The following is a 54,917-nucleotide window of genomic DNA, read 5'->3' on the forward strand; positions in this document are numbered from 1 at the left end:
ATGTCGCTGCTGGCCAGCCTGGGCGGCGCGGAGGTTTATGACGGCATTTTTGGAGCAACACCCGACCCCCAAGGACTGGACGACCCGGCCTTTGCCGAAATGCTTGTCTGGCTGCGCCGCTTCGAGCGCGAGGCCGACGACAGTGCCCCGGGTCGCGACTGGAACATCGCCACCGGCATGGTGATATCGGGCCAGGCGCTGATGCAGGTGCAGGGCGATGGCATGCGGGCCGAATGGCAGGCCGCCGGCAAGACCGAGGCCGACGACTATGGCTGCCTCTTCCTGCCCGGCGCCAAGGCCGTGCCGATGAGCGTCGAAGCCTGGGGCCTGGTGGGCGGGCTGTCAGCGGAGTCCGAAGCAACAGGCCGCGCCTTTGCCCAGGACGTGACCGCTGTCGACACACAGATCCGCTTCGCCAGGGCCATTGGCGCGGTTCCGGTACGCCGCGATGCCTGGATCGACCTTGATCCTTGCGCGCGCCAGGTGGCGACCGCCATCGACACAACCGGCCACGCCGTGCTCACGCCCCTGCTCACCACGCCGGCGCCCTGGATCGCGGCGATCCAGCGCGCACTCACCGACTATTGGGACACGCCCGAGATGTCGCCCCGGCACGTCATCGCGGCCCTGCACGCCGCCGCGGCCCGGCCCCCGCTGCTGCCCGCCGCCCATTAGCACCGCATTTACTCTTATGGCGGAAGATGCTGCCGCTCCTCTGCGTTTTTCGCGCCGGAAACGCCGCATTAATCCCTTGGGGTCCCTTATAGCACGGCAACGTGGGGGTAGTGTGTGTTCAGCTCGGCCCGGAAGACAATGCCGGCCCTCGACTATGTATCGATCATGCGGTCGGTATATGGCGATCGCCACGCCATGCTCGCAGGGGCCATTGCCAGCGCCATTATCGGCGGCCTGAGCGCCTACAAGGCCCAATCCCTGCCATTGATGCTGTGCGCCATCGCCTTCGTGGTGATCGGCACGGTCCGCTATTTCGACATGCGCAGCTTCTGGCGCGCCGGCGTCGGCAATGAAGACGCTGCCGCAGCCGAGCACTGGGAAAACCGTGCAGTTGTCATCGGCGGCCTGCTGGCGGCGGTCTATGGCGTCTGGTGCTACATCGCCATGGCCGTGGAGCAGGATCCCTTTGCCGCCCTGTCGAGCGCCTCGATCTCCATCGCCGTGATGGTGGGGATCGTCGCCCGCAATTTCGGCCTCGACAGGCTGGTGACCATCCAGATGATCGCCGTCATCGTGCCACTGTCGCTGGGCTATGCCGCCTATGGCGACGTCTATCACCTGGTGCTGGCGGCGCTGCTGGGCATGATGCTGGTCAGCTTCCGCAAGCTGGCCGCCGATATCCGCTCCATCCTGCTCAGTGCTGTGCACGGCCGCGTCGAGGCCTCGCGCCTGGCCAGCGAACTGGACATGTCGATCAGCATTCTCGAGCATGGCCTGTGCATGCTTGACGAGCACGGCCGCATCGCCGTGATCAACAAGCGCGCTGTGCGCCTGTTTGGCCTGGTGGGCCTGGATGACCTGGTCCATCAGAGCTTTGATGCGGTCATCGACCGGCTCAGCGCCGCTGCCCCGCTGTCGCGCGAAGCCATTGCCCAGCTCAGCCAGATGGTGGCCGGCAAATCCACCGGCAAGGTGCTGATGCACCTGCCGCCCGGCTATTACTATGAAATCACCGTAAGCACCCGCAATCAGCGCGTCGTGCTGCTGTTCGAAGACATCAGCGAACGCATCGCCTCGGAAGAACGCATCACCTATCTGGCCCGCCACGACACGCTGACCGGCCTGCCCAACCGCAGCCATTTCGGCGATCTGACCGAGGCCGACCTGGCGGCGCGCCAGGCCGAACCGGAACCCGCCCGCCGCGTCGCCCTGATGCTGGTCGACATTGACGACTTCAAGCATGTCAACGACAGCTTCGGCCACCTGGCCGGCGACACCCTGCTGGCCCAGGTGGCCCGCCGCCTGAGCGATTGCGCGCCAGCCGGCGCCGTGCTGGCTCGCCTGGGGGGCGATGAATTCATCATCTATTGCCGCGACCTGGAGACCGACGCCCAGGCCGATGCACTCGCCCGCACCATTGTGGACAGCTTCAACCAGCCCTTCGTCTTTGACGGCGTGACGTTGCCGGTGACCGTCAGCGTTGGCCTGGTGACCAGCGCCTGCGACACCGATGCGCTTGATGACCTGATGACCAAGGCCGATCTGGCCCTCTATGCCGCCAAGGCCGACGGCAAGAGCCGGACGCAGATCTTCCATGGCCAGATGGACATCGACTACCACTATCGGCAGCGTCTCAAGACCGACCTGGCCCTCGCCGTGCGCCAGGGCCGGCTGACGCTGGCCTTCCAGCCGCTGGTCGACATCAACACCCGCAAGGTGGTCAGCTGCGAGGCGCTGGCACGCTGGGAACACCCCGAACTGGGTGCCATTCCCCCCATGGTCTTCATCCCGCTGGCCGAGGAAATGGGCCTGATCTCCGATATCACCGCCTGGGTGATCGAACAGGCCGCCGCACAATGCGTGCTCTGGCCCGGCGAGATCAGCGTGGCCGTCAATGTCTCGGCCCGCGATTTCCGCGGCGCCGACCTCGAGGCGCTGGTGCTCGACGCGCTCGACCGCAGCGGCCTGGCACCCTCGCGCTTCGAGATCGAGGTGACCGAAACCGCCGTGATCGAACAGCGCGAGATTGCCCAGCGCGTGCTGCAGCGCCTGGCCGACCAGGGCATCGCCATTGCCCTGGATGATTTCGGCACCGGCTATTCCTCGCTGAGCTACCTCAACGCCCTGCCCTTCACCAAGCTCAAGATCGACCGCTCCTTTGTGGCCGATATCACCACCAATCCGCGCGCCCTGCGGCTGTTGGCCAATGTGGCGCGGCTGGGTCGCGACCTCGACCTGATCGTGATTGCCGAAGGTGTCGAGACCGAAGAACAGCTCAATGTCATCCAGGGCCATACCCAGGTGCAGCAGGTGCAAGGCTATTTCTTCAGCCGCCCGTTGCCGCAGCGCGACATCGGCGAGCTGATTGGCCGGCTCAACACGGCACCGCGCCGCATCGGCGCAAAACGCCGACACGGTTAATGTCAATTAACTATCTGGAAAACAACGGGAAAGCCGGCTGGAACCCGGCTAGATTCCACGCTCATACTTAACAAAACTCTGCCGCTATGGCTAACAAGAGATTAATGTCGCGCCACTGCATGAGGCGCGTAACAGTATGACCACCGTGAGTTCGGCACCCGCCGGCACTTCCCAGTTCGCCCTGACCCTGATCGACCTTCTTGACCGTGTGCAATACCGGCGCGTCACGCCCAGCGTGCAGCTAGATCCGGTCTATCGCCTGCGCTACGAAGCCTATCGGCGTGAGGACTTCATCCCCGTCAACTCCCAGCGCATCACCCGGGACGCCTATGACGATGCCGCCAATTGCTATTGCTTCGGCGTCTATATCGACGACCGCCTGGTCAGTTCGATCCGCCTGCATATCGCCACCAAGGACGACCCCACCTCGCCCAGCCGGGCCATCTGGCCCGATGTACTGGGTGACATCATCGACAAGGGCGGCAGCTATATCGACCCCAGCCGCTTCACCGCCGACCACGAGGCCTCGCTGGCCTTTCCGGCCCTGCCCTATCTGACGCTGCGCATGGCGGTGATGGCCTGCGAACACTTCAAGGCCACCTATTGCATCTCCTCGGTGCGGCCCGAGCACGCGCCCTTCTACAAGCGCGTCTTCGGCTCCACCCAGCTGGCCGGCGAAGGCTATTGGGGCGAACTGACCTTTCCGGTGTGCCTCTATGCCTCATACATTCCGGTGATGTATCCGCGGGTGATTGCCCGCTATCCCTTCTTTGATTCCACGCCCGAGGAACGCGCCATCCTGTTCGGACCGGCGGGTGAGGCCATCTCGGCCATCAACCCCACTGCGCGCCAGGCCCAGCGCCTGCGCCAGCTGGAAACCCAGGCCTGACCCACGCCGGCACGGCCACGCGCAAACGCCGGCCAATCGGCAGCGTCAAGAACCTGTTCTGTGAGTGGGAATGGTGCCGCATAGGTGACTCGAACACCTGACCCCATCATTACGAATGATGTGCTCTACCAACTGAGCTAATGCGGCAACGCGTGGCCTTTTACGTCGGGTTTTGGGCCGGTGCAAGAGGCAACGATGCGGGGACGGGCAATTGTGCCGTTGCCGCGCCCTCGGCGCGTGCCGTGGATGCCGATTGCACCATGGGCACTTTCCACTCGAAGGCATCGAGCCGCCCGGTCACCGGCGAGAGCGGCTCCCATTCGTCGCTCACCATGCCATCGGCCGTCCAGGCCGGATCGCGCGGCGCCCGCACGGCACGGGCCAGCCATTCGCGCGCCTTGCCCTGGTCGCCATGTTCGCCTTCTTCGATCTCGGCCATCAGGCTGGCGACGCCTTGGGTGGCATCGGGACCAGAAAAGGGCGCCAGCGCCTGACGTGCCAGTGGCCAGTCATAGGCATCGATGGCCGCCCGGGCCAGCGCCATGCCGGCGGCACGATGCGGGGGCGGCGTCTCGATGATCTCGCCCAGGCGCTTGAGCCGGTCGACCGCCGAAGCGCCCGGCTGGGCATGGGCATAAAGCGCGGCCACATCGGGATGGCCGGTGGCCCGCCAGATGCGGCGCAGCAGGCTCATGGCCTTGCGCGTGTCGCCCCGATTGATGTGGATGCGCGCGGCAATCAGCGCCGCCGGCACGAAATCGGGCAGCAGCTTGAGCGCGGTCAACGCATGGTCGAGCCCGGCCAGGGGATCGCTGGTTTCCGCTTCGCGCGCCCGCGCCGTCTCGATCACCGCCTGGCGGCGCCGCTTGGCCGCCCTGGCCTCGCGCGACTGGGCCGGCTCGACATTGACCATGGCCACGGCCTGCGCCCATTGCCCCCGGCGCGTCAGATCCCCGAACACCGCTTCCGCCGCCCAGGCGCTACCCGGCGCCAGCGCCAGCGCCTTGCGGGCAAAGGTCAGGGCTGCTTCGGGCCGCTGCTGCGTCCGCGCCTGGTCATAGAGCCCGGTGAGCGCCGCCAGCGCTGTCTTGTCGCTGGCGATCAGCGCCCGATAGTGCTCGCGCGCTGCCGGCATGTCGCCCAGCGCCAGATCGGCCCGCGCCTCCAGCAGCCGGGCCGCGGCATTGTCGGGCAGCCGCGCCTGCGCTTCGCGCGCCAGCACCCGCGCCCGGGCGGCGTCGCCGGCCTGCAGCGCCACCACCGCATCGCCCAGCGCTTCCACACCCTGTTCGCGCCGCCGCTCCTGGCTGCGCCGGGCCAGCGCCTTGGGCGCGGAAATGATGCGCCGCACCACCGCCCAGACCAGAATGACCACCAGCGCCACGCAGATGAAGATGAACACCGCCGTGCCCAGGCGCGGCTGCATGCGATAATTGGCAACTTCCAGCGTCAGCGTGCCCGGCAGCGAAATCATCCACGCTGCCAGCGCGGCGATGACCAGGCTGCCCACAATCCAGGAGGCAAGACGGATCATGGCTGCACCTCACCGGCCAGCGCCTGGCTGCGCAGGGTGGACAGGAAATCCTGCGCCGCAGCCTGGTCGGCCACCAGGCCCGGGACCTCGCCTGCCGCCGTGCGCATACTGGCCGGCAGGCTCTCGATCAGCGACTTGGCGGCGGAAAAATCGCGACGGTCCACGGCGGCCTTGGCCCGCGACAGCAGGGCATCGGGCGAATCGCCCTCGATCTCGCCACTTGGCTGCAGCGCGATGACGCCGGCGAACCAGTCGAGCGCCCCCGCCTGCCAGCCGGCATCTGGATCGGCCGGGCGACCCGCCAGCATGGCCGGGATCACATCGGCAAACCGGCGCGCAATCACGTCGGGACGCGGCAGACCTGTAGCGGCCGCATTGGCAATCACTGTGGGGACCGCGGCATCCGGCAGGCCGGCGCGCAGCGCGGCCAGTTCCGTCTCATAGGGCCGGCCGCTTTCAAATGCGGTTTCAAGACCCGACAGGATCAGCGGCAATTGCAGCACGGCGCCGATGTCGCTGGGCTGCTGGGCCAGGGCATCGCTTGTCGCCGACACCGTGCCTTCGAGCGTCTTGAGGCTGGCTTCGCTGCTGCCAACGCGGGCGGCCACTTCGTCCAACCGGTTGCCCAGGCCCGCCAGTTCGACGCGCAGGCTTTCGAGCGCGGCACTGTCGCCGGCGCCTGCCGGCGCCGTGGCCAGGTCGTCAATGCGGGCATTGAGCGCGGCAATGCTCTCTTCGATGCCGCTGACATCGGGCCCGGCATTCGCACCCTCTGCGGGCGGCGTGGCCGCTGCGGATTCGAGGGCCGCGATGCGCTGGCTGGCGCGCGCCAGTTCGGACTGCGTCGTCTGCGTCACGGTTTCGAGCTCGGGCACGGCCTGGCTGAGCGCGGCGATCTGCGGATCAGCAACCGGCGCCGTCTGTGGCGGCACCGGCCACAGCCCCGCGACAGCCAGCCCATAGGCGCCACCCAGGCCCAGAACACCACCGACAATGGCGGCCCCGACCAACCCGCCAGGACCGGCGCCCTTTGGCTGCGGCGGCGCGCCCGCAGGCTTGCTGGCGCTGCTGCTGGCCGCAGGGGATGCGCTGGCGGCCGGCTTGTCATCGGCCTTGCCGGCGGGCGGCACGCCTGGCTTGGGCGACGCAGCCGTGCCGGACGGCGGAACGGTGGACGACTTGGAGTCTGCAGCGCCGGCTGTCGCACTCGGCCGGGCCTTGAGGTCGAGGACGGGCGGCTTGACCGCGCCCGAACCGCTCTCGCCTGCCTTGGGATCCTTGCCAGTGCTATCCGCCATTGCGCCTATCCTTGTTGTTGTTCGTTGACTATGACCGAGTCTGGTCCCTGGAAAAACCCAGCGCCAGGCTCATCATCGCCTCTTCGTCTGGCCGATCGGCCAGGCTGATGCGGCTGAAATGCGCCGCCAGCAGCGGCTCGGCCACCGCTTCGCTCATGCACAGCATGGCCAGACCTTGCCGGCTGTGCCGATCGAGCCCAGCGGCGAGCTGCGCGAAAATCTCCGCCGTACGCCGCGAATAGACCAGAACCGCCGAGATCCCGCCATTGCCCAGATCGGCCAGCACCGCTGCAGGCAATGCATCCACCGCCACCATGTCATAGATCTTGGCTGTGACCACCATGACGCCGAGCGGCGCCAGCGCATGGGCCAGGTCGGCACTCTGGTGCTTGCCCGCCGGATAGAACAGCGGCCCGCCAAGGCCCGAGAGCTCAATGGCATTGACCAGATCGCCGAGGGCGCCCGCCGCGCTGCTGACACGAACAAAGCCTGCTGCTTCTGCATCGCGCGCCGTGCGATCGCCCACCGCCAGCACCGGCAGATGGGCATAGGTCGCCACCACACCCCGATCGACCAGGCTCCGCACCGCATTGGCGCTGGTCAACACCATGGCCCGGAAACCATCCGCCGGCGGCAGCGAGCAATCCAGCGTCTGCCGCTGCATCAGCGGCGCCACGCTGGCGGCAATGCCCAGCGCCTCGAGGCGCGCCGCGCTCGATTGCCCATCCGGCTCGGGGCGGGTGACCAGCATGCGCATCAGCTGCGCGCCCACTGCGCCAGCCACTCGGTGCCGGCCTGGGCAATGAGGTCCTCGCCCACCTTGCGCCCTACTGCCAGCGGATCGCTGCCACTGGCCTGGCTTTCGAAAGCGGTCTGGCCATCCAGACTGAGGATCTGCCCCTTGAGCGTCAGGCCCCCAGCTTCGAGCCGGCTCAGCGCCCCCACAGGGGTGCGGCAGGACCCATCGAGCACCGCCAGCATGGCGCGCTCGGCCGTTATCGTGGTGTGCGTCGGCGCGTGATCGAGCGCAGCGACCAGCCCGGCCATGCGCGCGTCGTCGCCGCGCACGGCCAGCCCGATGGCGCCCTGCGCCGGGGCCGGCAGGAAGATTTCGGGATCAAGAAGGGCGGTCGCACGATGGCCCTCGCCCAGCCGGTTGAGCCCCGCCGCCGCCAGCATGGTGCCGTCGGCCACATCATCGAGCAGCTTTTGCAGCCGCGTGCCGACATTGCCGCGGAAGGGCACGATCTCGAGGTCCGGCCGCTGCCGCAGCACCTGCGCCGCGCGGCGGATCGAGGACGTGCCGAAGCGCCCGCGCTCGGGCAATTGATCAAGGCTCGCCGCCTTGACCGAAATGAAGGCGTCGCGCACATCCTCGCGCTCAAGAAAGGCCACCAGCGCCAGCCCGTCGGGCAGGCCCGTGGCCACATCCTTGCTCGAATGCACGCCGATATCGACCCGGCCACTCAGCATGGCCTCATCGATTTCCTTGGTAAACAGACCCTTGCCGCCAATATCACTCAGGCTGACATTGCCGGCCTGGCTGCGGTCGCCACCGGTGGAAATCACCTCGATGGCGATATCATCTTCGCTCACCCCATGCGCCTGCGCCAACAGGCGCCGCACCAGCCGGGCCTGGGCCAGGGCGAGCGGGCTGCCACGGGTGCCGATGCGAGCAAAAGTCTGGGGCGATTGCATTGTAATTTCGTCCTATAGTAGGCAGAGACACCCTTGAGGGAGTAACCAGTTCATCGTGACCGGGCAAGCACAAGCGACCATTCTTGGTATCGAGACCAGCTGCGACGAAACCGCCGCGGCCATTGTTCTGCGCGATCAATTTGGCCATTCCACGATTGCCTCCAATGTGGTGCGCAGCCAGCTCGATGAACATGCCGCTTTTGGCGGCGTGGTCCCCGAACTGGCCGCCCGCGCCCATGTGACCTATCTCGACCATATCATCGCCCAGGCCTGCCGCGAGGCGGGCGTCAGCCTTGATCAGGTGGATGCCATTGCCGCGACCGCCGGCCCCGGCCTGATCGGCGGCGTGCTGGTGGGGCTGACCACCGCCAAGGCGCTGGCCGCCGCGCTTGGCAAGCCGCTGATCGCGGTGAACCACCTCGAAGCCCATGCGCTGACGGCGCGGCTGACCAACAATGTCGCCTTTCCCTATCTGATGCTGCTGGTGTCGGGCGGGCACAGCCAATTCGTGCTGGTGCGCGGCGTCGGCGATTACGAGCGCTGGGGCAGCACGATCGACGATGCGCTGGGCGAGGCCTTTGACAAGGTGGCCAAACTGCTCAGCCTCGGCCATCCCGGCGGGCCGGCGGTGGAGGCCATTGCCAGCAAGGGCGACCCCAGGCACTTCAAATTCCCCCGCCCGCTGCTGCGCGAAGCACGGCTCGACTTTTCCTTTTCTGGCCTCAAGACCGCCGTGCGGCTGCAGGCCGAGGCGCTGGCGCCGCTGAGCGACCAGGACGTCGCCGATATTGCCGCCAGCTTCCAGGCCGCCGTGGCCGAGATCGTGGCGGTGCGCGCTGGCCAGGCGCTGGCGCGCTTTGCGGCCGAGCTGCCCGGTACGAGGCCAACCCTGGTGGTCGCCGGTGGCGTGGCGGCCAATCGCCGCATCGGCGCCGCCCTGGGCGAGGCCTGTGCCGCCGCCGGCGCCGAGCTGGTGGTGCCACCCATGGCGCTCTGCACCGACAATGGCGCCATGGTCGCCTGGGCGGGCGCGGAACGCTTTGCCCTGAACGCCACCGACGGCCTTAATTTTACCGCCCGTCCGCGCTGGCCGCTCGACCTGCCCGACATGAAGGTGAACCATGAAGCCGCTTGAAACTGTGCTCGTTATCGGCGGGGGCGCCTGGGGCACGGCCCTGGCCCAGGCCGCTGCCATGGCCGGACGCCAGGTGCAATTGCTGGTGCGCGAGGCTGCCCAGGCCGCGGAAATCAACAACCAGCGCACCAACCGCGCCTATCTGGGTGACCAGGCACTGCATCCCGCCATTGGTGCCACCACCAGCGCGACGGCCGCCGACATGATCATCCTGGCCGTGCCCGCCCAGGCCAGCCGGGGCGCGCTCGGCGCCATCGACCCCGATCTGCTGACGCATCGCCCGGTGGTGCTCTCGGCCAAGGGGCTCGAAACCGGCACGCTGGACCGCCAGAGCGAAATCCTGGTCGACATGGCGCCCCATGCCATTCCCTTCGTGCTGTCGGGCCCCAGCTTTGCCGCCGACGTTGCCGCCGGCCGCCCCACTGCCGTGACGCTGGCCGGTGATGACGCCGACCAGACCTCGGCCCTGGCCGCGGCGCTGGCCGGCCCCAGCTTCCGCCCCTATGCCAGCGATGATCGCATCGGCGTCGAGATCGCCGGGGCGCTCAAGAATGTCTATGCCCTGGCCGCCGGCGCCATCGACGGTGCATTGCTGGGCGCATCTGCCCGTTCTGCCCTGATTGCCCGCGCCTATGCCGAAATGGCGCGCATGGTGCAGGCCATGGGCGGGTCCGCCTCGACGCTGACCGGGCTGGCCGGCCTCGGGGATCTGACGCTGACCTGCACCTCGGTGCAGTCGCGCAACTATCAGTTCGGCATGGCGCTGGGGCGCGGCGAGCGCCCGCAGGAGATCATCGCTGCCGGCGCCAAGCTGGCCGAGGGCGTCAGCACCACCCCCGTCGCCGATGCCCTGGCCCGCAGCCTGGACGTCGACGCACCGCTCATTGCCGCTGTCCATGCCGTACTGGCTGGCGAGGCATCGATTGCCACTGTTGTCGCGGGGCTGATGTCCCGCCCGCTCAAGCGCGAGGATTAAGAAACATGCTGTTTGTATTTATCGGCCGGGACAAGCCCAATGGGCTCGATCACCGCATGGCGGTGCGTCCTGTGCACCTGGAACACCTCAAGAGCCTGGGCGACAAGCTCGTGCTGGCCGGGGCGCTCTGGGACGCCGATGACAAGCCCGAGGGTTCGGTGATGGTGCTCGAGGCGGAGAGCCTTGAGGCCGCAACGACAGCCTTCTCCGCCGATCCCTTCGTGCAGCAGGGCGTTTTTGCCAGCTGGGAGGTCAAGCGCTGGAACCTGGCGATCGACAATATGTCGGGCCGGAGCTGAGCGGCATGGCCTATTGGCTGATGAAATCGGAGCCCAATGTCTTCTCGTTCGACGACATGATGGCCAAGACGGCGCGCGGCGAGCCCGAGCAGTGGCACGGCGTGCGCAATTATGCCGCCCGCAACAACATGAAGGCCATGGCGCTGGGCGACGAGGCCTTCTTCTACCATTCCAACATCGGCAAGGAGATCGTCGGCATCATCCGCGTCATCGCCCTGGCGCATCCAGATGACACTGCCGAGCTCAATGCCAAGGGCGAAGTGGTGTGGGAATGCGTCGATGTCGAAGCGGTCAAGCCGCTGCCCAAGCCGGTGACCCTGGCCACCATCAAGGCGACGCCGGAGCTGGCCAATATCGAGCTGATCAAGCTCTCGCGCCTGTCCGTCTCCAAGGTATCGCCGGAGGAATGGGCCCTGATCTGCAGCATGGGCGGGCTCTGACCCGCCTACACAGGGCCCTGCCGAGGGTCTAGACTTGCACGGTCATTCGATATTGGGGGAGATCACGTCATGACATATCTGTCCGTGAACTGGCTGGCCGTCATCCTGGCCGCCGCAGTCGCCTGGGCCTTTGGCGCCGGCTGGTACATGGTGCTGGCGCGCCCCTGGCTGGCCGCCATCGGCAAGACACCCGAAGAGATCGACCGCTCGGACTATACGCCCTATCTGTGGTCCGTGCTCTGCGTGCTGCTGATGGCCTATTTCGTCGCCCTGCTGACGCCGCTGATCACCGGCGCCATGACCCCGGTCAATGGCCTGCTGGTCGGCGCCCATCTCTGGCTGGGCTTTGTCATCACCAGCATGGTGCTCAACCACCGCTATGAGGGCAGAAGCTGGACGCTGACGGCCATCAACGGCGGTTATCTGCTGGCGGTCCTGCTGATCGAAGGCGGGATCATCGGCCTGTTCGGCTAGGCGCAAGGCCGGCTAGAGCTCGACAACGATCGGCGGGACGTGCTTGGGCTCGTCAACCGGCGCATATTTGCTCAGCAGCGACACCTGGCTGATCGAGAACAGCACGGTCAGCGGCATCACGCCCCACACCTTGAAGGCCACCCACAGATCGGTGGCAGCCTTGGGGTCCGTAGCGAAATAGGCGTTCGAGCCGCGCCAGACCACCTCGTTGATCACGGCCAGCAGCACAAAGAACAGGCCCCAGTTGCGGGTCAGCTTGCTCCAGCCTTCCGGGCGCAGGCGATAAACATCGCCGAACACATATTTGAGCAGGGACTGGCCGAACAGGAGCCCGCCCAGCAGCACCGCGGCGAACAGGCCATTGGTGATGGTGGGCTTCATCTTGATGAAGGTATCGTCCTGAAGCCACAGCGTCAGCCCGCCGAACACCAGCACCACCGCCCCGGTGACCAGCGGCATGACCGCGACCTTTTTCAGGATCAGCCAACTGGCCGCCAGCGAAACCACCATGGCGCCCATAAACCAGGCCGTGGCCACGAAGATGTCGGCCCGCGCATTGGCGACAAAGAAGATGACCAGCGGCCCCAGTTCCAGCGCCATCTTGATGATCTGGGGGCGCAGCTCGTCCCACTTGATCTCGGGTTCGGCTTTTTCGGTCATGGACATGTCTCAAATCGGCTTTCTGACAATAGTGGGCGCTGAGCCCGCATCATGCAAGCTTTGGCTAGGCCGCAAGCTTGGTCAGATTAGGGCTAATCGCGCCCGGCAATGGCCTGCGCAAACTCGGAAGCGGTAAACGGTTCGAGATCGCCAACCCCCTCACCCACGCCGATAAAATGCACCGGCAGGCCGAACTGCCGCGCAATGGCGACCAGAATGCCACCCCGCGCCGTGCCATCGAGCTTGGTCATTACAAGCCCCGTCACGCCGGCGCGCTTGCCGAAGATTTCCACCTGCTTGAGGGCGTTCTGCCCGGTGGTGGCGTCCAGCGTCAGCAGCGTCGCATGCGGCGCGCTGGGATCGACCTTCTTGATCACGCGAATGACTTTTTCGAGCTCGTTCATCAGCTCGTCGCGGTTCTGCAGCCGTCCCGCTGTGTCGATGATCAGGACGTCGCGGCCTTCGGCCCGCGCCTGGGTCACCGCGTCAAAGGCCAGGCCCGAGGCATCGGCGCCGGCGGGGCGCGAAATCACCTGGGCGCCGGTGCGGTCGCCCCATATCTGCAGCTGCTCAATGGCCGCGGCGCGGAAGGTGTCACCGGCCGCCAGCATCACCGAGCGGCCTTCGCCGGCATATTTCTGCGCCAGCTTGCCGATGGTGGTGGTCTTGCCCGAGCCATTGACCCCGATCATCAGGATGATGAAGGGCTTTTGCGTGCCGTCGATCTCGAGCGGCCGCGCTACGGGACCGAGCACTTTTTCCACCTCGGCGGCCAGAACGGCGCGCACGTCCTCGCCCGACACATCCCGGTCAAAGCGGTCGCGGCGCAGCGTCTCGGTGATCGCCGTGGCGGTTTCGATACCCAGATCCGCCTGGATCAGCACATCCTCAAGCTCTTCGAGCGTCGCCGCATCCAGCTTGCGCTTGGTGAAGACCGCCGTGATTGATCCGGTGAGCTGGTCGGACGAGCGCTTGAGCCCCGAAGCGAGGCGGGCGAACCAGCCCTTGGGCTCGGTCGCAGCAGACGCAGGGGGCGCGGGGACTGGCGCCGCCGGTTCCGGCTGGCGGGCATGCGCCGCCTCTTCCACCGCCTCGATATAGTCGGGCGTGGTTTCCGGCGGTCCGGGCAAGGGTGGACGCGCCGAAGGCACTTCGCTGGGCGGCGCGACCGGGGTAACCGGAGGCGGCGCGGGCGTCTCGGCTGGCGGCACCGGCGGCTGGGCCGGCGCATCGCCGCCGAACAGGCGCTTGAAGAAGGACGGTTTCTTGTCGGTCATCGGCGCTCTTTCTGCTGTTTCAGGCGGCGTTGCGCAGCGCATCGCCGGCCAGGCCATCGGCCGTGGTGGCGGTGATCCGCACGCTCAGCAACTCGCCCGCCTGGGCACCCGGCACCTGTACCGGCACGAATTGTTCACTGCGACCCATGCCATCGTGCTCGACCAATACGGTCTCGACACCACCGACACGGCTGGCACAGAGCCGGGCAAACTGCTGCGCCCCGGCCGCCCGCAAACGCGCGGCGCGTTCGCGCGCCACAGCACCGGGCACCTGCGGCATACGCGCCGCCGGCGTGCCTTCGCGCGGCGAATAGGGAAACACATGCAGATGCGTCAGATCCGCTTCGGCGACGATGGCCAGCGTATTGGCGAACATCGCCTCGTCCTCGGTGGGGAAGCCGGCAATGATATCGGCGCCCAGCACCATGTCGGGCCGCAGCGCCCGCAGCTTGGCCGCAATATCAAGCGCATCGGCGCGGCTGTGCCGGCGCTTCATGCGTTTGAGGATCATGTCATCGCCCGACTGCAGGCTGAGGTGCAGATGCGGCATCAGCCGGGGTTCGCTGGCGACGACGTCATAAAGCGCCGGATCGGCCTCGATGCTGTCGATCGAGGAAATACGCAGGCGCGGCAGGTCTGGCACATGGCGCAGGATGGCCTGGCTGAGCTTGCCCAGCGTCGGCGTGCCCGGCAGGTCCGGACCATAGGAAGTGATGTCCACCCCGGTCAGCACCACTTCGGCATAGCCATTGTCGACCAGCTTTTTGACCTGATCGACCACCAGGCCCATGGGCACCGAGCGCGAGGGGCCGCGGCCGAAGGGGATAATGCAGAAGGTGCAGCGATGATCGCAGCCGTTCTGCACCTGCACAAAGGCGCGGGCGCGCCCATCCATGCCCTCGATCAGATGGCCTGCGGTCTCCCGCACGCTCATGATGTCGTTGACCTGCACCTTGTCGTTGAGCGGCGCGCCAAAGGCAATCGGCGCATAGCTGGCGGCCTTCATCTTGTCGTCATTGCCGATGACCAGATCGACCTCGGCCATGTCGCCGAAGCTGCGCGCCTCGGTCTGCGCTGCGCAGCCGGTGACGATGATGCGGGCATCGGGATTGTCGCGCCGCGCCTTGCGCACGGCCTGGCGGGCCTGGCGCACCGCCTCGGCGGTCACCGCGCAGGTATTGACGATGATGGCATTGTCGAGCCCGGCTTTTTCGGCCTCGGCCTTCATCACCTCGGCTTCATAGGCATTGAGCCGACAGCCGAATGTCAGCGTCTCCACCGCCATCAGGCTGCGGCCCCGTCGCGCGTCCAGGCGCCGGTCTGCGGATCAACCATGCCGGTCCATTCCAGCTCTGCCGGGCCGGTGAGCACCACATGGTCATCATCGCGCCAGGCAATGCGCAGATCGCCACCGGGCAGCGTCACCGTGACATTGCGCCCGGTGCGCCGCGTGCGCGCGCCATTGACCGCCGCAGCGCAGGCCGCAGTGCCACAGGCCTCGGTCAGCCCGGCGCCACGCTCCCAGGTGCGCAGGATGATGCGGTCGGGCGCCACCACCTGGGCAATGGAAATATTGGCGCGCTCGGGGAAGATCGGATGATTTTCCAGCATCGGCCCGAAGCGGTCGAGCGCATAGCTCCACACATCGTCCTGCACCCAGAAGGTGGCGTGGGGATTGCCCATCGAGGCCACCGAAGGCGAATGCAGCACCGGTGCCTCGATCGGCCCGATCTGCAGTTCGATCTGGCGGGTATCCATGAACTCTTCGGCCAGCGGAATCTCGTACCAGGCGAACTTGGGCGTGCCCATGTCCACCGTGATCAGCCCGTCCTCAAGCTCTTCGCCGAACAACAGGCCCGCCACGGTTTCGAAGGTGAAGCGATGCCGGCCCTGCTCGGCGGTCAGCGCCTGCACCACGCAGCGCATGCCATTGCCACAGGCCTGGGCGCGCGAGCCATCCGAATTGACGATCTCGATATAGTTGGCGGTGCCCGGCGTGCGCGGATCGTGGATGGCCATGATCTGGTCGAACTTGGTGCCCGCCGTGCCATTGATGGCGATGGCCGCCGCCGGCGTCACGCGATCAGCGCGGCCGCGCATGTCGACAACCACGATCTGGTTGCCTAGCCCGTTCATCTTGAGAAACGGCACGCCGTTCACAGTCTGCCTCGTTCGCGCTGGGAGTGAATGGACCCTATATGGCCGATGCCGCGCACAATTGCCAGTGGCGGGGGACGCGAGGGCGCCATGCGGGCGCCGCGCCGCCGCCCGACCGACCCGCGACAGCTATAATTGTTCATATTTCTTAAGGGTTTCAGCATTCATGGCGGCTTAACCAGCCCAAGAGCTTGGCCGCGCCAATCGGGCCGATCCGGGTTAGGGTGAGACAATGACAATGGGCCCAGACCCATCTTTGCCGCGCTATCGGAGTGTCCGACCATGAACATGCCCGTGATCACCGATCAGATCATCACCAATTGGCAGCCGCATTTCCCCTCGCTGTTTGGCAACCATTCGCTGGCCCTGAGCCACCGCCTGGCGAGCTCCCCGCTGTTCACCGATGAGGCTCTGGCGGCGCTGATCGACGCGACCCCGCGCGAGCACTACCACGTCAACTATTCGCAGAAGACGCCGGGCAATCCGCCCAAGCGCCGCGAAGGCGAGATCAAGGGCCTCACCGGCGCCCAGGTTCTCGAGGTTGTGCGCAACGGCAACATCTGGATCAACCTGACCGCCCCGGCCAAGACCAACCCGGCCTATGGCGACATGCTCGACAGCCTCTATGCCGAATTCGAGGAGCGCGTGCCGGGCTTCAAGAGCTACAAGCGCAATCTGACGCTGCTGATCTCCTCCCCCAATGTGTCGGTGAAATATCACTCCGACGTGCCGGGGCAGAGCCTGTGGCAGGTGCGCGGCACCAAGAAGGTCTATGTCTATCCCGCCAAGGCCCCGTTCATCTCCCAGCCGGCGCTGGAAAAGCTGATCCTGGGCCAGCTGCGCGAAACCGACATGCCCTATGAGCCCTGGTTCGACGACTATGCCGAAGTGCATATGCTGGAAGCCGGCAAGATGCTGCATTGGCCGCTGAACGGACCGCACCGCGTGGTCAACGAGAACATGCTCAATGTCAGCTTCACCACCGAGCACTGGACCGACGAGCTGCGCAAGCACTACGCCGTCAACTACGCCAATGGCATCCTGCGCTCCAAGCTGGGCATGACCAATCTCAGCCAGCAGGTCACCGGCCTGTCCTACTACGCCAAGCTGGCGCTGGCAGGCCTGGTCAAGTTCACCCCGCTCAACCCGCAGAAGAAGAAGGTCTACACCGTCGACTTCCAGGTCGACCCCGCCGCCCCAGAAGGCGTGCGCGACATCGAGGCCTATACGTTCAGCAAATGACCTCCCTCAGCGCTGCACCCAGAGCCAATGAACGGCGACGTCCCCCGTCCCCGGCTGTCCAGTCCGGTGCCCGCAGCCATGTGCTGCGCACCGAACTGCTGACCAGCCGCGCGGCCGTGGACGCCATTGCCGTGCAATGGGAGGGCCTGGAGGCCCAGTCTGATGGTGCGGTGCTGTTTCAGGGCTGTGGCTGGGCCCGGGCCGTGTTCGATTTCGAGGCGGCGCGCGGCAATGCCGACTTCGCCCCGGTGATCGCTGCGTTGCTCGATGGGCAGCGCCTGGTCGCCATTCTGCCCATGGAGCGCATCCGCACCAGGGCGCGCACCATGCTGGTGCCGCTCGGCCATGCCTTCAGCCAGTATTCGGACGCCCTGCTGGCGCCCGGCACCGACGCCGCCGAAGCCATTGCCATGCTGCTCAAGGCGGCTATCGAGGCCGTGCCCTGCGATGCGGTGAGCTTTCTCAAGGTGCGCTCGGACAGCGTGCTGGCGCGCGGCATGCCCGCCAATCACATCGTCACCGGCACCGAACAGGGCGCGCCCTATGTCGCGCTCGACGCCTTCCCCGATTTCGAGGCCTATTTCGCCACCATCAAGCCCAAGACGCGCAAGAACATGCGCAATGCCCGTAACCGGCTGGAACGCGACGGCGCGGTGACGCATCACGTCGCCAGCTCCACCGCCGAGCAGCTGGGCGTCATCACCCGGACCCTGACCGGCCGGGCCGAGCGGCTCAAGGACCAGGGGCTGACCTCGCGCGCCTTCCGCGACACCGCCTTCACCGATTTCTGCAAGTCCCTGGCCGGCCGCGCCGATACGCCGCTTCTGGCCATGTCGCTGCACCACAAGGACGTGGCCATTGCCGAGCAATGGGGCTTCATCCACAACCAGCGCTATTATGCCTTTGTCGCCAGCCGGGATTTTTCCAATTCCGACGAGAGCCCGGGCAAGATGCATCTGGGTGAGGTGATCCGCACCTGTGCCGACCATGGCCTGCGCGGCGCCGATCTGATGGTGCCCGCCATGCCCTATAAGCTGACCTGGGCCACCGAAGTTGTGACCGTGTCGGACTTTGCCGTACCGGTGACCCTGCGCGGCCGCGTCGTGCTGGGCCTGTGGGACCAGATCGCGCGCCCCTGGCTCAAGCAGGCCGTGCTCAACATGCCCTCGGGCCTGCGCACCACGCTGATGAAACTGGCCGGCCGCAGCCTCTAGACGCCGACTTGACCGGCGCGATAGCGTTTCCTCATGGCTGTTACTGCACGACATGCAGCCGCTGTAGCGGCCCTTGACCTTGACGGTACCGAGGATGTGCTCGAGATCGGGTGCGGCCATGGCGTCGCGGTACGGCTCGTTCTGGAGCGCCTGACCACGGGCAGGATTGTCGCCCTGGACCGATCGCAGGCCATGATCGATCGCGTTCTGACCATTGCCGACGATCGGATAACGACCCGCCTCGGCGCTCTCGAGCATGTTGATCTGGGCGACCAGCGCTTTGACGCGATATTTGCCGTGAACCTTGATCTCAACCTCCGGATGGGCGCGGTCTGGACCACCATCATCCAGCGTATTCTCAGGCCAGCCGGGCGGCTCGTCCTGGCATTTGAAGCGCCCCCTGGCAGCGCAAAGGGCGAGGTCTTTGCCCGCACATGCGTCGAACGGCTGGGTATGGAAGGCTTTGCTGTCGAACGCCTTGCCGCCGACAACCCTTTGGTCCTCCTGCGCGCAATGCGGACTGCAGCCGCCTTTCCTTGACTCCCCGGTCCATTTCCCGTACAGCCACCCCATTCATCAGGCTTTGCTCCTGACCCGCCGACCGGGACCCCGCAAGGGTCTAGACGATCCCGGAGGCCACCATCCGCCAGCGCGTTGCGCCCGCGGGTGTGCTTGGCGTTTGGGCTGATGGATCCTATCTCTGCCGGATCGACCGGCGGAAACAAGGACGGACAATGTTTGAGAGCTTAAGCGACCGGCTTGGCAAAATCTTTGATGGACTGCGTGGCCGCGGGGCTCTGAGTGCCGCGGACGTCGAGGCAGCGCTGCGCGAAATCCGCCGCGCGCTGATCGAGGCCGACGTCTCGCTCGAAGTTGTTCGCGCCTTTGTCGAACAGGTCAAGGACCGCGCCGTCGGCGCCGAGGTGACCCGCTCGGTCACCCCCGGCCAGCAGGTGGTCAAGATCGTCCATGACGAGCTGGTGGCCGTGCTCGGCGACAGCGCTGTCGCCATCGATCTCAACGCCCCCGCCCCGGTGACGCTGCTGATGGTGGGCCTGCAGGGCTCGGGCAAGACCACCACCACAGCCAAGATCGCCAAGCGCCTCAAGGACCGCAACAAAAAGAAGGTCCTGCTCGCCTCGCTCGATACCCGCCGCCCCGCCGCCATGGAGCAGCTGCGCGTGCTGGGCGAACAGGTCAGCGTGGATACGCTCCCCATCGTCACCAGCGAAACCCCGGTGCAGATCGCCCGCCGCGCCGAGCGCGAGGCGCGCCTGGGTGGCTATGACGTCCTCATTCTCGATACCGCCGGCCGCACCCATATCGATGAAGAGCTGATGGTGGAGACCGTCAGCATCAAGGACATCGCCAAGCCGCATGAAATCCTGCTGGTCGTGGACTCCCTGACCGGCCAGGACGCCATCAACGTGGCGCGCTCCTTCGATGGGCGCCTGGACATCACCGGCATCGTGATGACCCGCGTTGACGGCGACGGCCGCGGTGGCGCCGCACTCTCGATGCGCGCTGCCACCGGCAAGCCGATCAAGCTGATCGGCGTCGGCGAAAAGATGGATGCGCTGGAGGATTTCCACCCCAGCCGCATCGCCGACCGCATCCTGGGCATGGGCGACATCGTCAGCCTGGTCGAAAAGGCCGCCGAGCATGTGTCGGCCGAAGACGCCCAGAAGATGGCCAAGAAGCTCAAGAAGGGCTCCTTTGACCTCGACGATCTGCGCAACCAGCTGATCCAGATGAAGAAGATGGGCGGCATGGGTGGCCTGATGGCCATGATGCCCGGCATGGGCCAGGTCAAGAAGGCCATGGCCGGCGCCAATATCGACGAGAAGGTATTCGACCGCCAGATCGCCATCATCAACTCGATGACCAAGAAGGAACGGGCCGAGCCCGACCTGCTCAATGCCAGCCGCCGCAAGCGCATCGCTGCCGGCGCCGGCGTCGAGGTCAGCGAGATCAACAAGCTCACCAAGCAGCACCGCCAGATGGCCGACATGATGAAAAAGGTCGGCAAGGGCGGCATGGGTGCCCTTGGTGGCATGATGGGCGGCAAGATGGGCCAGATGATGGGCGGCATGGGTGGCATGGGTGGCATGCCGGACCTGTCCAAGATGGACCCGGCCCAGCTCGAGCAGATGGCCCGCCAGGCCGGCATCGACCCCGCCCAGCTCAAAGGCCTGCCCGCCCCCAAGCCGCAGCTGGCCGAAAAACTCCCGACCGATGTCGGTGCCCTGTTCAAATCCGCCGGAACCGGTCTGCCCGGGCTTGGCGGCGCTCCCCGTTTCCCTGGCCTGCCTGGCCTGGGCAAGAAAAAGTAATCGTTCAACCTAACCTAGGATACCAATATGTCCCTCAAGATCCGTCTGGCCCGTGGTGGCACCAAGAAGCGCCCGTTCTACCAGATCGTCGTTGCCGACGCCCGCTCGCCCCGCGATGGCCGCTTCATCGAAAAGCTGGGCACCTTCAACCCGCTGCTGGCCAAGGACAATGAAGGCCGCGTCGTGCTCGACACCGAACGCGCCAAGCATTGGCTGAGCGTTGGCGCCCAGCCGACCGACCGCGTGCTGCGCTTCCTGGATGCCGTTGGCGTTGCCAAGCGCGACCCGCGCAACAACCCCAACAAGGCCAAGCCGGGCGACAAGGCCACCCAGCGCGCTGAAGACAAGGCTGCCAAGGCTGCCGCCGTCGAAGAAGCCAAGAATGCCCCCAAGGAAGAAGCTGCCGCCGAATAAGGCTGGCTTCCCTCTCGGACAACAAAGCCCCGGTGGAAACACCGGGGCTTTTGTTTTGGCTCCACGGACGCTGCGGGAGCTTCTATCATCCAGCGGCGCGACCAATATTCTGGCACGCATCAGACTGGCGCGAGACAGGGGACGCCTATGATCGCAGACAGAACTCTGACCGTCGTCCACGACGGCCAGGAACGCCCCGTGCGCATCCAGATCATGCAGCCCGAGCAGGTCGGCCGAAGCTGGAACGGCCGCTACACTATCGACTGGCCAGACGCCCCAATTGAGAGCTTTTGCGGCGGTAATGACGCCATTGCAGCCCTGCATGGTGCCATCCTCAAGGTGGGCATGGAACTCTACATGAGCCGCTACCACCATGAGCGGACCATGTGGTGGATCAAACCCTGGGTCGGCTACGGCTTTCTCCTGCCCAAAGGCGCCCGCGATGAACTGATCGGCGACGACCAGCGGTTCTATGGGCTTGATACGCCCTAGGCAATGCTGACTGCTGCCAGCCTCTGTCAGGGGTTCGCCTTAGTGATGCGCCACCTAAACAAATGAGGCGCAACATGAAATTTGCATCGATCCGCGTCGTGACCCCCGACGTCGAGGCGCTCAAGGGCTTCTATGCCGCCCTGACCGGCGTGGCGCCGACCGACCTGGCACCAGGATTTTGCGAGATCCGGCTCGACGGCTGCACACTCGCCATATCGAGCGAGGCGATCATCAATGCCGTCAACGGCGGGGCCATCGTGCCCGGCGCCAATCGCTCGGCCATGATCGAACTCCAGGTCGATGACGTCGAGGCCGTTCAGGCCAAGGTCGCCGACCTTGCCCTTGGCGAAATCGTGCAACCGCCCACGACCATGCCCTGGGGCAATGTCTCCATGCTGCTGCGCGACCCTGACGGCGCCATCGTCAATATCTTCTCGCGCCCCGCCCGCTGAGCCGAGGGCCAAGAAAGAAGCCCCGGCGCATGGCGCCGGGGCTTTTCAATCTTTCGGCTGACCTCTCATCGAGAGCCCGCCAGAGGACCGCGGTCCATCAGGCCTTGAGCTTGGCCAGGATCGCGGAGCCCATTTCTTCGGTGCCAACCGTCTTGCGATTGTCCTGGGCGATGTCGCCGGTGCGCAACCCGTCGCTGAGCACGGCCGAGATGGCGTTCTCGATACGGGTGGCCAATTCGATCATGCCGAAGCTGTAGCGCAGCGCCATGGCCACCGAGGCGATCATGGCGATGGGATTGGCAATGCCCTTGCCGGCAATGTCGGGGGCCGAGCCGTGCACGGGCTCGTAGAAGGCCTTGCGCTTGCCGGTGACGGGATCGGGCGCGCCCAGCGAGGCAGAGGGCAGCATGCCCAGCGAACCGGTGAGCATGGCCGCCACGTCCGACAAAATATCGCCGAACAGGTTGTCGGTGACCATCACGTCGAACTGCTTGGGATTGCGCACCAGCTGCATGGCCGCGTTGTCGGCCAGGATGTGGTGCAGCTCGACGTCGGAATAGTCCTTGGCAACGCCCTTGACCACTTCGTCCCACAAGACGCCGGACTTCATCACATTCTTCTTGTCGGCCGAATGCACCTTGTTGTTGCGGGTGCGGGCCAGATCGAACGCGACGCGGGCGATACGGTCGATCTCATAGGTCTCATAGACCTGGGTATCGATGGCGCGCTTCTGGCCCTCACCGAGATCGGTGATGGTCTTGGGCTCGCCGAAATAGACGCCACCGGTCAATTCGCGCACGATCAGGATATCGAGGCCTTCCACCAGCTCGCGCTTGAGCGAGGAGGCATCGGCCAGCGCCGGATAGCAGATGGCCGGGCGCAGATTGGCGAACACGGCCATTTCCTTGCGCAGGCGCAGGAGCGCGGCTTCCGGACGGTGCTCATAGGGCACATTGTCCCACTTCGGCCCGCCCACCGCGCCAAAGATCACCGCGTCGGCAGCCTTGGCCTTCTCGGTGTCTTCATCGGTGATGGCGACCTGGTGGGCATCATAGGCCGCACCACCGGCCAGGCCGCGGTCGGTGGAGAAATCGGTGAGCTGCTCGCTATTGGTCCAGGCGATCAGCTTGTCGACCTCGGCCATGATTTCGGTGCCGATGCCGTCGCCGGGCAGCAGGAAGAGGGAATGGGTGGCCATGGTGGCTCCTTGCCGTACTGATGGTTACGCCTGTGGCTGCGCACATAGCCTCAATTGGCAGTGCCGCGCAAGCGGGAGGGCTTTTCTGCCCCGCTTGCTCAGCTGTGGCTGGTCGCGGCGCCGATGCGGGCGGTGACTTCGATCTCGATCTTCATGCCGGCTTCGATCATCTGCACGATGAGCATCGAGGCGGCCGGGCGGATGTCCTTGAACACCGGACCGACGGCCTTGACCACGGCGTCCACGTCATTGCGATCGCCCACATAATAGACGACGCGCACAGTGTCCTGGATGGACGAGCCGGCTTCCTTGAGGGCCTTGTCGATGGTGGCCAGGGCATTGGCTGCCTGCTGGCCGACATCATCGGGCATGGTCATGGTGGCATAGTCATAGCCCGTCGTGCCCGAGACATAGACAGTGTCCTCATGCCGCACGGCACGGGAATAGCCGAAGGTGGCCTCGAAGGGGGAACCGGTGGAAACGCGCTGGACCATGATCAACTCAGGAGTTTTTGCAGGAAGAATCGGCTTGCGCCGGGCGGATAGTGGGTGATTTCGCCGAAGACGCTGAAGCCCAGGCGAGCATAGAAACCGGGCGCCTGGAAACTGAACGTATCCAGCCAGATGCCGGCGCAACCAGCTTCGCGCGCCAGCGCTTCGGCCTGGGCCATCAATTGTGTGCCCACACCCTGCCCGCGCAGCCGCGCCGGCACAATGAGCATTTCGACGAACATCCAGTTGAAGCTGATCCGGGCGGTCAGGCCGCCATCGATCACCGCGGTCTCGGGATGGCGCAGCGTCAGGCCCAGGGTGCGCGGCGCCGGAAAGTCCGGCACCTGCGCGCGGTTGAAGGCTATCAGGGCGGCCCCGATGGCCGCTTCGCTGTCAGGCTGCAGAACGGCTTCGTAGCCGATCTCGACCATGGCTCACAGCCAGGGGCGATCTGTCGCCATCTTGTTTTCAAAGCTGGTGATCGAAGGATCGGACTTCAGCGTGCCGGCAATATCGTCGAGGCCCTCAAGCAGGATCTGCTTGCGGCTGGGGTCGATGTCGAAATGCAGCGTGCCGCCATCGGGCCCCTGAATGGTCTGGGCTTCCAGGTCCACCGTCAGCGTGGCGTTCGAACCGCGCTCGGCATCATCCATCAGCAGCTTGAGCTGCTCGGGCGTCACCACCACCGGCAAGATGCCGTTCTTGAAGCAGTTGTTGTAGAAAATGTCGGCAAAGCCGGTGGAGATCACGCAGCGAATGCCAAAATCGAGCAGCGCCCAGGGCGCATGCTCGCGGCTCGAACCGCAGCCGAAATTGTCGCCGGCAACGATGATGCTGGCCTGGCGATAGCCGGGCTTGTTGAGCACGAAGTCGGGGTTTTCCGTGCCGTCTTCGTTGTAGCGCATCTCCGAGAACAGCGCGGTGCCCAGACCGGTCCGCTTGATCGTCTTGAGATACTGCTTGGGAATGATCATGTCGGTGTCGATATTGATGATCGGCAGGGGCGCCGCGACACCGGTCAGTGTGGTGAACTTGTCCATGAGGAAACCTCGCTTTGCCCAGCGTCTTGGCGCAAAAGCCGGCTCCGGGTCAAGCCAGCAAACGCACAATCCGTTCGGCTAGCTGCGCGCCGTGCTCGGCCGCCAGGTCACAACCTTGATCAGATAGAGCACAACGACCAGCCCCAGCACGATATAGGTCAGCGGATCGAGCACCACTTCGATCACCTCGTAATGCTCGTGCAGGATAAAGCCGGCCATGGTCAGAATGGTGTTCCACACCAGCGCACCGGCGGCCGAGGCCAGAAGAAAGATCGGCAGGGGCATGCGCGACAGGCCCGCCGGAATCGAGATCAGGGTGCGGATCAGCGGGATCAGCCGGCCAAACAGCACGATGACGGGCCCGAACCGGGTGAACCAGCCCACAGCCATGTCGATCTCGTCGGCATTGAAAGCCATCACTCGACCAAAACGGTCCGCCATGACCCGGACGCGGTTGAGCCCGAACAGCCGCCCGGCAAAATACCACGGCAGCATGCCCACCACGGCCCCAACGGTGGCCGCGGCGATGACCCCGAACAGGTTGAGCTCGCCATTGGCGGCGGCGAAGCCGGCAAAGGGGATGATCAGTTCGGAGGGGATGGGTGGGAAGATGGATTCGGCCAGCATCACCAGAAAGATGCCAACATAGCCGAAGTCGGAAATGGTCTGGATGATCCATTCGGTCATGCTGGCTGTCTCCTGTTCGCCCGGACGCACACTGTCGGCAAAGCACCAACAAAAAGTTAGGGCCCCCGGTTTTCCCCAGGAGCCCCTATTGGCTTAGGCCGACTTGGAGGCGCGGCTCATGCGCTTGCGATCATTGGGGTCGAGCCAGATCTTGCGCAGGCGCAGCGACTTGGGCGTCACCTCGACATATTCGTCTTCGGCGATATAGCCGAGCGACTGCTCGAGGGTCAGCTTCTTGGGAGTGGTCAGGCGCACCGCCTCGTCCTTGGACGTGGTGCGGATATTGGTGAGCTGCTTGCCCTTGAGCGCATTGACCTCAAGGTCATTCTCGCGGGAATGCTCGCCGATGATCATGCCTTCATAGATGTCGACGCCCGCATCGATCATGATGGCGCCACGGTCTTCCAGGTTCCACAGGGCGAAGGCCACCGACTGGCCGGTGCCATTGGAGATCAGCACGCCAGTGCGACGACCGGGCAACTCGCCCTTGAACGGCACGAAGGAGTGGAACAGGCGGTTGAAAATGGCCGTGCCGCGGGTGTCGCTGAGCAGTTCGGGCTGATAGCCGATCAGCGAACGGGTGGGCACCAGCAGCTGGATACGGGTGCGGCCGACGCCCGAGGGACGCATGTCGGTCAGCTCGCCCTTGCGCTCGGTCAGCTTCTGCACAACCGTGCCGGTGAACTCGTCGTCCACGTCGATGATAACTTCCTCGACCGGCTCGAGCTTGACGCCATTCTCTTCTTTGAACAGCACCTTGGGGCGACCGATGGTCAGCTCGAAGCCTTCGCGGCGCATGTTTTCGATCAGCACGGCCAGCTGCAATTCGCCACGGCCAGCCACGTCATAGCTGTCGTTGTCGTCGCCGGGGGTGACGCGGATGGCCACATTGCCCTCGGCTTCGCGCATCAGGCGCTCACGGATAACGCGCGACTGCACCTTGTCGCCTTCACGGCCGGCCAGCGGACCGTCGTTGATGCGGAAGGTCACCGACAGGGTCGGCGGATCAATCGGCTTGGAGGCGATGGGCGTGGTCACCTGCGGGGCGCACAGCGTATCGGCCACCGTCGAGGTGACGAGGCCGGCAATGGCAACGATGTCGCCGGCTTCGCCAACGTCCACCGGCGTGCGCTCCAGGCCACGAAAGGCCAGAACCTTGGAAATGCGGCCCTTTTCGACTTCCTTGCCTTCACGGTTGAGCGTGTGGATGGCGTCGTTGGCCTTGACCGTGCCCGAGGTGATGCGACCGGTCAGGATGCGGCCCAGGAAGGGATTGCGCTCGATGGTGGTGACCAGCATGCGGAACTGGCCCTCTTCCACGACCGGCTCGGGCACATGCTCGATCACCTTGTCCAGCAGCGGACCGAGGTCATCCTTGGGGCCTTCGGGCTCCATGGCCATCCAGCCCTGCTTGGCCGAACCATAGAGCACGGGGAAGTCGAGCTGTTCGGGCGAGGCATCCAGCGCGATGAACAGGTCAAAGATTTCTTCCAGCACTTCCAGGTGCCGTTCGTCGGACTTGTCGATCTTGTTGATCGCCACGATGGGACGCAGGCCCTGGGCCAGCGCCTTGCCGAGCACGAACTTGGTCTGCGGCATCGGGCCTTCGGCCGCGTCCACCAGCACCACCACGCCGTCCACCATCGAGAGAATGCGCTCCACCTCGCCGCCGAAGTCGGCGTGGCCGGGGGTGTCAACGATATTGATGCGGGTATCCTTCCACATCAGCGAGGTCACCTTGGCCAGGATGGTGATACCGCGCTCGCGCTCGATGTCATTGCTATCCATGGCGCGTTCTTCGACGCGTTCGTTTTCGCGGAAGGAACCGGACTGCTTGAGCAGCACGTCGATAAGCGTGGTCTTGCCGTGGTCAACGTGGGCGATGATAGCGATATTGCGCAGGGACATATGGATCCGGCCTGTTGGCATGATCCCAAAACCTTGGGCCGCGATAGGGGCGGCAACAAACGGCTGAACCATGCAGGAATGAAGACGCGCCAACCCTCCGCAGCGATGCGGAATTGGCGCATTTGGCGCTGCATTACAGGAAGACGCGGTTTTCCACAAGCGCAGGGGGTGCAAAGGTGGGTTGCGACCGGCCACCGCCGCCCACCATGGTTACCTGAGGAGGCGCGGCAACGCGCCGGGCCAGCATGCTCCCAGTCACCTACTCTGCCGCCGCCGCCACATCAATTGCCAGTTCATCCAGCGCGATATCCTCGCCATTGGCCAGCAGGATGACGGTCAGGCCGGTATCGAGATTGCGCTGATAATAGGTGGACGTTCCCATCCAGCTGCCGCTGTGTGTGGCGTAGTTTTCGCCGCCCCAACTCTCGAGCACCCAACCAAAACCATAGCCGGCGCCGTCATCGTCGATCGGCGACCCATCATCGAGCGTACCGTTCTCAAACAGTGTCTTGGTTGCCTGCTCGTCGAGCAGCGCTCCATCGCTCAAGGCCGCCTCATAGAGCGCCAGATCATCAAGGCAGGTCAGCACATTGCCGTCGCCCTCCAAAAGGCTGGGCACATGGCTGAGTTCGAAATCGCCACCAAAGCCACTATAGCCCGCGGCCATGCGGTCGGGGTCCACCCCCTCGGCCAGCTCCACCAGATTGGTCGAACCCATGCCCAGACCATCCCAGATCCGCGCATGCAGCACGGCATTGAGGCTTTCGGCGCCATCCGCCTTGGCCACCAGACTACCCAGCGTGGCATAGCCGCTGTTGGAATATTCGTACTGTGTGCCCGGCGCATGATCGAGCGGCTGCTGGGCCAGCCAGTTCATCACAATGGCATTGGTCGCCTCGGTGCCCGACACGGACTCCTCATCGGCATCGATATAGTCGGTGAGCCCAGATATATGGTGGATCAGATCGCCCACGACGATGGCGCGGTCGTCCGAGTCCTGATCGGCGAATTCTGGTAGGATTTCGGCGACCGCAGTGTCTTGCTCATAGAGCCCGTCCTCCATCTGAAGCCGCGCGGCCAACGCTGTCATTTCCTTGGACACCGAGGCCAGATCAAAGATGGTTTGCGAGGTGACCGGCAGTTCCGCGTCAATATCGGCAAAGCCATAGCCGCTCTTGTGCAGCACAGTCCCGTTCGACATCACCAGCACCGCCAACCCGGGCGTGTCGGCCCCCACATAGGGCTCGACCACATTGTCCACGGCAGCAAGATGCGGCGCATCGGAAGCCGTGGCACCGGACACGACAACCGGAAGACACGCGATCAGAACTGCAGCAAGACGGACCATCAGCAACCCCGGATAAAGCATCATCCTTGGTCGTGCCGCAGCCATGCCGGACTGTCAATCGGGCCGTCACCGAGACCGATGGCAGACCAGTCGCGGCGCCCCGGAACCGGCCGCTCAGCGGTTGTGATAGAGCGAGATCCAGGTGCCATCGGGATCGGCGACATAGGCCACCCTGTTGCCCGCCGGGCTGTCAAAAGGCGCCTTGAGGATGTCCACGCCAGCCGCCTGCAGCCTGGCGACCAACGCATCGACATCGTCGACCTTGAGGCCGACCTCAAAGGGATGGCCGGCGCTGGGCCCGGGCATGCCATGCGATGCCAGCCCCTCTGGCGAGCTGATGGCAATGCGCGCTGCGCCCACGCTGTATTCGACATGCTCGGGGACGCCGCTGGAGGGGAAACGGTAGCTTTCGACCAGCCCTAGCACCGTTCCGTAGAATTGCGCGGCGCGGCCAATGTCCCGGCTATAGATGGTTGCAACTGCACTGATGAACTGTGCCATGACCGGCCTCCAGCCAAACCTGCTGGCTGAATTATCGTCCTTTCCGGCGCGCCGTCCAGCAGGCAGAAGACGGCGGGCGGCCAGGGCCGCCCGCAGGGATTATTTGACCGACCGGGGCAACTCACCCGACTGCCAGAGGCCGATGCCGAAGCCATCGGGGTCAAGGAAGTCGGCACTCCAGCCACCGGGAGCCTCCGAAACCGGCGTGACCATGATCACGCCCTGTTCGGCCAGCCCGGCCACGACATCATCGATGCCGCCTTCATCGAGCGTGAACACCAGCGCCGGGCTGGTGCCGCGCACCGCCTCCATTTCGAAGAAGATGAGTTCCAGCCCGTTCTCCAGCTGACCCGACAGCCAGAAGGGCTCGGCCCCTTCCTGGCGGGCCAGGTCAAGACCCAGGGTGGCCGTGTAGAAGGCCTCGGTGCGGGCAATATCGCTGACATAATAGACGATGCTGGCCGTTTTCGGTTTCAAGCGCATAGGAACCTCCAGTGTGGAACAATAGCCTATTGCCGCCGGTCGACGGTTTGTGAGGGGGTGACGATAAAAATATGGCCATCGGGATCATGGCTGCCGAACTGGCCACCATGCCGGGACAACCCCGCACCCAGCGCCTGGCGGATGCGCCCATAGGCCAGATCGTGACTGAGCCCCGTCATTTCATGGGGAGCAACCAGCCCGCGCGCCTGCAACTGGCGCTTGAGAGCCAGGATGCGCTGGCGCAATGCCGTATCGGTCAGCCCCAGCAAATAGGCGATCTCGCGCCGATTGTGCCCGCTCAGCACCAGGGCCGCAACCAGCGCCAACGCTGGCGGCAGGCCGGCCAGCTGCAGCGGGACAGCGGCATCGCTGGCGCTCGGAACCATGGCCTCATGCCAGGCCGTGTCGCGCCGGCGGCCGCGCAAGGCCTGACGGGTCATCATGCGGGCCCGGTTGCGCACGGTGCCACCGAGCCAGCGCTGCGTCTCGGCATTGCTCCAGTCGTTGCGCCCTGCCGCAAGGGCGGCCAGCAGCGCATCCTGCACGATATCCTCCACCGCATGGGCATCGAGACAATGGCGCCGCGCGATGACACACAGGCGCAGGAACAGACCCTGGCGCGGGCCGGGACTGGAAAGACGTGTCGCGCTCAGGACGCCCTGCGCTGATGTGAGACCGCCCGGGCCACATCCGCCCGCAGCAGATTGACCAATGCCTCCGGCGGCAGCGGCGGCGAGAACAGGAAGCCCTGGACTTCGGTGGCGCCCTGGGCCCGCACCAGCGTCAGCTGGTCCTGTGTCTCCACCCCCTCGGCGGTGGTCGACATGCCCAGCGACCGCCCCAGCCCGATCACCGCCTGCATGATGGCCTGGCTGTCCTTGCGTTCGGTCAGGTCGTGCATGAAGGAGCGGTCGATCTTGATCTTGTCGAACGGGAAGCTGCGCAGATAGCTCAGCGACGAATAGCCGGTGCCGAAATCGTCCATCGAAATGCGCACGCCCATGGCCCGCAGGTCATGCAGGGTTCGCAGCGTCGCGTCATTCTCGGTCAGCAGCAGCGATTCGGTGATCTCGAGTTCGAGCCGCGCCGCCGGCAGTCCGGCCGCCGCCAGGGCCGATTTGACCATGCCCACCAGGTCCCGGCCCTTGAACTGGATCGGCGACAGATTGACCGCCACGCGCACCGCTCCCGGCCATTGCGCGGCCGCCCGCGTGGCCTCGCGCAGCACCCATTCGCCGATCTGCACGATCAGCCCAGTCTCTTCGGCAATGGGGACGAATTCGGTGGGCGATATGGTGCGGTCGTCATGGTCCCAGCGCAGCAGCGCCTCCACGCATGTGACCCGGTCTTCCTCCAGCCCCAGCAGGGGTTGATAGACCAGCCGCAGCTCCTCGCGCTGCAACGCCAGGCGCAGCCCGGCCTCGATGTTGCGCCGCCGCTGCAGCTCGGCATCCATGCCATTCTCGAAGAAGTGGTAGGTCGAGCGCCCCTCGCTCTTGGCGCGATAGAGCGCCAGATCGGCATTCTTGACCAGGGTGTCGGTCTTGTCCCCGTCTCCCGGACCCACGGCAATGCCGATGCTGGCGCCAATCTCGATCTGCTGGCCACCGATATTCATGGGCGCGCTGATGGCCCGGATAATCCGGTCGGCGACCTTGGCCGCTGCCGACGCATCCTCGATCTCCCGCATCAGCAGGGCGAACTCGTCGCCACCCAGCCGCGCCAGCACATCGGTTTCCCGCGTGGCGCCCCATAGCCGCGCTGACGCCTGCTTGATGACCTCGTCGCCCACGGCATGGCCCAGCGTATCATTGACCGCCTTGAAGTGATCCAGGTCGATATAGAGCACCGCCGCCATTTCGCCGCGACTGAGGTTCTGCTCGGTCTTGGCCATCTGCTCGAGGAACTCGATGCGATTGGGCAGGTCGGTCAGCGCGTCATGCCGCGCCAGATGGCGGATGCGGGCCTCGTTCTGCCGCTGCTCGGTAATATCCTCATGGGTCGACACCCAGCCGCCATCCTTCATCGGATGGTGCTGCATCATGATGGTGCGGCCATTAAGCTCGTGGATGTTCTTGCCATATTCGCAGCGCGCAATGACGTCGCGGCGCCAGGCCAGATATTCCTCGCGCGTCATGTCGGCGCTCATGCCGACATCGAACAGATGGTTCAGGATGTCGTCGAGCTGCGTGCCGGGCGTGAGCAGCTCGGCCGGCAGATTATAGATGCGGGCATAGGGCTCGTTGCAGATCACCAGCCGTCCGCGTGCATCCATCATGCACAGGCCCTGGCTGATATTGTTCACCGCCGCATCAAGGCGGATATTCTGTCGCTCCAGCTCCAGCTTGCGCTTTTGCGCCACTTCGCTGCGCGCCACTTCCTCGGTGATGTCCTCATGCGTCACCACCCAGCCCAGCGCCGGCGAATAGACATGGGCGGTCTCGACCGTGCGCCCGCCATCCACCACCTCGGTATTCTTCACCCGTGCGCCGCTGCGATTGGCCAGCAGCTCTGCGGTATAGACTTCGTAGAATTCGTCTGCCTTGAGGTCGGGATGGTTGCCCAGGCTGCTGCTCAGCTGCACCACCTCTTCCAGGCTCATGCCCCGGCGCAGCGCGCTTTGCGAGAAGCCATAGATGTCGCGATAGTGCTTGTTCCACATCACCAGGCGGAACTGTGGCGACCAGACGCAGAAGCCATAGGGGATGTTCTCGAGGGCAGCGTCGAGCAGCAAGGCTTCGGCAAGACTTGCCACTTCGCTGAGACTGTCTGCTTGCACCCGCATTGCCTCCACGCGCGCCAGTCAGGCCGCATCACCGGCGAACGCTAAACTCTTCTGCTTAAGGAGAAATAAACCGCAGTGCGGAAGTCATTGACGGCTTTCGCTGCATAGGGGCCAGCAGCGGGCCCCGGCCGGACCAATAGTATCGGTCCGGCCAGGTGCTGAGAGTGGTGTAATCAGCCTGCAGACTTGGCGTTGCGCGCCGCCCAGGTCTTGAGGCGCAGGCCGTTGAGGCGGATAAAGCCCTCGGCATCGTGGTGGTCGTAGGCCACGGCGCCCTCTTCAAAGGTCACCAGATCCATCGAGTAGAGCGAATAGGGCGAGGTGCGCGCGATCACATTGGCGCTGCCCTTGTAGAGCTTCACGGTGACTTCGCCGGTGACATAGGTCTGGCTCTTGTCGATCAGGGCCTGCAGCATTTCGCGCTCGGGCGAATACCAGAAGCCATTGTAGATCAGCTCGGCATATTTGGGCATCAGCTCATCCTTGAGATGGGCTTCGCCACGATCGAGCGTGATCGATTCAATGCCGCGGTGCGCCGCCAGGAGGATGGTGCCGCCGGGGGTTTCGTAGAGCCCGCGGCTCTTCATGCCCACGAAGCGGTTTTCCACCAGGTCGAGCCGGCCCACGCCATGCTTGCCGCCCAGCTCGTTGAGCTTGGTGAGCAGCGCGGCCGGCGACAGGGCCTCGCCATTGATCGAGACCGGATCACCCTTTTCAAAGCCAATGGTGATGATCTCGGCGGCGTCGGGGGCCTTTTCCGCGTCGACCGTGCGCTGCGGAACATAGTCGGGATAGGGCACAGCCGGATCTTCCAGCACCATGCCTTCGGACGAGGTGTGCAGCAGATTGGCGTCCACCGAGAACGGGGCCTCGCCGCGCTTGTCCTTGGCAATCGGGATCTGGTTCTTCTCGGCATAGTTGAGCAGCGCCGTGCGCGAGCGCAGGTCCCACTCGCGCCAGGGGGCGATGACCTTGAGACCGGGCATCAGCGCATTGGCGGTGAGCTCGAAGCGGACCTGATCATTGCCCTTGCCGGTGGCGCCATGGGCAATGGCGTCGGCGCCGGTCTCGCGGGCGATGTCGACCAGATGCTTGGCGATCACCGGGCGGGCAATCGAGGTACCCAGGAGGTACTGGCCTTCATAGAGCGCGTTGGCGCGGAACATGGGGAAGACGAAATCGCGCACGAATTCCTCGCGCACGTCCACGATGCGGATGTCGTTGATGCCGAACATCTCGGCCTTCTTGCGGGCCGGCTCCAGCTCTTCGCCCTGGCCCAGATCGGCCGTGAAGGTGATGATCTCGGCCTGGTAATGCTCCTGCAGCCATTTCAGCATGATGGAGGTGTCGAGCCCGCCCGAATAGGAAAGCACGATCTTCTTGATGTCTTTTGCCATGGTTCGCCGTCGCAGTGATGGGTGGCCGCAGAGGGCCGGAATTTTGGCGCACCCTATTCAGGTGCAGGCGCGCGTGCAATTGTCGGCGCGCAGATTCTTGAGATCACCATGCCCGCCTTTGTCCCCGACCTCTCCGTCATCCTGACCTTTGCCCTGGCCGGTTTCGTGCTGGCCATCACCCCCGGGCCGGACATGGCGCTGTTTGTGTCCCGCACCATCAATTTCGGCCGCAGCCACGGCATGGCAACAGTATTGGGCGCGCTGACCGGCATTGCCGTGCACACGAGCCTGGTCGCCTTCGGCATTTCCGTCCTGATCGTCGCCGCGCCTGCCGCCTTCTGGGTGCTCAAGATCGTCGGTGCGCTCTATCTGGTCTGGCTCGCCATTCAGGCCATCCGCGAAGGCGGAGGGCTTTTGGTCAATCGCGCGGCCGGCCGGCAGCCGAGTTTTTTCCAGAGCTACATGACCGGACTGGGCATCAACCTGACCAATCCCAAGGTGGCGCTGTTTTTCGTGACCTTCCTGCCCCAGTTCGTCTCTGCTCATGATCCGGCCGCCGCCGGCAAGCTCTTGTTTCTGGGCGTCGAGTTCGTGGCCGTGTCGCTGCCCATCGTCATCGCCATCGTGCTGGCGGCCGAATGGCTGACCACCACGCTGCGCGACAACGCCTGGGTCTCCAAGGCGCTCAACTGGAGCTTTGCGGCGGTGTTCATGGCCTTTGCCGCCACCATTTTGTTGGCGGAAGGCCGCAAATAGCGCCGCATTTGCCCCCTAAGGATGCCGCAACCGTATCAAGGGGCAAAAACCTATGGACGTACTGCGCATCATCCTGTCCGTGATCATCCCGCCGGTGGGCGTGTTCCTGCAGGTGGGCCTGGGGCTGCACTTCTGGCTCAATATCCTGCTGACGCTGCTGGGCTATTTCCCCGGCCTGATCCACGCCGTCTGGGTCATCACCCGCAAGTAAACAGGCGACACATCGTAGCGTCGCGCATTACCCCGGCCGTTTCTGGCTCATGATGGCGACGGGACGCGCCTCATTGTCATTGAAGAACGCCATCCATTCCTCGGTGCCATCGCCATGGCGATGGATCATGTGGGGTGCGCCGATGAACTGTGCGCCGCGGGCAGCCAGTTGCGCATGGGCGGCGTCGATGTCGATCACGCGGAAATAAAGGACGCTCTCGGCCCTGGGCTGGCCCGCCTCGGCACTCAGCATCAGCCGGGTTCCGGCACAGTCGAAAAAGGCCAGATTGCCGAAGGTGTAAAGATGCGGCAGGCCGACAATGTCGCGCCAGAAGGCTTCGGCCGCACCGATCTCGCCGACGCTGCGGCTGATCTGCCCCAGGGCACCGATGTCCAGTGATGTCATCTCCATGTCTCCCATCACGCCTTTGACGCCGTTCTTGGGCCCGCCGATCCAATGCTGCAGCGCCGCCCGATCGGCGAGGCCAAGCTTGCCCAGAATATTGCGCAGATGAAACTTGACGCCATCCCGGCTCATTCCCAGGCGCCGGGCCATGTCAGCCGGCGCCATGCCGTGTCGCACCGCATGGGCTATCCGCCATTCGGCGGGCGTCAACTGATCGTCATGCGGTGGGCGGCCGCGCATGGCTCAGGCTCCTGTTTCAACACTGACGCTAGCAGAAGCGCAGGGGATTTTCCCTCCCCCACCTAGCGCTCCTTGCGCGCATCCCGCCTGGCCTTGGTCATCCTGGTGGGCGCATGAAAACTCGGCGGCTTGCCGGCGACCCAGGCGATGAAACTGGCGATCTCAGGATCGCTGCGCAGCGCCTCGATATCATGGAGATGACGGGCGAGCTCGGCCTCCGAGAACCGGGCATGGATGGCGCTGTGGCAGATCTGGTGCAGCCGCACCGTCCCCTTATGCGTGCCACCCTTGAGGCGGGGCACCAGGTGATGCCGACTCGATTTTGCCTCGGCCGGAATGAGCCGCCCGCACAGCGGACAAATCGGCGGTTGTCGCTGCGCGGCGCTGGCATCGGCCGCCGCGATAGCGGCATCGACACGGCGCAGCGACGGCCGCGTACTACTGCGCATAAGGTCGTTGTCGACCGGCGATCACCATGCAAAGCCGGGTTGATCAAAGCTTCGCTTCTGATAGCCCCTGAAGTTTGGTGATCTCGCAGATTCGCCACTCCGGATAAGCATATCAATGCCCTCAACATATACCTGAAGAAGGCGATCAACCTCGTCGATACTTGGAAGACGGCGATCTCTTCCAAGAATTGAACGAAAGGAGCGCTTTCCTGTGCCGCCTGGACCCGCATATAAATATTCGATGTCCGCCTCTTCATAGTCATCGCGAGCTAAGTGGGCGCTAGTGATTGCGCAAGCCACATCGATCTCTCGCTCACTTGGCTCATGTGACATCCGAAATCCTGGCATTACCAAATTTGCCGAACGACCATCAATGCGAATGAACGGCGCTTTGATGCCGACAAAAACAGACTTCCCAGAAGCCCGGCCCACTTCGACTGCCAGAAAGCCAATCTTGTGGCACACTGAGACATTCGCCAATGCATAGTCAGCGATCGACTTCACAGCCGATGCATTTTGCTCTCTGCCCTTCGGATTTCCATTACTAAGGCAGTATCGAATGGCTTCATCCTTGCCTACCGCGCCACGGAAGAGGTCATAGGCGGCTAGGAAGGCCGGATCGTAGTTAAACCTTCCACCTCGTTTGTTGAGATACTGCTCAAGAAACCAATCATGAACAGATTTTGGAGTTGCGCTGAAGGGATCAGGCCCCAGAGCTCTAGCGGTATCAAGGACGTTGGTCAGAAGAAAGCTAGACAATGTAGTCTCCTCAGATGGCGCTACAACGTCCTCCACCGCAGTAGCAATGCCTCAAGATACAAGCCCTTGACCGAGTCGCGCAACAAAGTGACTGCGGATTTCCTCATTACGTATTCGCATCCCCAGTCGACCAATTGGCTCTGAAGAGTTCCACACTTCATCCCAAGGCGACCCATGTTCGTGTGTCATATCTGACAGCGCCCATCCGTTGTATTTCGAATAGGTCCGAAACATCGCCTCGACATGTTCGAGGTCTGAGGCATGAATGCTCTCAACGATCTCCTCAAACTCGTTCGTGAAGATGTTTAGTTTTTTTGCCCTGGCGGTAATCGGCTTCGAACCAAAATCTTTGAAGCTATCGCGCACGACTTTGACTACAGGCCCATACCTCCACGCTTCAAACTGTTGCTTTACGAACGGCAGTCCCGTCCTAGCCAAATACCATCCGTGTGAGAAGTAGATTATCTTAAGCAAGACCATTTGTGTCACCGGCACCTCGTGACGGTCACCCAAGTCTAGCACTAGGTTGGCAATCAATCGGCCGTCATATGGCGCGGACATGCCTTACCTACCCTGTTCCCCGAATCAATACTGCGCCAACGCCAAGCACAATTACAGGCTAAACACCCGCCAGCGCGTCCCGGTCTTTCTTGCTCAGCCGTTCGCTTTCGCTCTTGAGCTGGCCGCAGGCAGCAAAGATGTCACGACCGCGCGGGGTGCGCACGGGAGACGCGTAGCCGGCCTTGTTGACGATATCGGCAAAACGCTCGATGCGGCTCGAGGGCGAGGTGCCGTAGTTGGCGCCCGGCCAGGGATTGAACGGAATCAAATTGATCTTGGCCGGAATGCCGGCCAGCAGCCGCACCAGCTCGCGCGCTTCCGCATCGCTGTCATTGATGCCATCGAGCATCACATATTCAAAGGTGATGCGGCGGGCATTGGAGAGGCCAGGATAGTTGCGGCAGGCCTCGAGCAGCTCTTCGAGCGGCCACTTCTTGTTGATCGGCACCAGAACGTCGCGCAGGTCATTATTGGTGGCATGCAGCGAGATCGCCAGCATGACATCGATCTCGCGCCCGGTCGGCTCGATATAGGGCACCACGCCCGAGGTCGACAGCGTGATGCGGCGCTTGGAAAGGCTCATGCCGTCACCGGCCGAGGCGATCAGCAGTGCCTGCTTGACGTTGTCGTAATTGTAGAGCGGCTCGCCCATGCCCATCATCACGATATTGGTGATGGCGCGGGTCTCGCCCGACGGCACCAGGCCGCCATCGTCCGGTCGCACGCCGCCAGGGAAATCGCCCAGCCGCTCGCGCGCCATTAGGATCTGGCCTAGGATTTCGCCCGCGGTGAGATTGCGCACCAGCTTCTGCGTGCCGGTGTGGCAGAACGAACAGGTCAGTGTGCAGCCCACCTGCGAGGAGACGCAGAGCGTGCCGCGGTCTTCCTCAGGGATATAGACGGTCTCGACTTCGACCGGCGGATAGTTGGGATTGGCCGGATCGCGAAAGCGGAACAGCCATTTGCGCGTGCCATCGCTCGAGACCTGCTCAGAGACGATCTCGGGGCGGTCGAGGTTGAACGCATCGCTCAGCTTCTGGCGCACCGGCTTGGCCACATTGGTCATGCGCTCGAAATCGGTGGTGCCATTCACATAGAGCCAGTTCCACAACTGGCTGGCCCGCATGCGCGCTTCCTTGTCGCTGGCGATGCCGGCCGTGGTCAGGGCCTGCGCCAGCTCGGGCTTGCTTAGCCCGATCAGCGAGGGACGGCTGGCGACAGCCGGACGGACAGCGGTCGAATGGTCAAGGTTCAGCGCGATGCTCATGGCAGGCCAAGGTTCACTTCAGGACAGCAACAATGCGGGAAAGCCTGCGCGCCATAGCACAGCCGGCGGCAATTATCAAAGTCACGGCGGCGGGAGGCGGCTTTGCGCCAGCCGCCGGACCGGGCTGATGGGACGAAAAAGCCTAGCAGCCGGAGGCGATCGACTGCTGCGCGGCGGTGGCGCCCGAAAGCGAATAGGCTTGCGTCACCTTGATGCCGCCGGCCGTAACGCCTTCAACGGTCATGCTCGAACCGGCGCGGATGGCAGACGCCAAAGTGGCAGCCTGGCCGGCGTCGTCGAGCCAGGCGGCGTCATTCTGGGTGAACAGGTTGAACACCTGACCACCCACATTGACCGTGGCCTTGCTGTCGGGCTGGAAGGTAAAGCCGGCCACCAGATTGAATTCGGTGTCGATATTTTCGGCCGGGCGCTTGGTCACATAGACATAGGCCTGGGTATAGCCGTCGGGCGTGGGGACGACGCTTTCCGGCTTGGTCATGGCAAAGCACACCGTGCCGGTCGTGTCATTGGCGCTGTAGCTCGACCAGGCGCGATGCTCACCCAGCAGCCGCACCTGCTGGGCCTGGACGGCAGCAGTGGAAATCAGGCTGGCGACAAGGGCGAGCGCGACGGCGAACTTGGTCATCAGGGCCTCGGCAGGAACATCAGGCGACGGGCCCTTCGGCCCAGCGCCCAGTTATGGCGGATTGTCCGGCTGGGGCAACCCGCAATGACGGCTTATTTACAGGCCGCGTCGATCGCGTTCATCGCGGCCGTGGCGCCGCTGAGCGAATAGCTGTCGGTGGTGTTGGTGCCGCGCTGGCTGGTGCCCTTGACGGTCAGCTTGCTGCCCGCCTTGAACGCCTGCACAAAGCCGCCTTCATCACCGGTCGAGGCCAGCCAAGCCGCCGAGCCTTCGGTGACCATGGGGTAGGACTTGCCATCGATGGTGGCACTGGCCTTGGCATCGGTGGTGTTGAACGGATAGCCGATGATGGTCTGCACCTCGTTCTTGGTGCCCATGCCCTTGCGGTGGATGATCATGAAATGGATCGGGTCGCGGTTGGCACCCGCCGGCTCGCTGCTCTGCGGCGTCGCCGAAATATAGCAGATCAGCCCGCTCGCATCGGTCGCCGACCAGGCGCTCCAGGCGTTGAAGGTACCCAGTTCGGTGGCCTGCTGTGCCTGTGCGGCAGGGGCCAAGGCCATCATCGCGCCCAGCGCGAGGCCCGCAACCAGACTGCCGGATTTCATCGTCATCGCCAATCTCTTCCTCATCTTGAAGGTCCGCTGCCGGGGGGAACTGCCCGCCAAGTTTGCCCCCAACATGGTTACCAAGGTGTCAAATGCCGCCGCATAAGATTGCTTTTGCATCAATAGCAGGCCAATCGCGGCGGGATTTTGGCAGCATCTGCCATGTGTTGTCCGGTTTGCGCCGTCAGGGTTAACATCGCGCTAACGATGCCGTGAGCCCGGCGGCCGATCCCCGTCCATTTGCGCGCGATCAGGCCGCCAGCGGATAGCTCTGCTCGACAACATAGGGCCCGCCGCCTACCGAATCCCGGCTGGAAAACAGCACGAAGCGACCCACCGGAAACTGCAGCGGTTCGAAGCGGCCCGCCTCGGCCATGAAGCGCGCCGCATCCATGGCGCTTGAGCCGCGTAGCCGCGCCAGCGTCACATGCGGCACGAACTTGCGCCCGTCCGGCGGCAGGCCGGCCCGCTGCAACACCCGCTCATGCGCCGACTGCAGCTGGCTGAGCGCGGCACTGGGCTCCACCCCTGCAAACAGGGCCCGCGGCTTGTCACCGCCAAAGGTGCCCAGATGGGTCAGACGCACGTCAAAACGCATCGAATTGGACAGTCGGTCCAGGCTGGCGGCCACCTCGTCGGCGGTCTGGTGATCGACGTCACCGATGAATCTCAACGTTATGTGATAGCTGTCGGTATCGATCCAGCGGGCGCCAGACAGTCCGCCCCGCTTGAGCGAGAGCGCAAAGGCCACCGACTCGGGGACCTCTAGACCGGTGAAGAGCCTGGGCATTTGGCCCTCCTCTGTTCGGGATCAGCACGATTCGCCACCCAGCCTAACACAGCAAAACGCCCCGGCCAGTCGTTTCGTCGCACTCTTCCATCAAGTCTTGTAAACCCCCGGGGGGCCATCCATATTGATCGGCAAGTGGCAGTTAGTGCCCACCGGCGGTAAAAACACCGCTCCATGATCGAAAGGAACCGAAATTGGCTCAATATGACCGCCAGACCCTCGGAGCACGGGCCGGATCGGCCTTGGCCATTGACGAAGGTTTGCGCAGCTACATGCTGCGAGTTTACAATTACATGGGTATTGGTCTTGTCGTGACCGGCCTGGCAGCCTGGTTTGCCGCCGCTGCCGCCGTCACCACCAATCCCGACGCCGCCGTTGCCACGCTGAACAACGGCACCATGCTCACCCAGTGGGGTTACCTGCTGTTCGCCAGCCCGCTGCAGTGGGTGGTGATGCTGGCGCCGCTCGCCTTTGTGCTGGTGCTCAGCTTTGGCATCAACAAGCTCTCCGTGCCGGCCGCCCAGGCCACGTTCTGGGGCTTTGCTGCCATCATGGGCCTGTCGCTGTCGTCCATCTTCCTGGTCTATACCGACGCTTCGATCGCCAAGGTGTTCTTCATCACCGCCGCGACCTTTGGTGCGATGAGCCTTTACGGCTACACCACCAAGCGTGACCTGACCCAGATGGGCAGCTTCCTGATGATGGGTCTGATCGGCCTGATCATCGCGTCGCTGGTCAACATCTTCATGCAGTCCTCCATGCTCGAGTTTGCCATCTCGGCTGTGGGCGTGCTGATCTTTGTCGGCCTGACCGCCTATGACACGCAGAAGATCAAGGAAGGCTATTCGGAGTCCTATGGCGCCGATGTGCTGGCCAAGGGTGCCGTGATGGGCGCGCTCAGCCTCTACCTCGACTTCATCAACCTGTTCATGATGCTGCTCCGCCTGTTCGGCAACCGCGAGTAAGCATCGCCAGCCTGGTAATGGCATCAAGCTGGCTTGATGCTGCTATCAAGCAATTTGGTTGGACGATGATCCGGACCGCAGCCTACAAGGGCTGCGGTCTTTTTGTTTGCCTGTCGAGCACCCGTCCAAGCCATGTCCGAATTCCAGCCCCAGCCGATCCTGCGCCCCTTTGTCTGGAGCGACGTCCCCGCGATCACGGCGATCTACAAGCATTACGTCGAACAGACCGCGATCACCTTCGACACCGAAGTGCCGGGCGAAGAGGCCATCGCCGAGAAATATGCCGGGCTCAAGCGGCTCGGCCATCCCCTGATCATTGCCGAATTGGACGGCGAAACCGTTGGCTATGCCTATGCCAGCTTCTATCGGCCGCGCGCCGCGTACCGCTTCACCTGTGAGGATTCGATCTATCTGCGTCCCGACCTCAAGGGGCGTGGCCTGGGCAAGGCACTGCTGACCGAACTGCTGGCGCAGTCGCGCGCCTTCGGCTTCAAGCAGATGATTGCCGTCATCACCGCAGACACCGCCAATTCCATCGCCATCCACGAAAAATTCGGTTTCCGCCACGTCGGGCGCTATGAGGCGGTTGGCTACAAGTTTGACCGCTGGCACGACATCGTGCACCTGCAGCTGGCACTCTAGACCCCGCTAGAGCGGCTTGTGCATGGCCAGCCCCGTGCCGCCCATGCAGGCAACCGGCGCGGCATCGGCTGTCCAGCCCATGGCACGATAGAAGTCGGCTGCCGTATAGGTGCTGGTCAGATGCGCCTGCGTCACGCCCTGAGCGCGCATATGCGCCTCCATGGCCCCCAGCAGCGCCTTGCTGACGCCGCTGCGCCGCGCTTGCGGCGCCACATAGTTGAGCGCCACCTCCGCGCCCCGCACGGCACCCACCGCCACGACGGCGCCGTCGCGCTCGGCAACCAGCATCGTCAGTTCAGCATCGTCCAGCATCGCCAGCACGCCGTCGGGCGACTTGTTGGCCGTCCAGCGCGCGATGGCTTCCGGATCGTTCTTGTGGTCGCTGGCGCACAGTTCGGTGATCGAGGCCATGAGCACAGCGCTCATGGCCGGTGCGTCCGCCGCAAGCGCGGGCCGGATCGCCACCACCTATCCCACCACCGCCAGCTGCGGATCGAGCACGCGCAGCACCAGGCCCAGCTCATGCCCGCGCTTGAGAATACGGCCCTGCTGGTTGGTGACGCTATACTGCCCCTGTCGATTGCGCAGCTTGGGCGTCTTCTCGATGATGAACAGGGGCCGCTCTGACACCCGCGCATAGACCGAGAACACAGCCCGATCGCGCAGGAAATCCATGGCATAGTCGCGCCACTCGCCCTGCCCGACCTTGCGGCCATAGATGGCCAGGATCTGCGCCAGTTCCTTGCGATCAAAGGCGGTGATGACAGGCGGCTTGCTCGACGCCGCATTTGCAACAGGCTCGCCGGCATGCACCAGCGAGAGCGGTACGGCTTTGTCGTTCGGTGTGCGGCCCTGCACCGGTCCGGATGCTCCCGTGTCAACGAACCGTCATGATTGCGGCATTTGCGCCCAGGCGCAAGGGGCTCCGTCGTGGCACAAAATCCCCAATATCGTCACATTTCTTCCCTGATGGCGCCAGAATGGGATGTCAGTTTGTGAGCATTGCCTCCAGTGGCGGGCACCTGAGCCGACTGAGCCCCCAAACCTGAAGCTTAGGTGTCCGCCCGTCATTCTTTATGACCTATGCGACTTGCCCTGACCTTTCCCCCAAAGGTCGGGGCTTTTTCTTGCCCGTCTGGTGGCGCGATAGCGGGCCGCTCAGCGCTCGAAAGCGGCCGCGCCAAGGATAGGCCCGGGCAGGCCATTGTGCTCCTGCTGCACGATCACGGCGATGCCATTGCTGGTATCGGCCAGCATCTCGGGAATGGGCAGCTTGAGGCTTGCGCCGCTATTGCTCTCCCACAGGCCCAGCGCCTGCCGGCCCGTCACCACCTGGGTATAGACCATCGACTTGCCGGCATTATTGCCCTCGGCAATATCGACATCGGCGCGGTTGATATAGGTCACCAGCCACACCACGGCATCGTTGAGCGCGGTGTCGGCCGGAATGGAAACCTTGAGCATGTTGCGGTCCTGCGTCACCGCCACGTCCAGCGGCAACTGCGCCCGGTCGATGGCCCCGTTGACCTCGTTGCGCCTGGACCCCACCACACCGATGGCGCCATTGACCACCATCTGCGGCGTATAGATGCGCGAGGAGCCCCAGCTCTGCGCATAGGCGCGCTGGCGGTCCGAATAGGCGGGAGAACCGAAAGTGTCCTTCCAGCCAACATAGTCCCAATAATCAACGTGATAGGCCAGCGCCAGCACGTCGCCACGCTCGGACAGGCTGGTCAAAAGCGCGTCGGCCGGCGGGCAGGACGAGCAACCCTGGCTGGTGAACAGCTCTACCACCGCCTTGGGCTGCACGCGCAGGCTGTCGGCGCTGGCCGGAAGGGCCAGGCTCAGCGCAACCAGGAGTGTGCCCAGCAGGGCTGAAACGGCGGGCCGGAAGATCATGGCAAGGTTGTAAGCCGCCGCCGACCGGACTCGCTAGTCAAAAGAGGGTGAGAAAGCCGATATTCCTTTCGCCCAACGAAAAATGGCGACCCCGGAGGTCCGCCATCGTCTCATGCAGGCTGCATTTCCGCTTATGCGGCAACCAGGCTGCGCAGCACATACTGCAGGATGCCGCCGTTCTTGTAGTAGTCCAGCTCATTGGCCGTATCGATACGGCAGCGCGTCTCGACCGAGAGCTCGCTGCCATCGGCGCGGGTGATCTTGACGGTGACCATGGCGCGCGGCGTGATTTCGGTGACGCCGGCGATGGTGACGGTCTCGCTGCCATCCAGGCCCAGGCTCTGCCAGCTGGTGCCCTCTTCGAACTGCAGCGGGATCACGCCCATGCCCACCAGGTTGGAGCGGTGGATGCGCTCGAAGGACTGGGCAATCACGGCGCGCACGCCCAACAGGTTCGTGCCCTTGGCGGCCCAGTCACGGCTCGAACCCGTGCCATATTCCTTGCCGGCAAAGATCACCAGCGGCGTGCCGGCGGCCTGATAGGCCATGGCGGCATCATAGATGGTCATCTGGCTGCCATCGGGGCCCTTGGTGTAGCCACCTTCGACGCCATTGAGCATCTGGTTCTTGATGCGGATATTGGCGAACGTGCCGCGCATCATCACCTCATGGTTGCCGCGACGGGCGCCATAGGAGTTGAAGTCACGCGGCGCCACCTGGCGCTCTTCAAGATATTTGCCGGCCGGGGTGCTGGCCTTGAACGACCCCGCGGGCGAGATGTGGTCGGTGGTGATTGAATCCAGGAACAGTGCCAGGATCTTGGCATTGTCCACATTGGTGATCGGCTTGGGTTCCATCGACATGCCCTCGAAATAGGGCGGGTTCTGCACATAGGTGGACGAGGAATTCCACTTGTAGGTCTCGCCACCATCGACGGCGATGCCCTGCCAGTTCTTGTCGCCCTTGAACACGTCCGAATAGCGACCCTGGAACATCTCCTTGGTCACATGGGTGCGCACGATCTCGGCGACCTCGTGATTGGTCGGCCAAATGTCCTTGAGATAGACCGGCTTGCCATCCTTGGAGGTGCCGATGGCATCCTTGGTGATGTCGATATTCATAGAGCCGGCAATGGCATAGGCAACCACCAGCGGCGGCGAGGCGAGGAAGTTCGCCTTGACGTCGGGGTTCACGCGGCCTTCGAAATTGCGGTTGCCCGAGAGCACCGAAGCGGCGACCAGATCGCCTGATTGCACGGCCTTGGAGATCTCGGCCGGCAGCGGGCCGGAGTTGCCGATACAGGTGGTGCAGCCATAGCCCACGAGATTGAAGCCGATGGCGTCGAGGTCTTCGGAAAGCCCTGCGCTATCGAGATAATCGGTCACCACCTGGCTGCCGGGGGCGAGCGAGGTCTTGACCCAGGGCTTGGAATCCAGCCCCAGCGCACGGGCCTTGCGGGCCACCAGACCTGCTGCCACCAGCACGGACGGATTGGACGTATTGGTGCACGAGGTGATAGCCGCAATCACCACATCTCCGTGACCGATTGCGTAATCGGTGCCGTCAACAGCAATGCGCGGATTGTCGGTCTTGCCGAATTCCTTGGGCAGGCCGGTGACGAACTTGTCCTTGGCCTGATCGAGCGCGATACGGTCCTGCGGGCGCTTGGGACCCGAGATCGACGGCACAACGGTGGTGAGGTCGAGCTCGAGGGTCGAGGTGAACACCGGGTCGGGCGAATTGGTTTCGCGGAACATGCCCTGGGCCTTGGAATAGGCCTCGACCAGCGCCACGCGATCGGCATCGCGGCCCGAGGTGGTCAGGTATTTCAGCGTGTCGGCATCGACCGGGAAATAGCCGCAGGTGGCGCCATATTCGGGGGCCATGTTGGCGATGGTCGCCTGGTCTTCAAGGCTGAGGTAATCCAGGCCCGGGCCGTAGAACTCGACGAACTTGCCGACCACGCCCTTCTTGCGCAGCATTTCGGTGACGGTCAGCACCAGGTCGGTTGCGGTGATGCCTTCATTGATCTTGCCGGTGAGTTTGAAGCCCACCACTTCGGGGATCAGCATGGTGATCGGCTGGCCCAGCATGGCCGCCTCGGCCTCGATGCCGCCGACGCCCCAGCCCAGAACGGCCAGGCCGTTGACCATGGTGGTGTGAGAATCGGTGCCCACCAGCGTGTCCGGATAGGCGACGGTCTCGCCATTCTCGGTCTTGGTCCACACCGTCTGGGCGAGATATTCCAGGTTCACCTGGTGGCAGATGCCGGTGCCGGGAGGCACGACGCGGAAATTGTCAAAGGCCGACTGGCCCCAGCGCAGGAACTCATAGCGTTCGCCATTGCGCTCATATTCGAGCTCGACGTTCTGGCCAAAGGCCATGGGCGTGCCGAAATTGTCCACCATCACCGAGTGGTCGATGACCAGATCGACGGGCACCAGCGGGTTGATCTTCTGCGGATCGGCACCCAGCTTGGCAGTGGCGTCGCGCATGGCGGCCAGATCCACCACGGCGGGGACGCCGGTGAAATCCTGCATCAACACGCGAGCCGGGCGGTAGGAGATTTCGTGCTCGGAGGTGCGGGTGACCAGCCAGGTGGCCACGGCCTCGATATCGGCCTTGGTCACGGTGCGGTTGTCTTCGAACCGCAGCAGGTTCTCGAGCACCACCTTCATCGAATGCGGCAGGCTGGAGACGCCCTTGAGGCCGTTCTTTTCCGCTTCCGCGATGGAGTAATAGGTGTAGGTCTTGCCGCCGACCACAAGGGTCGATTTGGACTTGAAGCTGTTTACCGAGGTCACTTTGTTCCGCCCGTCATCTGGTGTTGCGGCAGACGCTCCGGTTTGGGACTTTCGCCCGCGCAACCGTCCAAATGCGCCGCCTTTCCTGGAATGACTCCAATCTATAGGCGCTTATAGAGAAAGACGAATGGGCTTGCCAGCCCGACCCGTGGTTCAATACGAGAAGGGGTCATGACTGATCGGCAAGTCTTTTCCCCCCTGCGCCTGTCTGCGAGCGGCCTCAGCTGTGGCCGTGGCGGCATTGCGCTGTCCACCGACATCGGCTTTGAGCTGGCCAACGGCCATGCCCTGCTGCTGCGCGGCCCCAATGGCACCGGCAAGACCACGCTGCTGCTGACCCTGGCCGGCGTCATCGCGCCCCTGGCCGGCAGCTTTGCCGCCGAGGGTGCCGATCCCGACACACGCTGGCTGCATTATTGCGGCCATCGCAACGCCATCAAGGCGCGGCTGACCGTACTCGAAGACCTCAGTTTCTGGGCCGAAATCAACGGCCCCACCGGCATGGCGCCACGCGAGGCCCTGGCCGAAGTGGGCCTGGGCACGCTCGATGGGCTGGACGCCGGTTTCTTGTCCGCCGGCCAGTCGCGCCGCTTGGCGCTGGCGCGCCTCCTGGTCAGCCTGCGGCCGGTATGGCTGCTCGACGAACCCACCGCCGCGCTCGACACCGAAGGCCATGCGCTGGTGACGCGCCTGCTGGATCGGCACCTCGGCATGGGGGGCCTCGCCATCGCGGCGACGCACGACCCCATTACCCTGTCCGACCCCACACGTCTGGGCGTGCTGCAGCTGGAGCGCGCGCCATGAGTGGATTTGCCGCCATGCTGCGCCGCGAACTGCGCCTGTCCCTGCGTGGCGGCGGCGATGTGCTGACGCTGGTGCTGTTCTTCATCATCGTGGGCGCCATCGTGCCCTTTGCCGTCGGGCCCGACCGAACCCTGCTGGCCGCCATTGCCCCCGGCATTGTCTGGATCGCGGCGTTCCTGGCCATGCTGCTTGGCCTCGAGCGCCTGTTCCGTCCCGACCATGAGGATGGCGCCCTGGTGCTGCTGCGCCAGGCCGAGCTGCCGCTCAGCGCCATCGTTGCCGCCAAGCTGATCGTCCACTGGCTGGTCTCGGCCGTGCCGCTGCTGCTGGCGACCCCGGTTCTGGCGGTGCTGCTGGCCATGGACCTCGACAGTTTCGGACGCACCATGATCTCGCTGGCCCTGGGCACACCGGCGCTGGCCGCCTTTGGCGCCATTGGCGCGGCGGTCACTGTCTCGATCCGCCGCGGCGGGCTGATCGCGCCCATCCTGATCGCGCCGCTGTCCATCCCCGTGCTGATCTTTGGCGTGGGCAGCATCACCTCGCCGCAATCGGGCGCGGCGACATTGTTTCTTGCGGCATTGAGCCTCATGGCCGTGGCCTTGGCTCCCTTTGCTGCCGCGCTTGCGATAAGCTCGGCTGAAGACTAGAGCACTGATCCCATGACCCCAGATACCGAACCCAGGCTCAATTGGTGGAACCGGATGGCCAATCCGGGGCAATTCGTCGCCTGGACCACGCCGCTGCTCTGGCCGCTGGTGATCCTGACCGCCGTGCTCTTCGTGCTCGGCTTCTGGTTTGCCTTCTTCAATTCGCCCGAGGACTACCAGATGGGCGACACCGTGCGCATCATGTATGTCCACGTGCCCAATGCCTGGCTGAGCCAGTTCGTCTACGCCATCATGAGCGTCTCGGCCCTGGGCACGCTGGTCTGGCGCCACCCCATGGCCGATGTCTCCATGAAGGCCGCCGCCCCCCTGGGCGCGCTGTTCACCGCGCTGGCCCTGTTCACCGGCGCCCTGTGGGGCCGCCCCACCTGGGGCACCTTCTGGGAATGGGACGGCCGCATGACCTCGACCCTGGTGCTGCTGCTGATCTATCTGGGCCTGGTCGCGCTGTGGCGCGCCTTTGACGACCAGCTCCGCGCCGCCCGCGTCATCGCCGTCTTTACCCTGGTGGGCGCCATCAACATTCCCATCATCAAATTCTCGGTCGACTGGTGGAGCACGCTGCACCAGCCGGCCAGCGTTTTCCGCCCCGATGGCCCGCGCATGCCGATGTCGATCCTCGTGCCGCTGTTCGTGATGTTTTTCGCGTTTACATTCCTGTTCCTGGTCCTCCACCTCAAGGCCATGCACACCGAGGTCAAGCGCCGCCGGGTAATGACGCTCAAGCGTCGCCTGGCCCAGGGAGGCCCGGCATGATCGATCTGGGACCACACGCCGTCTTCATCATCTGGGCCTATATCGGCGTGATGCTCGGCATTGCCGGGCTGATTGCCTGGACGCTGTTTGACGCCCGCCGCACGGCCAGCGAACTCAGCCGCCTCGAGGCCCGCGACCCGCGCCGCCAGCGCCCGGCGGGCACCACCCCATGATGCGCTATGTGCTCTTTGGCCTGCCGCTGATCGCCCTGATTGCCCTGGTGGCGGTGTTTGCCGGCTCGATCAACCGCGACCCCAATCTCGTCCGCTCGGTGCTGATCGACAAGCCCGCCCCGGCCTTCGCCATGCCCGCGGTCGACGGCCTGGGCGTGCCCGGCTTTGACACCGAAGCGCTCAAGGGCCAGGTCAGCGTGGTCAATGTCTTTGCCAGCTGGTGCATTCCCTGCCGCGCCGAACATCCCCTGCTGATGGCGCTCAAGGATGTCACAGAGGTGCGCCTGCTCGGCATCAACCAGGCCGATGCGCCGGAAAATGCCCGGGCCTTTCTCGAAGAACTGGGCAATCCCTATGACGCCGTGGGCGCCGATCGCGATCGCCGCGTCTCCATCGACTGGGGCGTCTATGGAGTGCCGGAGACCTTTGTGGTCAATGCCGAAGGGATCATCACCTTCAAGCATGTCGGCCCGCTCGATCCGCAATCCTTCGAGACCGATTTGCTGCCCGCCATCGCCAAGGCGCGGAACTGACCTGTCCTGGATTGTTTCAAGGTCAGATTGACGTAGTTCCGTCGCCCCCTCTCGCTTGAGGGGAATCGGGGTGGAGGTGGTTCTGCGGGCGACTGACGGCCCCCCTCCCTCGGTCCCTCCCTTCAAGAGCTTGCACTCGGGCGCGCCGAGGCGCGACCCGGGGTGGGGAGGGATGTGAAGGAACCGCAGACCCAGTAGAGATTAAGACGATCTCGCTGCGTTCAGCCTGGGTTCAGGCCGACCTTGCCATGCTCTTGGCATAGTTTGCGTGTTCAGGGCGTATCATGTCGAAGACCATCAAGAATTTCATCCGCGACGAGGCCGGGGTCACGCCCGTGGAATATGCCCTGATCGCGGCCATTCTGGTGGTGGTGATGACCTTTGCCGTCTCGGCCGCCGGCTACAGCCTCGCCGATTTTCTCGACTGAGCATGACCTGCGACGGCTCAGAAGTCGCTGGTGAGTCCCTTGATCTCCCAGTCGCCATAGCGCGCCGGTTCCAGCCCGCCGCGGCCGCCCACTTCCTTTTGCGCAAAGGCGCCCTTGGCGTCGATCGCCTGGCGCCGCGCCTCGGCTTCGGCCAGCGCGCGCTTGGCTGCCGCGCTCAGCGGCGGTCTTGGCGTTTCAGCTGGGGTCTGATTGTCGTCCGGGCTTGTCTTGTCAGTCATGCTCATTTCCGCAACCCAACAGGGGTCTGATGACATCTTGTGCAACCCGCTTGCACCGGGCCGCCATTGACCCAACATAATTGTTCGACACCACGAACCCAAGGGCTTCCGATGTTCAACGCCTTTCGCACTACCGTTCTTCTGGCCGCGCTGACCGCGCTGTTCATGGTCGTGGGCTATTTCATTGGCGGCACCAGCGGCATGGTGATCGCCTTCCTGTTCGCGCTGGCGACCAATCTCTTCGGCTACTGGAACTCCGACAAAATGGTGCTGCGCATGCAGAACGCCGTGCCGGTGGAGCGCAGTCGCGTGCCCGAGCTCTATGATATGGTCGATATTCTTTCGCGCAAGGCCGGCCTGCCGACCCCGGCGGTCTATCTGATCCAGTCTGACCAGCCCAATGCCTTTGCCACCGGCCGCAATCCGCAGAACGCGGCCGTCGCCGTCTCGACGGGCCTGCTGCGCCATCTCGAAACGCGCGAAGTGGCCGCGGTCGTGGCCCATGAACTGGCCCATATCCGCAATCGCGACACGCTGACCATGACCATCACGGCCACCTTTGCCGGCGCCATTTCGGCCCTGGCCCAGTTCGGCCTGTTCTTTGGTGGCGGTGACCGCCGCGACAATCCGCTGGGCGGCATCGGCGCGCTGCTGATGGTGTTCCTGGCCCCCATGGCCGCCATGCTGGTGCAGATGGCGGTGAGCCGCACCCGCGAATACGAGGCAGATCGCATCGGCGCCGAGATCTCCAGCGACCCGCTGGCCCTGGCCTCGGCCCTGCACAAGATCGCCACCCTGGCGGGCCGCGAGGTCAATGTCGCGGCCGAGCGCAACCCGGCCATGGCCCATATGTACATCGTCAATCCGCTCTCCGGGCAGCGCATGGACAATCTGTTTTCCACCCACCCGGACACCGGCAATCGCATTGAAGCGCTGCGCGCGCTTGCAGCATCCATGCATGTGGACGATAAGGGCCGCAGGCCTCAGCCGCGCCCAGCCCCGACCAGCACCGGTCGCGACATTGGCGGCGGCTGGCGCGTGCCGACCGTCGGACGGACCGACGAGGACGGCGGACAACGCGGTCCCTGGGGATAGAAAAGAAGCGTGGCTTACAAACCTGAACCGGCGGGGCTCAAGCTCCGCCTCGTCGCCGCACAGCGGCTGAAATCCGTTCTGGCCGGGGAGAACTTTGCTCCCCTGACCCAGGCCGACCTGGCTGACGGGCGCGACCGCGCCCTCGCCAACCGGCTGATCACCACCGCCCTGCGCCGCCATGGCCAGCTCAACTTCATCATCCATGCCCTGCTCGACAAGGGCATGCCGGGCAAGTCCGGCACCTTCGAGGCTGTGCTGCGCCTGAGCCTGGCGCAACTGGTGTTCCTGCCCGATCTGGGCGCCCATAGCGCGCTGTTCCTGGCCGTCGAGGCCGTCAAGCGCGACCCCAAGGCAAGGCACCTCAGCGGCCTCATCAATGCCGTGCTGCGCAGCGCCCAGGCCAATTCGGCCAAGTTCGGCATGCTGAGCGATGATCTGCTGATCCCCGACACTTTTGGCGATACCTGGCTGGACGCCTATGGCGAAGAGGCCATTTCCGGCTTCTCGGCGGCGCTTCTGGCCGGCGCCCCGCTCGACCTCACCCTCAAGACCGACGATGCCGAGCTGATCGAGGCGCTGGGCGCCCAGCCCGTGCTGGCCGACACCGTGCGCATCGAGCAGCGCGACCGACCGGTCGAGGCCCTGCCCGGCTTTGCCGAGGGGCAATGGTGGGTGCAGGACACGGCCTCGGCCATTCCCGCACGCCTGCTTGGCCTCGAGCCCGGCGACCGCGTGCTCGATCTCTGTGCCGCCCCCGGCGGCAAGACGGCGCAGCTGGTCAAGGCCGGCTATGCCGTGACGGCGCTCGACAGCGATGCCAAGCGCATGGAACGCCTGCGCGAGAATCTCGGCCGCCTCAACTACAGCGCCGAAACCGTGGTTGCCGACGCGGGCAATTATGCCCCCGCCAGCCCCTACAGGGGCGTGCTGCTCGATGCCCCCTGCTCGGCCACCGGCACCTTCCGCCGCCACCCCGAAGTGATCTGGCATCGCTCGGTGGGCGACGTCGCCGGCCGCATGCGCCTGCAGCGCGCGCTTCTGGCCAATGCCTATCGTTGTCTTGATACCGGTGGCGTGCTGATCTATTGCGTGTGTTCGCTCGAACCCGCCGAAGGCGAGGAGCAGGTCGACTGGGCGCTCGAATCGCTGCCCGGTCTCAAGCTCTGGCCCGTGGCCGCGGGCGATCTGCCGGGCCTCGAACAGGCGGTTTCCGATCGGGGTCTGGTCAGGACACATCCGGGCATGAACCCGGGCGGACGGGACGGCGGCATGGACGGTTTCTTCGTCGCCCGCTTCCGTCGGACATAAGAAGCAAAAGAGAGAACACGCAGGCGGTGCCGTGGGGAAGGGCACCAAACCGGGAATCAGGTCTTTGACGGGCAAACAGGCAGCGACGCAGGCTCCGGCCGCGGCGGACAATCGCACAACGGCAATGGCCCGGCTCGGCCATGGCCTGCGCCGCTTTGCCTATGGCCTGGCCGATGCCGTGGTGACCCTGCCCGTGCTGCGCTGGACCTGGCGGGGCCTGGCCGATGACGCCTTTGCCGGCGACCTGCCCGAACTCCGGCCAGCCGACCGCGAGGCCGTGCGCGACATGATGGCCGGCCGGTACCTGCTCGCCAGCAAGCTGATCGAAACCGGCGGCGGCTCGCCCTTTGCCATCGATGTCGAGCACATGGACTGGTGGCTGAACCTGCACGGCTTCTCCTGGCTGCGCCATTTCCGCGATGTGCGCGACACCGGTGAACGCCACTTTGCCCGCACCCTGGTGCTCGACTGGATCGGCCGCGAAGGCGGCTTTGCCAGCGACAGCTGGGCGCCCATGGTCACCGCCCAGCGCGTGCTCAACTGGCTGCGCCACCTGCCCCTGCTGCTCGATGGCGCCACGCCCGACCAGGCCAAGACCATCCAGCGCGTGCTCGGCGCCCAGATCCAGAGCCTCAAGCTGCGCGGGCGCCTGGCCACCAATCCGGCTGATACCCTGTTTGCCGCCATTGCCCTTTTGGGCGCCGAATTCTGCGAACAGGGCGACCGCACCGACGTGCCCGGTCGCATCGCGCGGCTCAATGCCCTGCTCGCCCGCCAGCTCGACAGCGATGGCCTGCATCTGTCGCGCAGTGCCAAGGTGCAGCTGCAATTGCTGGTTGAGCTGGTCAGCGTGCGCCGGATCGCCAGCCTGGACAAATCCGAGGCCGGCAACGAGCTGATGGCCCAGATCGACCGCATGCATGATTGCCTGGACGCGCTGACGCTGTCGAGCGGCGAGCCCGGCTATTTCAACGGCACCGGCCACCTGCCCCATGATGTGCTGATCGCCATCCAGGCCAATGCCGCTGGCCGTCGCCGCCGTTCGATGCTGCTGGGTGGCTATGGCATCTTGCGCGATGGCGACGCTGTGGTGATCGCCGATTCCGGCCTCATCCCGCCGCCCGGCTTCGACCAGGATGCCCATGCCAGCGCGCTGGCCATTGAGTTTTCCCATGGCAGCGAGCTGATCCTGGGGAGCTGCGGCCCAGCCCCGGCTGATCTGCGCGCCAGCCAGGCCCTGTTCCGCCAGGGCGTGGCCCATTCCGCACCCACCATTGACGCCGAGGACGCGGCCACCGCCCCCATCCCCACCATCGGCCTCGACAGCGCCGACCAGCTGCTGTGGCTGACCACGCAGGGCTATGCCAAGCGCTTCGGCGTCGACATCGAGCGCCGCATCACCCTGCTCTCGGGCGGCACGACGCTGGTGGGGCAGGATCGGCTGATCCCCCATGGCACGCCATCGGGCCTGTTGGCCGTGCGCTTTCACCTGGCGCCGGGCGTGATGGTGCGGCGCAATCGCGGCGAAGCCATCGTGCGCCTGGTGCTGCCCAATGGCGCGGTGTGGAGCTTTTTGTGGGAAGGCGCCAGCTTCCGCGAGGAGGAAAGCGTGCGCCAATCGGCCTATGTCGGCCTGCACAAGACGCGCCAGCTGGTGCTCGAGGCCGATGTCACCGCCAATGGCGAGATCGCCTGGATCTTTACCCGCGAACAGCAATAGCCGGTTGGCGCGCGGGGCGCTTCGTGCTAGCGAGCGGCCAAACTCACCACGATAGGGCACACACCTCATGGGCAAGACGGTCAAGGTCGGGCGCGCACTGCTTTCTGTTTTTGACAAGTCCGGCATGGCCGACTTCGCCAAGGGCCTCAGCGCTGCGGGCGTGGAACTGGTCTCCACCGGCGGCACGCACAAGCTGATCGCCGACGCCGGCCTGCCGGTGCGCGAGATTGCCGACCTCACCGGCTTCCCCGAAATGATGGACGGCCGCGTCAA

General features: G+C 64.6%; 62 protein-coding genes and 1 tRNA gene (2 of these 63 cut by a window edge). 29 read left to right on the forward strand and 34 right to left on the reverse strand.

The window, feature by feature from the left end:
* The 3 genes from K1177_RS14435 to K1177_RS14445 all read left to right on the forward strand — a co-directional run.
* On the forward strand, positions 1-675 hold the 3' portion of the coding sequence (locus K1177_RS14435; RefSeq protein ID WP_224704071.1) for an extracellular solute-binding protein. 642 nt of this gene lie to the left of the window's left edge; the window shows 675 of its 1,317 coding nt (coding positions 643-1,317); the start codon falls outside the window, past its left edge; the stop codon is at positions 673-675.
* A gap of 165 nt (positions 676-840) precedes the next feature.
* Positions 841-3,096, forward strand: coding sequence for a putative bifunctional diguanylate cyclase/phosphodiesterase (locus tag K1177_RS14440; protein WP_224704072.1), 2,256 nt, complete (start codon positions 841-843; stop codon positions 3,094-3,096).
* Positions 3,097-3,232: 136 nt separating this feature from the next.
* Positions 3,233-3,985, forward strand: coding sequence for an N-acyl amino acid synthase FeeM domain-containing protein (locus K1177_RS14445; RefSeq protein ID WP_224704073.1), 753 nt, complete (start codon positions 3,233-3,235; stop codon positions 3,983-3,985).
* 71 nt (positions 3,986-4,056) lie between these two features.
* Here K1177_RS14445 and K1177_RS14450 read toward each other — a convergent pair.
* From K1177_RS14450 to hemC, 5 genes are all read right to left on the reverse strand, one after another.
* Positions 4,057-4,132 (reverse strand) — tRNA-Thr (locus K1177_RS14450).
* A gap of 13 nt (positions 4,133-4,145) precedes the next feature.
* Complete coding sequence (locus K1177_RS14455) at positions 4,146-5,519, reverse strand: heme biosynthesis protein HemY (protein WP_224704074.1); 1,374 nt, start codon at positions 5,517-5,519, stop codon at positions 4,146-4,148.
* Positions 5,516-6,817 carry a COG4223 family protein gene (locus tag K1177_RS14460; protein WP_224704075.1) on the reverse strand — a complete coding sequence of 434 codons (1,302 nt, stop codon included), beginning with the start codon at positions 6,815-6,817 and terminating at the stop codon, positions 5,516-5,518. Before K1177_RS14460 ends, K1177_RS14455 begins: the two co-directional genes overlap by 4 nt.
* Positions 6,818-6,845: 28 nt before the next feature.
* Positions 6,846-7,601 carry a uroporphyrinogen-III synthase gene (locus tag K1177_RS14465; protein WP_224704076.1) on the reverse strand — a complete coding sequence of 252 codons (756 nt, stop codon included), beginning with the start codon at positions 7,599-7,601 and terminating at the stop codon, positions 6,846-6,848.
* Complete coding sequence (hemC, locus tag K1177_RS14470) at positions 7,574-8,515, reverse strand: hydroxymethylbilane synthase (protein ID WP_224704077.1); 942 nt, start codon at positions 8,513-8,515, stop codon at positions 7,574-7,576. The genes K1177_RS14465 and hemC overlap by 28 nt, the downstream gene beginning before the upstream one ends.
* A gap of 79 nt (positions 8,516-8,594) precedes the next feature.
* Here hemC and tsaD point away from each other — a divergent pair, with 79 nt between their 5' ends.
* From tsaD to K1177_RS14495, 5 genes are all read left to right on the forward strand, one after another.
* Positions 8,595-9,650 carry a tRNA (adenosine(37)-N6)-threonylcarbamoyltransferase complex transferase subunit TsaD gene (gene tsaD, locus K1177_RS14475; RefSeq protein ID WP_224705798.1) on the forward strand — a complete coding sequence of 352 codons (1,056 nt, stop codon included), beginning with the start codon at positions 8,595-8,597 and terminating at the stop codon, positions 9,648-9,650.
* On the forward strand, positions 9,637-10,626 hold the full coding sequence (locus K1177_RS14480; RefSeq protein WP_224704078.1) for an NAD(P)H-dependent glycerol-3-phosphate dehydrogenase: 990 nt from the start codon (positions 9,637-9,639) through the stop codon (positions 10,624-10,626). The genes tsaD and K1177_RS14480 overlap by 14 nt, the downstream gene beginning before the upstream one ends.
* Positions 10,627-10,631: 5 nt before the next feature.
* Positions 10,632-10,925: a YciI family protein gene (locus K1177_RS14485; RefSeq protein ID WP_224704079.1), complete on the forward strand. Its 294-nt coding sequence runs from the start codon at positions 10,632-10,634 to the stop codon at positions 10,923-10,925.
* A 5-nt stretch (positions 10,926-10,930) separates the two neighbouring features.
* Entirely contained in the window at positions 10,931-11,365 is a 435-nt protein-coding gene (locus tag K1177_RS14490; protein WP_224704080.1) for an EVE domain-containing protein, read from the forward strand.
* Positions 11,366-11,434: 69 nt separating this feature from the next.
* On the forward strand, positions 11,435-11,839 hold the full coding sequence (locus tag K1177_RS14495) for a DUF1761 domain-containing protein (protein ID WP_224704081.1): 405 nt from the start codon (positions 11,435-11,437) through the stop codon (positions 11,837-11,839).
* A 12-nt stretch (positions 11,840-11,851) separates the two neighbouring features.
* Here K1177_RS14495 and K1177_RS14500 read toward each other — a convergent pair whose 3' ends face one another.
* The 4 genes from K1177_RS14500 to dapF form a co-directional block, all read right to left on the reverse strand.
* Positions 11,852-12,505 carry a septation protein A gene (locus K1177_RS14500; RefSeq protein ID WP_224704082.1) on the reverse strand — a complete coding sequence of 218 codons (654 nt, stop codon included), beginning with the start codon at positions 12,503-12,505 and terminating at the stop codon, positions 11,852-11,854.
* 86 nt (positions 12,506-12,591) lie between these two features.
* Entirely contained in the window at positions 12,592-13,776 is a 1,185-nt protein-coding gene (gene ftsY, locus K1177_RS14505) for a signal recognition particle-docking protein FtsY (protein ID WP_224704083.1), read from the reverse strand.
* 19 nt (positions 13,777-13,795) lie between these two features.
* Complete coding sequence (gene mtaB, locus K1177_RS14510; RefSeq protein WP_224704084.1) at positions 13,796-15,061, reverse strand: tRNA (N(6)-L-threonylcarbamoyladenosine(37)-C(2))-methylthiotransferase MtaB; 1,266 nt, start codon at positions 15,059-15,061, stop codon at positions 13,796-13,798.
* Positions 15,061-15,912: a diaminopimelate epimerase gene (gene dapF, locus K1177_RS14515; protein WP_224705812.1), complete on the reverse strand. Its 852-nt coding sequence runs from the start codon at positions 15,910-15,912 to the stop codon at positions 15,061-15,063. The genes mtaB and dapF overlap by 1 nt, the downstream gene beginning before the upstream one ends.
* A gap of 303 nt (positions 15,913-16,215) precedes the next feature.
* On the opposite strand from dapF, the gene K1177_RS14520 reads away from it, so the two are divergent.
* From K1177_RS14520 to K1177_RS14550, 7 genes are all read left to right on the forward strand, one after another.
* Positions 16,216-17,175, forward strand: a complete 960-nt coding sequence (locus tag K1177_RS14520; RefSeq protein WP_224704085.1) for a hypothetical protein — start codon at positions 16,216-16,218, stop codon at positions 17,173-17,175.
* Complete coding sequence (locus tag K1177_RS14525) at positions 17,172-18,389, forward strand: GNAT family N-acetyltransferase (RefSeq protein ID WP_224704086.1); 1,218 nt, start codon at positions 17,172-17,174, stop codon at positions 18,387-18,389. Before K1177_RS14520 ends, K1177_RS14525 begins: the two co-directional genes overlap by 4 nt.
* A gap of 33 nt (positions 18,390-18,422) precedes the next feature.
* Positions 18,423-18,929 carry a class I SAM-dependent methyltransferase gene (locus K1177_RS14530; protein ID WP_224704087.1) on the forward strand — a complete coding sequence of 169 codons (507 nt, stop codon included), beginning with the start codon at positions 18,423-18,425 and terminating at the stop codon, positions 18,927-18,929.
* A 194-nt stretch (positions 18,930-19,123) separates the two neighbouring features.
* Positions 19,124-20,722, forward strand: coding sequence for a signal recognition particle protein (gene ffh, locus K1177_RS14535; RefSeq protein ID WP_224704088.1), 1,599 nt, complete (start codon positions 19,124-19,126; stop codon positions 20,720-20,722).
* A 27-nt stretch (positions 20,723-20,749) separates the two neighbouring features.
* A complete protein-coding gene (gene rpsP / locus K1177_RS14540) occupies positions 20,750-21,136 on the forward strand; it encodes a 30S ribosomal protein S16 (RefSeq protein ID WP_224704089.1) in 387 nt (128 codons plus the stop codon).
* Between the two features lie 147 nt (positions 21,137-21,283).
* Positions 21,284-21,628 carry a DUF6968 family protein gene (locus K1177_RS14545; RefSeq protein ID WP_224704090.1) on the forward strand — a complete coding sequence of 115 codons (345 nt, stop codon included), beginning with the start codon at positions 21,284-21,286 and terminating at the stop codon, positions 21,626-21,628.
* A 74-nt stretch (positions 21,629-21,702) separates the two neighbouring features.
* On the forward strand, positions 21,703-22,080 hold the full coding sequence (locus K1177_RS14550; RefSeq protein WP_224704091.1) for a VOC family protein: 378 nt from the start codon (positions 21,703-21,705) through the stop codon (positions 22,078-22,080).
* Between the two features lie 97 nt (positions 22,081-22,177).
* On the opposite strand, the gene leuB is transcribed toward K1177_RS14550, so the two are convergent.
* The 12 genes from leuB to K1177_RS14610 form a co-directional block, all read right to left on the reverse strand.
* The gene (leuB, locus tag K1177_RS14555; protein ID WP_224704092.1) at positions 22,178-23,278 is read right to left on the reverse strand and encodes a 3-isopropylmalate dehydrogenase; all 1,101 of its coding nucleotides are present in this window, start codon (positions 23,276-23,278) and stop codon (positions 22,178-22,180) included.
* Positions 23,279-23,376: 98 nt separating this feature from the next.
* Complete coding sequence (locus K1177_RS14560; RefSeq protein ID WP_224704093.1) at positions 23,377-23,772, reverse strand: RidA family protein; 396 nt, start codon at positions 23,770-23,772, stop codon at positions 23,377-23,379.
* Positions 23,773-23,774: 2 nt separating this feature from the next.
* A complete protein-coding gene (locus K1177_RS14565; protein WP_224704094.1) occupies positions 23,775-24,200 on the reverse strand; it encodes a GNAT family N-acetyltransferase in 426 nt (141 codons plus the stop codon).
* 3 nt (positions 24,201-24,203) lie between these two features.
* Entirely contained in the window at positions 24,204-24,809 is a 606-nt protein-coding gene (leuD, locus tag K1177_RS14570; protein WP_224704095.1) for a 3-isopropylmalate dehydratase small subunit, read from the reverse strand.
* A 78-nt stretch (positions 24,810-24,887) separates the two neighbouring features.
* Positions 24,888-25,496 carry a DedA family protein gene (locus tag K1177_RS14575; protein ID WP_224704096.1) on the reverse strand — a complete coding sequence of 203 codons (609 nt, stop codon included), beginning with the start codon at positions 25,494-25,496 and terminating at the stop codon, positions 24,888-24,890.
* 93 nt (positions 25,497-25,589) lie between these two features.
* A complete protein-coding gene (gene typA, locus K1177_RS14580; protein WP_224704097.1) occupies positions 25,590-27,404 on the reverse strand; it encodes a translational GTPase TypA in 1,815 nt (604 codons plus the stop codon).
* Between the two features lie 259 nt (positions 27,405-27,663).
* Complete coding sequence (locus K1177_RS14585; protein WP_224704098.1) at positions 27,664-28,752, reverse strand: serine hydrolase domain-containing protein; 1,089 nt, start codon at positions 28,750-28,752, stop codon at positions 27,664-27,666.
* Between the two features lie 114 nt (positions 28,753-28,866).
* The gene (locus K1177_RS14590) at positions 28,867-29,253 is read right to left on the reverse strand and encodes a VOC family protein (RefSeq protein ID WP_224704099.1); all 387 of its coding nucleotides are present in this window, start codon (positions 29,251-29,253) and stop codon (positions 28,867-28,869) included.
* Positions 29,254-29,352: 99 nt separating this feature from the next.
* Positions 29,353-29,736: a VOC family protein gene (locus K1177_RS14595; protein ID WP_224704100.1), complete on the reverse strand. Its 384-nt coding sequence runs from the start codon at positions 29,734-29,736 to the stop codon at positions 29,353-29,355.
* Positions 29,737-29,762: 26 nt separating this feature from the next.
* Positions 29,763-30,449 (reverse strand): sigma factor, encoded by a 687-nt coding sequence (locus tag K1177_RS14600; RefSeq protein WP_396120245.1) that lies wholly within the window; start codon positions 30,447-30,449, stop codon positions 29,763-29,765.
* Positions 30,386-32,515, reverse strand: coding sequence for a putative bifunctional diguanylate cyclase/phosphodiesterase (locus tag K1177_RS14605; protein WP_224704101.1), 2,130 nt, complete (start codon positions 32,513-32,515; stop codon positions 30,386-30,388). The genes K1177_RS14600 and K1177_RS14605 overlap by 64 nt, the downstream gene beginning before the upstream one ends.
* Positions 32,516-32,694: 179 nt before the next feature.
* Positions 32,695-33,918, reverse strand: coding sequence for an argininosuccinate synthase (locus K1177_RS14610; RefSeq protein ID WP_224704102.1), 1,224 nt, complete (start codon positions 33,916-33,918; stop codon positions 32,695-32,697).
* 108 nt (positions 33,919-34,026) lie between these two features.
* On the opposite strand from K1177_RS14610, the gene K1177_RS14615 reads away from it, so the two are divergent.
* Positions 34,027-34,674 (forward strand): LysE family translocator, encoded by a 648-nt coding sequence (locus K1177_RS14615; protein WP_224704103.1) that lies wholly within the window; start codon positions 34,027-34,029, stop codon positions 34,672-34,674.
* A 52-nt stretch (positions 34,675-34,726) separates the two neighbouring features.
* Positions 34,727-34,885: a YqaE/Pmp3 family membrane protein gene (locus K1177_RS14620; RefSeq protein ID WP_224704104.1), complete on the forward strand. Its 159-nt coding sequence runs from the start codon at positions 34,727-34,729 to the stop codon at positions 34,883-34,885.
* Positions 34,886-34,912: 27 nt separating this feature from the next.
* On the opposite strand, the gene K1177_RS14625 is transcribed toward K1177_RS14620, so the two are convergent.
* The 8 genes from K1177_RS14625 to thpR all read right to left on the reverse strand — a co-directional run bounded on the left by K1177_RS14625 (position 34,913) and on the right by thpR (position 40,610).
* Positions 34,913-35,530 carry a LuxR C-terminal-related transcriptional regulator gene (locus K1177_RS14625; protein ID WP_224704105.1) on the reverse strand — a complete coding sequence of 206 codons (618 nt, stop codon included), beginning with the start codon at positions 35,528-35,530 and terminating at the stop codon, positions 34,913-34,915.
* Positions 35,531-35,592: 62 nt separating this feature from the next.
* Entirely contained in the window at positions 35,593-35,979 is a 387-nt protein-coding gene (locus K1177_RS14630) for an HNH endonuclease (protein WP_224704106.1), read from the reverse strand.
* Between the two features lie 21 nt (positions 35,980-36,000).
* The gene (locus K1177_RS14635) at positions 36,001-36,738 is read right to left on the reverse strand and encodes a hypothetical protein (protein ID WP_224704107.1); all 738 of its coding nucleotides are present in this window, start codon (positions 36,736-36,738) and stop codon (positions 36,001-36,003) included.
* 51 nt (positions 36,739-36,789) lie between these two features.
* Positions 36,790-37,299 (reverse strand): Panacea domain-containing protein, encoded by a 510-nt coding sequence (locus K1177_RS14640; protein WP_224704108.1) that lies wholly within the window; start codon positions 37,297-37,299, stop codon positions 36,790-36,792.
* A gap of 58 nt (positions 37,300-37,357) precedes the next feature.
* A complete protein-coding gene (gene rlmN / locus K1177_RS14645; protein WP_224704109.1) occupies positions 37,358-38,566 on the reverse strand; it encodes a 23S rRNA (adenine(2503)-C(2))-methyltransferase RlmN in 1,209 nt (402 codons plus the stop codon).
* A gap of 142 nt (positions 38,567-38,708) precedes the next feature.
* The gene (locus K1177_RS14650) at positions 38,709-39,212 is read right to left on the reverse strand and encodes an invasion associated locus B family protein (RefSeq protein ID WP_224704110.1); all 504 of its coding nucleotides are present in this window, start codon (positions 39,210-39,212) and stop codon (positions 38,709-38,711) included.
* A gap of 92 nt (positions 39,213-39,304) precedes the next feature.
* Entirely contained in the window at positions 39,305-39,826 is a 522-nt protein-coding gene (locus K1177_RS14655) for an invasion associated locus B family protein (RefSeq protein WP_224704111.1), read from the reverse strand.
* Positions 39,827-40,070: 244 nt separating this feature from the next.
* Positions 40,071-40,610 carry an RNA 2',3'-cyclic phosphodiesterase gene (gene thpR, locus K1177_RS14660; protein ID WP_224704112.1) on the reverse strand — a complete coding sequence of 180 codons (540 nt, stop codon included), beginning with the start codon at positions 40,608-40,610 and terminating at the stop codon, positions 40,071-40,073.
* 272 nt (positions 40,611-40,882) lie between these two features.
* Between thpR and K1177_RS14665 the strand changes: the two genes are divergently transcribed.
* Positions 40,883-41,575: a Bax inhibitor-1/YccA family protein gene (locus K1177_RS14665; protein WP_318153307.1), complete on the forward strand. Its 693-nt coding sequence runs from the start codon at positions 40,883-40,885 to the stop codon at positions 41,573-41,575.
* A 132-nt stretch (positions 41,576-41,707) separates the two neighbouring features.
* The gene (locus K1177_RS14670; RefSeq protein ID WP_224704114.1) at positions 41,708-42,217 is read left to right on the forward strand and encodes a GNAT family N-acetyltransferase; all 510 of its coding nucleotides are present in this window, start codon (positions 41,708-41,710) and stop codon (positions 42,215-42,217) included.
* Between the two features lie 6 nt (positions 42,218-42,223).
* Here the strand turns inward: K1177_RS14670 and K1177_RS14675 are convergent, their stop codons facing one another.
* The 4 genes from K1177_RS14675 to acnA all read right to left on the reverse strand — a co-directional run bounded on the left by K1177_RS14675 (position 42,224) and on the right by acnA (position 46,920).
* Positions 42,224-42,643 (reverse strand): GNAT family N-acetyltransferase, encoded by a 420-nt coding sequence (locus K1177_RS14675; protein ID WP_224704115.1) that lies wholly within the window; start codon positions 42,641-42,643, stop codon positions 42,224-42,226.
* Between the two features lie 42 nt (positions 42,644-42,685).
* Entirely contained in the window at positions 42,686-43,075 is a 390-nt protein-coding gene (locus tag K1177_RS14680; RefSeq protein WP_396120221.1) for a DUF2794 domain-containing protein, read from the reverse strand.
* A 300-nt stretch (positions 43,076-43,375) separates the two neighbouring features.
* Complete coding sequence (locus K1177_RS14685) at positions 43,376-44,116, reverse strand: DUF1223 domain-containing protein (RefSeq protein ID WP_224704116.1); 741 nt, start codon at positions 44,114-44,116, stop codon at positions 43,376-43,378.
* Positions 44,117-44,247: 131 nt separating this feature from the next.
* Positions 44,248-46,920, reverse strand: a complete 2,673-nt coding sequence (gene acnA / locus K1177_RS14690; RefSeq protein WP_224704117.1) for an aconitate hydratase AcnA — start codon at positions 46,918-46,920, stop codon at positions 44,248-44,250.
* Positions 46,921-47,091: 171 nt separating this feature from the next.
* Here acnA and ccmA point away from each other — a divergent pair, with 171 nt between their 5' ends.
* The 6 genes from ccmA to K1177_RS14720 all read left to right on the forward strand — a co-directional run bounded on the left by ccmA (position 47,092) and on the right by K1177_RS14720 (position 50,282).
* On the forward strand, positions 47,092-47,724 hold the full coding sequence (ccmA, locus tag K1177_RS14695) for a heme ABC exporter ATP-binding protein CcmA (RefSeq protein WP_224704118.1): 633 nt from the start codon (positions 47,092-47,094) through the stop codon (positions 47,722-47,724).
* Positions 47,721-48,374 carry a heme exporter protein CcmB gene (ccmB, locus tag K1177_RS14700; protein ID WP_224704119.1) on the forward strand — a complete coding sequence of 218 codons (654 nt, stop codon included), beginning with the start codon at positions 47,721-47,723 and terminating at the stop codon, positions 48,372-48,374. Before ccmA ends, ccmB begins: the two co-directional genes overlap by 4 nt.
* A gap of 12 nt (positions 48,375-48,386) precedes the next feature.
* Entirely contained in the window at positions 48,387-49,148 is a 762-nt protein-coding gene (locus K1177_RS14705; protein ID WP_224704120.1) for a heme ABC transporter permease, read from the forward strand.
* Complete coding sequence (gene ccmD / locus K1177_RS14710) at positions 49,145-49,321, forward strand: heme exporter protein CcmD (RefSeq protein ID WP_224704121.1); 177 nt, start codon at positions 49,145-49,147, stop codon at positions 49,319-49,321. The genes K1177_RS14705 and ccmD overlap by 4 nt, the downstream gene beginning before the upstream one ends.
* Positions 49,318-49,854: a DsbE family thiol:disulfide interchange protein gene (locus tag K1177_RS14715; protein ID WP_224704122.1), complete on the forward strand. Its 537-nt coding sequence runs from the start codon at positions 49,318-49,320 to the stop codon at positions 49,852-49,854. The genes ccmD and K1177_RS14715 overlap by 4 nt, the downstream gene beginning before the upstream one ends.
* 284 nt (positions 49,855-50,138) lie before the next feature.
* Positions 50,139-50,282: a Flp family type IVb pilin gene (locus tag K1177_RS14720; RefSeq protein WP_224704123.1), complete on the forward strand. Its 144-nt coding sequence runs from the start codon at positions 50,139-50,141 to the stop codon at positions 50,280-50,282.
* 17 nt (positions 50,283-50,299) lie between these two features.
* Here the strand turns inward: K1177_RS14720 and K1177_RS14725 are convergent, their stop codons facing one another.
* Complete coding sequence (locus K1177_RS14725; RefSeq protein ID WP_224704124.1) at positions 50,300-50,521, reverse strand: DUF1674 domain-containing protein; 222 nt, start codon at positions 50,519-50,521, stop codon at positions 50,300-50,302.
* A gap of 111 nt (positions 50,522-50,632) precedes the next feature.
* Between K1177_RS14725 and htpX the strand changes: the two genes are divergently transcribed.
* The 4 genes from htpX to purH form a co-directional block, all read left to right on the forward strand.
* A complete protein-coding gene (gene htpX / locus K1177_RS14730; RefSeq protein ID WP_224704125.1) occupies positions 50,633-51,616 on the forward strand; it encodes a zinc metalloprotease HtpX in 984 nt (327 codons plus the stop codon).
* Positions 51,617-51,625: 9 nt separating this feature from the next.
* Entirely contained in the window at positions 51,626-52,924 is a 1,299-nt protein-coding gene (locus K1177_RS14735) for an RsmB/NOP family class I SAM-dependent RNA methyltransferase (protein ID WP_224704126.1), read from the forward strand.
* A 64-nt stretch (positions 52,925-52,988) separates the two neighbouring features.
* On the forward strand, positions 52,989-54,644 hold the full coding sequence (locus K1177_RS14740) for a heparinase II/III family protein (RefSeq protein ID WP_224704127.1): 1,656 nt from the start codon (positions 52,989-52,991) through the stop codon (positions 54,642-54,644).
* A 67-nt stretch (positions 54,645-54,711) separates the two neighbouring features.
* Positions 54,712-54,917: the beginning of a bifunctional phosphoribosylaminoimidazolecarboxamide formyltransferase/IMP cyclohydrolase gene (purH, locus tag K1177_RS14745; protein ID WP_224704128.1), read on the forward strand. Its footprint extends 1,381 nt past the window's final position; the window shows 206 of its 1,587 coding nt (coding positions 1-206); the start codon lies at positions 54,712-54,714; its stop codon lies beyond the right edge, outside the window.

The organism is Devosia aquimaris, assembly GCF_020169335.1.
Classification (GTDB): domain Bacteria; phylum Pseudomonadota; class Alphaproteobacteria; order Rhizobiales; family Devosiaceae; genus Devosia; species Devosia aquimaris.

Excerpts from the sequence above, each read along its gene's own strand:
- K1177_RS14440 (WP_224704072.1), top strand. The coding sequence starts at position 841 with ATGCGGTCGGTATATGGCGATCGCCACGCCATGCTCGCAGGGGCCATT.
- K1177_RS14445 (WP_224704073.1), top strand. The coding sequence starts at position 3,233 with ATGACCACCGTGAGTTCGGCACCCGCCGGCACTTCCCAGTTCGCCCTG.
- K1177_RS14455 (WP_224704074.1), bottom strand. The coding sequence starts at position 5,519 with ATGATCCGTCTTGCCTCCTGGATTGTGGGCAGCCTGGTCATCGCCGCG.
- K1177_RS14460 (WP_224704075.1), bottom strand. The coding sequence starts at position 6,817 with ATGGCGGATAGCACTGGCAAGGATCCCAAGGCAGGCGAGAGCGGTTCG.
- hemC (WP_224704077.1), bottom strand. The coding sequence starts at position 8,515 with ATGCAATCGCCCCAGACTTTTGCTCGCATCGGCACCCGTGGCAGCCCG.
- K1177_RS14480 (WP_224704078.1), top strand. The coding sequence starts at position 9,637 with ATGAAGCCGCTTGAAACTGTGCTCGTTATCGGCGGGGGCGCCTGGGGC.
- K1177_RS14485 (WP_224704079.1), top strand. The coding sequence starts at position 10,632 with ATGCTGTTTGTATTTATCGGCCGGGACAAGCCCAATGGGCTCGATCAC.
- K1177_RS14490 (WP_224704080.1), top strand. The coding sequence starts at position 10,931 with ATGGCCTATTGGCTGATGAAATCGGAGCCCAATGTCTTCTCGTTCGAC.
- K1177_RS14495 (WP_224704081.1), top strand. The coding sequence starts at position 11,435 with ATGACATATCTGTCCGTGAACTGGCTGGCCGTCATCCTGGCCGCCGCA.
- K1177_RS14500 (WP_224704082.1), bottom strand. The coding sequence starts at position 12,505 with ATGTCCATGACCGAAAAAGCCGAACCCGAGATCAAGTGGGACGAGCTG.
- ftsY (WP_224704083.1), bottom strand. The coding sequence starts at position 13,776 with ATGACCGACAAGAAACCGTCCTTCTTCAAGCGCCTGTTCGGCGGCGAT.
- mtaB (WP_224704084.1), bottom strand. The coding sequence starts at position 15,061 with ATGGCGGTGGAGACGCTGACATTCGGCTGTCGGCTCAATGCCTATGAA.
- dapF (WP_224705812.1), bottom strand. The coding sequence starts at position 15,912 with ATGAACGGGCTAGGCAACCAGATCGTGGTTGTCGACATGCGCGGCCGC.
- K1177_RS14520 (WP_224704085.1), top strand. The coding sequence starts at position 16,216 with ATGAACATGCCCGTGATCACCGATCAGATCATCACCAATTGGCAGCCG.
- K1177_RS14525 (WP_224704086.1), top strand. The coding sequence starts at position 17,172 with ATGACCTCCCTCAGCGCTGCACCCAGAGCCAATGAACGGCGACGTCCC.
- K1177_RS14530 (WP_224704087.1), top strand. The coding sequence starts at position 18,423 with ATGGCTGTTACTGCACGACATGCAGCCGCTGTAGCGGCCCTTGACCTT.
- ffh (WP_224704088.1), top strand. The coding sequence starts at position 19,124 with ATGTTTGAGAGCTTAAGCGACCGGCTTGGCAAAATCTTTGATGGACTG.
- rpsP (WP_224704089.1), top strand. The coding sequence starts at position 20,750 with ATGTCCCTCAAGATCCGTCTGGCCCGTGGTGGCACCAAGAAGCGCCCG.
- K1177_RS14545 (WP_224704090.1), top strand. The coding sequence starts at position 21,284 with ATGATCGCAGACAGAACTCTGACCGTCGTCCACGACGGCCAGGAACGC.
- K1177_RS14550 (WP_224704091.1), top strand. The coding sequence starts at position 21,703 with ATGAAATTTGCATCGATCCGCGTCGTGACCCCCGACGTCGAGGCGCTC.
- leuB (WP_224704092.1), bottom strand. The coding sequence starts at position 23,278 with ATGGCCACCCATTCCCTCTTCCTGCTGCCCGGCGACGGCATCGGCACC.
- K1177_RS14560 (WP_224704093.1), bottom strand. The coding sequence starts at position 23,772 with ATGGTCCAGCGCGTTTCCACCGGTTCCCCCTTCGAGGCCACCTTCGGC.
- K1177_RS14565 (WP_224704094.1), bottom strand. The coding sequence starts at position 24,200 with ATGGTCGAGATCGGCTACGAAGCCGTTCTGCAGCCTGACAGCGAAGCG.
- leuD (WP_224704095.1), bottom strand. The coding sequence starts at position 24,809 with ATGGACAAGTTCACCACACTGACCGGTGTCGCGGCGCCCCTGCCGATC.
- K1177_RS14575 (WP_224704096.1), bottom strand. The coding sequence starts at position 25,496 with ATGACCGAATGGATCATCCAGACCATTTCCGACTTCGGCTATGTTGGC.
- typA (WP_224704097.1), bottom strand. The coding sequence starts at position 27,404 with ATGTCCCTGCGCAATATCGCTATCATCGCCCACGTTGACCACGGCAAG.
- K1177_RS14585 (WP_224704098.1), bottom strand. The coding sequence starts at position 28,752 with ATGGTCCGTCTTGCTGCAGTTCTGATCGCGTGTCTTCCGGTTGTCGTG.
- K1177_RS14590 (WP_224704099.1), bottom strand. The coding sequence starts at position 29,253 with ATGGCACAGTTCATCAGTGCAGTTGCAACCATCTATAGCCGGGACATT.
- K1177_RS14595 (WP_224704100.1), bottom strand. The coding sequence starts at position 29,736 with ATGCGCTTGAAACCGAAAACGGCCAGCATCGTCTATTATGTCAGCGAT.
- K1177_RS14610 (WP_224704102.1), bottom strand. The coding sequence starts at position 33,918 with ATGGCAAAAGACATCAAGAAGATCGTGCTTTCCTATTCGGGCGGGCTC.
- K1177_RS14615 (WP_224704103.1), top strand. The coding sequence starts at position 34,027 with ATGCCCGCCTTTGTCCCCGACCTCTCCGTCATCCTGACCTTTGCCCTG.
- K1177_RS14620 (WP_224704104.1), top strand. The coding sequence starts at position 34,727 with ATGGACGTACTGCGCATCATCCTGTCCGTGATCATCCCGCCGGTGGGC.
- K1177_RS14625 (WP_224704105.1), bottom strand. The coding sequence starts at position 35,530 with ATGCGCGGCCGCCCACCGCATGACGATCAGTTGACGCCCGCCGAATGG.
- K1177_RS14630 (WP_224704106.1), bottom strand. The coding sequence starts at position 35,979 with ATGCGCAGTAGTACGCGGCCGTCGCTGCGCCGTGTCGATGCCGCTATC.
- K1177_RS14640 (WP_224704108.1), bottom strand. The coding sequence starts at position 37,299 with ATGTCCGCGCCATATGACGGCCGATTGATTGCCAACCTAGTGCTAGAC.
- rlmN (WP_224704109.1), bottom strand. The coding sequence starts at position 38,566 with ATGAGCATCGCGCTGAACCTTGACCATTCGACCGCTGTCCGTCCGGCT.
- K1177_RS14650 (WP_224704110.1), bottom strand. The coding sequence starts at position 39,212 with ATGACCAAGTTCGCCGTCGCGCTCGCCCTTGTCGCCAGCCTGATTTCC.
- K1177_RS14655 (WP_224704111.1), bottom strand. The coding sequence starts at position 39,826 with ATGACGATGAAATCCGGCAGTCTGGTTGCGGGCCTCGCGCTGGGCGCG.
- thpR (WP_224704112.1), bottom strand. The coding sequence starts at position 40,610 with ATGCCCAGGCTCTTCACCGGTCTAGAGGTCCCCGAGTCGGTGGCCTTT.
- K1177_RS14665 (WP_318153307.1), top strand. The coding sequence starts at position 40,883 with ATGCTGCGAGTTTACAATTACATGGGTATTGGTCTTGTCGTGACCGGC.
- K1177_RS14670 (WP_224704114.1), top strand. The coding sequence starts at position 41,708 with ATGTCCGAATTCCAGCCCCAGCCGATCCTGCGCCCCTTTGTCTGGAGC.
- K1177_RS14675 (WP_224704115.1), bottom strand. The coding sequence starts at position 42,643 with ATGAGCGCTGTGCTCATGGCCTCGATCACCGAACTGTGCGCCAGCGAC.
- K1177_RS14685 (WP_224704116.1), bottom strand. The coding sequence starts at position 44,116 with ATGATCTTCCGGCCCGCCGTTTCAGCCCTGCTGGGCACACTCCTGGTT.
- ccmA (WP_224704118.1), top strand. The coding sequence starts at position 47,092 with ATGACTGATCGGCAAGTCTTTTCCCCCCTGCGCCTGTCTGCGAGCGGC.
- ccmB (WP_224704119.1), top strand. The coding sequence starts at position 47,721 with ATGAGTGGATTTGCCGCCATGCTGCGCCGCGAACTGCGCCTGTCCCTG.
- K1177_RS14705 (WP_224704120.1), top strand. The coding sequence starts at position 48,387 with ATGACCCCAGATACCGAACCCAGGCTCAATTGGTGGAACCGGATGGCC.
- ccmD (WP_224704121.1), top strand. The coding sequence starts at position 49,145 with ATGATCGATCTGGGACCACACGCCGTCTTCATCATCTGGGCCTATATC.
- K1177_RS14715 (WP_224704122.1), top strand. The coding sequence starts at position 49,318 with ATGATGCGCTATGTGCTCTTTGGCCTGCCGCTGATCGCCCTGATTGCC.
- K1177_RS14720 (WP_224704123.1), top strand. The coding sequence starts at position 50,139 with ATGTCGAAGACCATCAAGAATTTCATCCGCGACGAGGCCGGGGTCACG.
- K1177_RS14725 (WP_224704124.1), bottom strand. The coding sequence starts at position 50,521 with ATGACTGACAAGACAAGCCCGGACGACAATCAGACCCCAGCTGAAACG.
- htpX (WP_224704125.1), top strand. The coding sequence starts at position 50,633 with ATGTTCAACGCCTTTCGCACTACCGTTCTTCTGGCCGCGCTGACCGCG.